General features: G+C 61.3%; 55 protein-coding genes (2 of these 55 only partly in view). 26 read left to right on the top strand and 29 right to left on the bottom strand.

Annotated features, from left to right (window positions below; translation table 11 throughout):
• Both AB0N72_RS00535 and AB0N72_RS00530 read right to left on the bottom strand, forming a co-directional pair.
• On the bottom strand, window positions 1-578 hold the beginning of the coding sequence (locus AB0N72_RS00535; RefSeq protein WP_363931344.1) for an MFS transporter. Its footprint begins 778 nt before the window's first position; only the first 578 of its 1,356 coding nucleotides appear in the window; the start codon lies at window positions 576-578; its stop codon lies off the left edge, out of view.
• A 34-nt stretch (window positions 579-612) separates the two neighbouring features.
• Window positions 613-1,551 carry a PAC2 family protein gene (locus AB0N72_RS00530; protein WP_363931343.1) on the bottom strand — a complete coding sequence of 313 codons (939 nt, stop codon included), beginning with the start codon at window positions 1,549-1,551 and terminating at the stop codon, window positions 613-615.
• A gap of 290 nt (window positions 1,552-1,841) precedes the next feature.
• Between AB0N72_RS00530 and AB0N72_RS00525 the strand changes: the two genes are divergently transcribed.
• The 4 genes from AB0N72_RS00525 (at window position 1,842) to AB0N72_RS00510 (ending at window position 7,398) form a co-directional block, all read left to right on the top strand.
• Window positions 1,842-3,365 (top strand): leucyl aminopeptidase, encoded by a 1,524-nt coding sequence (locus tag AB0N72_RS00525; protein ID WP_363931342.1) that lies wholly within the window; start codon window positions 1,842-1,844, stop codon window positions 3,363-3,365.
• A 285-nt stretch (window positions 3,366-3,650) separates the two neighbouring features.
• Window positions 3,651-5,033, top strand: coding sequence for a dihydrolipoyl dehydrogenase (lpdA, locus tag AB0N72_RS00520; RefSeq protein ID WP_363931341.1), 1,383 nt, complete (start codon window positions 3,651-3,653; stop codon window positions 5,031-5,033).
• A gap of 113 nt (window positions 5,034-5,146) precedes the next feature.
• Window positions 5,147-6,907, top strand: coding sequence for a 2-oxoglutarate dehydrogenase, E2 component, dihydrolipoamide succinyltransferase (gene sucB, locus AB0N72_RS00515; protein WP_363931340.1), 1,761 nt, complete (start codon window positions 5,147-5,149; stop codon window positions 6,905-6,907).
• Between the two features lie 137 nt (window positions 6,908-7,044).
• Complete coding sequence (locus AB0N72_RS00510) at window positions 7,045-7,398, top strand: hypothetical protein (protein ID WP_363931339.1); 354 nt, start codon at window positions 7,045-7,047, stop codon at window positions 7,396-7,398.
• Between the two features lie 7 nt (window positions 7,399-7,405).
• Here AB0N72_RS00510 and AB0N72_RS00505 read toward each other — a convergent pair whose 3' ends face one another.
• Complete coding sequence (locus AB0N72_RS00505) at window positions 7,406-7,783, bottom strand: VOC family protein (protein WP_363931338.1); 378 nt, start codon at window positions 7,781-7,783, stop codon at window positions 7,406-7,408.
• 133 nt (window positions 7,784-7,916) lie between these two features.
• Here AB0N72_RS00505 and AB0N72_RS00500 point away from each other — a divergent pair, with 133 nt between their 5' ends.
• Window positions 7,917-8,345, top strand: coding sequence for an OsmC family protein (locus tag AB0N72_RS00500; protein ID WP_018778715.1), 429 nt, complete (start codon window positions 7,917-7,919; stop codon window positions 8,343-8,345).
• A 120-nt stretch (window positions 8,346-8,465) separates the two neighbouring features.
• Here AB0N72_RS00500 and AB0N72_RS00495 read toward each other — a convergent pair whose 3' ends face one another.
• On the bottom strand, window positions 8,466-11,960 hold the full coding sequence (locus AB0N72_RS00495; protein ID WP_363931337.1) for a S41 family peptidase: 3,495 nt from the start codon (window positions 11,958-11,960) through the stop codon (window positions 8,466-8,468).
• An 85-nt stretch (window positions 11,961-12,045) separates the two neighbouring features.
• Here AB0N72_RS00495 and AB0N72_RS00490 point away from each other — a divergent pair, with 85 nt between their 5' ends.
• Window positions 12,046-12,936, top strand: a complete 891-nt coding sequence (locus tag AB0N72_RS00490) for a TIGR01777 family oxidoreductase (RefSeq protein ID WP_363931336.1) — start codon at window positions 12,046-12,048, stop codon at window positions 12,934-12,936.
• Between the two features lie 14 nt (window positions 12,937-12,950).
• On the opposite strand, the gene AB0N72_RS00485 is transcribed toward AB0N72_RS00490, so the two are convergent.
• Complete coding sequence (locus tag AB0N72_RS00485) at window positions 12,951-14,543, bottom strand: serine/threonine-protein kinase (protein ID WP_363931335.1); 1,593 nt, start codon at window positions 14,541-14,543, stop codon at window positions 12,951-12,953.
• Between the two features lie 154 nt (window positions 14,544-14,697).
• Between AB0N72_RS00485 and lipB the strand changes: the two genes are divergently transcribed.
• The 3 genes from lipB to AB0N72_RS00470 all read left to right on the top strand — a co-directional run bounded on the left by lipB (window position 14,698) and on the right by AB0N72_RS00470 (window position 17,250).
• Window positions 14,698-15,366, top strand: coding sequence for a lipoyl(octanoyl) transferase LipB (gene lipB, locus AB0N72_RS00480; protein ID WP_363931334.1), 669 nt, complete (start codon window positions 14,698-14,700; stop codon window positions 15,364-15,366).
• Window positions 15,363-16,370, top strand: a complete 1,008-nt coding sequence (gene lipA, locus AB0N72_RS00475; protein WP_363931333.1) for a lipoyl synthase — start codon at window positions 15,363-15,365, stop codon at window positions 16,368-16,370. The genes lipB and lipA overlap by 4 nt, the downstream gene beginning before the upstream one ends.
• Before the next feature lie 118 nt (window positions 16,371-16,488).
• Entirely contained in the window at window positions 16,489-17,250 is a 762-nt protein-coding gene (locus AB0N72_RS00470) for a DUF4191 domain-containing protein (RefSeq protein ID WP_363931332.1), read from the top strand.
• Window positions 17,251-17,356: 106 nt separating this feature from the next.
• Here the strand turns inward: AB0N72_RS00470 and AB0N72_RS00465 are convergent, their stop codons facing one another.
• Window positions 17,357-17,794 carry an RDD family protein gene (locus tag AB0N72_RS00465; protein WP_055977749.1) on the bottom strand — a complete coding sequence of 146 codons (438 nt, stop codon included), beginning with the start codon at window positions 17,792-17,794 and terminating at the stop codon, window positions 17,357-17,359.
• A 315-nt stretch (window positions 17,795-18,109) separates the two neighbouring features.
• Here AB0N72_RS00465 and glnA (AB0N72_RS00460) point away from each other — a divergent pair, with 315 nt between their 5' ends.
• The 7 genes from glnA (AB0N72_RS00460) to AB0N72_RS00430 all read left to right on the top strand — a co-directional run bounded on the left by glnA (AB0N72_RS00460) (window position 18,110) and on the right by AB0N72_RS00430 (window position 27,089).
• A complete protein-coding gene (glnA, locus tag AB0N72_RS00460) occupies window positions 18,110-19,534 on the top strand; it encodes a type I glutamate--ammonia ligase (protein WP_018779319.1) in 1,425 nt (474 codons plus the stop codon).
• Window positions 19,535-20,297: 763 nt separating this feature from the next.
• Window positions 20,298-20,948 (top strand): hypothetical protein, encoded by a 651-nt coding sequence (locus AB0N72_RS00455; RefSeq protein WP_363931330.1) that lies wholly within the window; start codon window positions 20,298-20,300, stop codon window positions 20,946-20,948.
• Window positions 20,949-21,033: 85 nt separating this feature from the next.
• A complete protein-coding gene (locus AB0N72_RS00450; protein ID WP_363931329.1) occupies window positions 21,034-21,810 on the top strand; it encodes a DnaB-like helicase N-terminal domain-containing protein in 777 nt (258 codons plus the stop codon).
• Window positions 21,692-22,399 carry a DnaB-like helicase C-terminal domain-containing protein gene (locus AB0N72_RS00445; protein ID WP_363931328.1) on the top strand — a complete coding sequence of 236 codons (708 nt, stop codon included), beginning with the start codon at window positions 21,692-21,694 and terminating at the stop codon, window positions 22,397-22,399. Before AB0N72_RS00450 ends, AB0N72_RS00445 begins: the two co-directional genes overlap by 119 nt.
• A 1,422-nt stretch (window positions 22,400-23,821) precedes the next feature.
• Window positions 23,822-24,934, top strand: a complete 1,113-nt coding sequence (locus AB0N72_RS00440) for a hypothetical protein (protein WP_363931327.1) — start codon at window positions 23,822-23,824, stop codon at window positions 24,932-24,934.
• Between the two features lie 345 nt (window positions 24,935-25,279).
• Window positions 25,280-25,519 carry a hypothetical protein gene (locus AB0N72_RS00435; protein WP_363931326.1) on the top strand — a complete coding sequence of 80 codons (240 nt, stop codon included), beginning with the start codon at window positions 25,280-25,282 and terminating at the stop codon, window positions 25,517-25,519.
• Window positions 25,520-25,781: 262 nt separating this feature from the next.
• Window positions 25,782-27,089, top strand: a complete 1,308-nt coding sequence (locus AB0N72_RS00430; protein ID WP_363931325.1) for a hypothetical protein — start codon at window positions 25,782-25,784, stop codon at window positions 27,087-27,089.
• Window positions 27,090-27,199: 110 nt separating this feature from the next.
• Here AB0N72_RS00430 and AB0N72_RS00425 read toward each other — a convergent pair whose 3' ends face one another.
• The gene (locus tag AB0N72_RS00425; protein WP_363931324.1) at window positions 27,200-27,391 is read right to left on the bottom strand and encodes a hypothetical protein; all 192 of its coding nucleotides are present in this window, start codon (window positions 27,389-27,391) and stop codon (window positions 27,200-27,202) included.
• Window positions 27,392-27,505: 114 nt separating this feature from the next.
• On the opposite strand from AB0N72_RS00425, the gene AB0N72_RS00420 reads away from it, so the two are divergent.
• Window positions 27,506-27,730, top strand: a complete 225-nt coding sequence (locus AB0N72_RS00420; RefSeq protein WP_363931323.1) for a hypothetical protein — start codon at window positions 27,506-27,508, stop codon at window positions 27,728-27,730.
• A 1,130-nt stretch (window positions 27,731-28,860) separates the two neighbouring features.
• Here the strand turns inward: AB0N72_RS00420 and AB0N72_RS00415 are convergent.
• Entirely contained in the window at window positions 28,861-29,466 is a 606-nt protein-coding gene (locus AB0N72_RS00415) for a hypothetical protein (RefSeq protein ID WP_363931322.1), read from the bottom strand.
• An 864-nt stretch (window positions 29,467-30,330) separates the two neighbouring features.
• Between AB0N72_RS00415 and AB0N72_RS00410 the strand changes: the two genes are divergently transcribed.
• Window positions 30,331-30,801 (top strand): hypothetical protein, encoded by a 471-nt coding sequence (locus AB0N72_RS00410; RefSeq protein ID WP_363931321.1) that lies wholly within the window; start codon window positions 30,331-30,333, stop codon window positions 30,799-30,801.
• 227 nt (window positions 30,802-31,028) lie between these two features.
• On the opposite strand, the gene AB0N72_RS00405 is transcribed toward AB0N72_RS00410, so the two are convergent.
• Both AB0N72_RS00405 and AB0N72_RS00400 read right to left on the bottom strand, forming a co-directional pair.
• Complete coding sequence (locus tag AB0N72_RS00405; protein ID WP_363931320.1) at window positions 31,029-31,295, bottom strand: hypothetical protein; 267 nt, start codon at window positions 31,293-31,295, stop codon at window positions 31,029-31,031.
• 123 nt (window positions 31,296-31,418) lie between these two features.
• On the bottom strand, window positions 31,419-32,339 hold the full coding sequence (locus tag AB0N72_RS00400; RefSeq protein WP_363931319.1) for a DUF2971 domain-containing protein: 921 nt from the start codon (window positions 32,337-32,339) through the stop codon (window positions 31,419-31,421).
• A 130-nt stretch (window positions 32,340-32,469) separates the two neighbouring features.
• Between AB0N72_RS00400 and AB0N72_RS00395 the strand changes: the two genes are divergently transcribed.
• A complete protein-coding gene (locus AB0N72_RS00395; protein WP_363931318.1) occupies window positions 32,470-32,937 on the top strand; it encodes a hypothetical protein in 468 nt (155 codons plus the stop codon).
• Window positions 32,930-34,282, top strand: a complete 1,353-nt coding sequence (locus AB0N72_RS00390) for a HEPN domain-containing protein (protein WP_363931317.1) — start codon at window positions 32,930-32,932, stop codon at window positions 34,280-34,282. Before AB0N72_RS00395 ends, AB0N72_RS00390 begins: the two co-directional genes overlap by 8 nt.
• Here the strand turns inward: AB0N72_RS00390 and AB0N72_RS00385 are convergent.
• From AB0N72_RS00385 to AB0N72_RS00375, 3 genes are all read right to left on the bottom strand, one after another.
• Window positions 34,279-34,488 carry a helix-turn-helix domain-containing protein gene (locus AB0N72_RS00385; RefSeq protein WP_363931316.1) on the bottom strand — a complete coding sequence of 70 codons (210 nt, stop codon included), beginning with the start codon at window positions 34,486-34,488 and terminating at the stop codon, window positions 34,279-34,281. The two genes, AB0N72_RS00390 and AB0N72_RS00385, sit on opposite strands and share 4 nt — an antisense overlap.
• 74 nt (window positions 34,489-34,562) lie before the next feature.
• Window positions 34,563-35,264, bottom strand: a complete 702-nt coding sequence (locus AB0N72_RS00380; protein WP_363931315.1) for a hypothetical protein — start codon at window positions 35,262-35,264, stop codon at window positions 34,563-34,565.
• Window positions 35,265-35,326: 62 nt separating this feature from the next.
• A complete protein-coding gene (locus AB0N72_RS00375) occupies window positions 35,327-35,851 on the bottom strand; it encodes a hypothetical protein (RefSeq protein ID WP_363931314.1) in 525 nt (174 codons plus the stop codon).
• A 349-nt stretch (window positions 35,852-36,200) separates the two neighbouring features.
• Here AB0N72_RS00375 and AB0N72_RS00370 point away from each other — a divergent pair, with 349 nt between their 5' ends.
• Window positions 36,201-36,479: a helix-turn-helix domain-containing protein gene (locus AB0N72_RS00370; RefSeq protein WP_363931313.1), complete on the top strand. Its 279-nt coding sequence runs from the start codon at window positions 36,201-36,203 to the stop codon at window positions 36,477-36,479.
• Between the two features lie 236 nt (window positions 36,480-36,715).
• Here the strand turns inward: AB0N72_RS00370 and AB0N72_RS00365 are convergent, their stop codons facing one another.
• From AB0N72_RS00365 to glnA (AB0N72_RS00350), 4 genes are all read right to left on the bottom strand, one after another.
• A complete protein-coding gene (locus tag AB0N72_RS00365; RefSeq protein WP_363931312.1) occupies window positions 36,716-37,066 on the bottom strand; it encodes a hypothetical protein in 351 nt (116 codons plus the stop codon).
• A gap of 106 nt (window positions 37,067-37,172) precedes the next feature.
• On the bottom strand, window positions 37,173-37,658 hold the full coding sequence (locus AB0N72_RS00360; RefSeq protein WP_363931651.1) for a GNAT family N-acetyltransferase: 486 nt from the start codon (window positions 37,656-37,658) through the stop codon (window positions 37,173-37,175).
• A 56-nt stretch (window positions 37,659-37,714) separates the two neighbouring features.
• Entirely contained in the window at window positions 37,715-40,726 is a 3,012-nt protein-coding gene (locus AB0N72_RS00355) for a bifunctional [glutamine synthetase] adenylyltransferase/[glutamine synthetase]-adenylyl-L-tyrosine phosphorylase (RefSeq protein WP_363931311.1), read from the bottom strand.
• A gap of 9 nt (window positions 40,727-40,735) precedes the next feature.
• A complete protein-coding gene (glnA, locus tag AB0N72_RS00350; protein ID WP_363931310.1) occupies window positions 40,736-42,076 on the bottom strand; it encodes a type I glutamate--ammonia ligase in 1,341 nt (446 codons plus the stop codon).
• Between the two features lie 190 nt (window positions 42,077-42,266).
• On the opposite strand from glnA (AB0N72_RS00350), the gene panB reads away from it, so the two are divergent.
• Window positions 42,267-43,172, top strand: coding sequence for a 3-methyl-2-oxobutanoate hydroxymethyltransferase (gene panB / locus AB0N72_RS00345; RefSeq protein ID WP_363931309.1), 906 nt, complete (start codon window positions 42,267-42,269; stop codon window positions 43,170-43,172).
• Between the two features lie 11 nt (window positions 43,173-43,183).
• Here panB and AB0N72_RS00340 read toward each other — a convergent pair whose 3' ends face one another.
• Window positions 43,184-43,348 (bottom strand): SPOR domain-containing protein, encoded by a 165-nt coding sequence (locus AB0N72_RS00340; protein WP_144662557.1) that lies wholly within the window; start codon window positions 43,346-43,348, stop codon window positions 43,184-43,186.
• A 108-nt stretch (window positions 43,349-43,456) separates the two neighbouring features.
• Between AB0N72_RS00340 and map the strand changes: the two genes are divergently transcribed.
• The 3 genes from map to AB0N72_RS00325 all read left to right on the top strand — a co-directional run bounded on the left by map (window position 43,457) and on the right by AB0N72_RS00325 (window position 45,986).
• Window positions 43,457-44,335 carry a type I methionyl aminopeptidase gene (map, locus tag AB0N72_RS00335; RefSeq protein WP_363931308.1) on the top strand — a complete coding sequence of 293 codons (879 nt, stop codon included), beginning with the start codon at window positions 43,457-43,459 and terminating at the stop codon, window positions 44,333-44,335.
• A gap of 72 nt (window positions 44,336-44,407) precedes the next feature.
• The gene (gene ppgK / locus AB0N72_RS00330) at window positions 44,408-45,211 is read left to right on the top strand and encodes a polyphosphate--glucose phosphotransferase (protein ID WP_363931649.1); all 804 of its coding nucleotides are present in this window, start codon (window positions 44,408-44,410) and stop codon (window positions 45,209-45,211) included.
• A 7-nt stretch (window positions 45,212-45,218) separates the two neighbouring features.
• The gene (locus tag AB0N72_RS00325; protein WP_363931307.1) at window positions 45,219-45,986 is read left to right on the top strand and encodes an SDR family oxidoreductase; all 768 of its coding nucleotides are present in this window, start codon (window positions 45,219-45,221) and stop codon (window positions 45,984-45,986) included.
• 60 nt (window positions 45,987-46,046) lie between these two features.
• Here the strand turns inward: AB0N72_RS00325 and nrdR are convergent, their stop codons facing one another.
• The 3 genes from nrdR to AB0N72_RS00310 form a co-directional block, all read right to left on the bottom strand.
• Window positions 46,047-46,553 carry a transcriptional regulator NrdR gene (gene nrdR, locus AB0N72_RS00320; protein WP_363931306.1) on the bottom strand — a complete coding sequence of 169 codons (507 nt, stop codon included), beginning with the start codon at window positions 46,551-46,553 and terminating at the stop codon, window positions 46,047-46,049.
• Window positions 46,554-46,726: 173 nt separating this feature from the next.
• A complete protein-coding gene (gene hisD / locus AB0N72_RS00315; RefSeq protein WP_363931305.1) occupies window positions 46,727-48,085 on the bottom strand; it encodes a histidinol dehydrogenase in 1,359 nt (452 codons plus the stop codon).
• A 4-nt stretch (window positions 48,086-48,089) separates the two neighbouring features.
• Window positions 48,090-48,623, bottom strand: coding sequence for a hypothetical protein (locus AB0N72_RS00310; protein WP_363931304.1), 534 nt, complete (start codon window positions 48,621-48,623; stop codon window positions 48,090-48,092).
• 108 nt (window positions 48,624-48,731) lie between these two features.
• On the opposite strand from AB0N72_RS00310, the gene AB0N72_RS00305 reads away from it, so the two are divergent.
• Window positions 48,732-49,232: a flavin reductase family protein gene (locus tag AB0N72_RS00305; protein ID WP_363931303.1), complete on the top strand. Its 501-nt coding sequence runs from the start codon at window positions 48,732-48,734 to the stop codon at window positions 49,230-49,232.
• 93 nt (window positions 49,233-49,325) lie between these two features.
• Here AB0N72_RS00305 and dnaE read toward each other — a convergent pair whose 3' ends face one another.
• The 8 genes from dnaE to AB0N72_RS00265 form a co-directional block, all read right to left on the bottom strand.
• The gene (dnaE, locus tag AB0N72_RS00300; RefSeq protein WP_363931302.1) at window positions 49,326-52,883 is read right to left on the bottom strand and encodes a DNA polymerase III subunit alpha; all 3,558 of its coding nucleotides are present in this window, start codon (window positions 52,881-52,883) and stop codon (window positions 49,326-49,328) included.
• 97 nt (window positions 52,884-52,980) lie between these two features.
• On the bottom strand, window positions 52,981-53,907 hold the full coding sequence (locus AB0N72_RS00295; RefSeq protein WP_363931647.1) for an RluA family pseudouridine synthase: 927 nt from the start codon (window positions 53,905-53,907) through the stop codon (window positions 52,981-52,983).
• Window positions 53,900-54,499, bottom strand: coding sequence for a signal peptidase II (gene lspA / locus AB0N72_RS00290; protein ID WP_363931301.1), 600 nt, complete (start codon window positions 54,497-54,499; stop codon window positions 53,900-53,902). The genes AB0N72_RS00295 and lspA overlap by 8 nt, the downstream gene beginning before the upstream one ends.
• A 99-nt stretch (window positions 54,500-54,598) precedes the next feature.
• Window positions 54,599-55,288, bottom strand: a complete 690-nt coding sequence (locus AB0N72_RS00285) for a DivIVA domain-containing protein (RefSeq protein ID WP_363931300.1) — start codon at window positions 55,286-55,288, stop codon at window positions 54,599-54,601.
• A 155-nt stretch (window positions 55,289-55,443) separates the two neighbouring features.
• Window positions 55,444-55,731, bottom strand: coding sequence for a YggT family protein (locus AB0N72_RS00280; protein WP_207597124.1), 288 nt, complete (start codon window positions 55,729-55,731; stop codon window positions 55,444-55,446).
• A 108-nt stretch (window positions 55,732-55,839) separates the two neighbouring features.
• Complete coding sequence (sepF, locus tag AB0N72_RS00275) at window positions 55,840-56,376, bottom strand: cell division protein SepF (RefSeq protein WP_018779300.1); 537 nt, start codon at window positions 56,374-56,376, stop codon at window positions 55,840-55,842.
• An 85-nt stretch (window positions 56,377-56,461) separates the two neighbouring features.
• Window positions 56,462-57,211, bottom strand: a complete 750-nt coding sequence (locus AB0N72_RS00270; protein ID WP_363931299.1) for a YggS family pyridoxal phosphate-dependent enzyme — start codon at window positions 57,209-57,211, stop codon at window positions 56,462-56,464.
• A protein-coding gene (locus tag AB0N72_RS00265) for a polyphenol oxidase family protein (protein ID WP_363931298.1) crosses the window boundary here: on the bottom strand, window positions 57,204-57,466 show its 3' end. Its footprint extends 451 nt past the window's final position; 263 of the gene's 714 nt are visible here — the last part of the coding sequence; the start codon falls outside the window, past its right edge — the gene reads right to left on this strand; it ends in the stop codon at window positions 57,204-57,206. The genes AB0N72_RS00270 and AB0N72_RS00265 overlap by 8 nt, the downstream gene beginning before the upstream one ends.

Below are 57,466 nucleotides of genomic sequence, written 5' to 3'. Positions count from 1 at the left end.
GTGGCCGGGTGTCCGGGAGGTGCATCCCGCAGCAATGCCAGGACCAGAACAGTGGCCATCACCGACATCGCAGCCAAGGTGAGGAATGCCGGTGTCCACCCTGCAGAGTGCAGCAGCAAGGCGAACGGAACCACGCTGAACAGTTGGCCGAGTTGGCCACACATCCCGGTCAGTTGGGTCACCAACGGAACCCGGGCTGGCGCGAACCAGAGTGGAACCAGCCGGATGACGGAGATGAAGGTCATGGCGTCGCCCGCCCCCACCAGGACCCGGCCCAGGACGCCGCCCGGAATGCTTTCGGCGAAAGCGAGCTGCAGTTGCCCCGCGGCCATGAGGACGGCACCGCCGGCCACCATGACCCGGGAACCAAACCTGTCCACCAATACGCCCACGGGGATCTGCAGTCCGGCGTAGACCAACAGCTGCAACACGGTGAAAAAGGAAATAGCCGAGGCACTTGCGTTGAACCGCTCAGTTGCCTCCAGACCTGCCACTCCGAAGGATGTCCGCTGAGCTACTGCCACGAGGTAGGCAAAGATGCCTATGGTCCAGATAAGCCAGGCGCGGGGAGAAGTCACACCTCAATTATGCCGGTCAAGCCATAAAGCTGATTTATTGAGGCGTGTCTTTACGTGCCAGGTACGCTTCCACGGCCGCACCAATGTCCTCGGCGTTGGGAAGTTCGTCATTCTCGTCAGCAAGCAACGAGCGACGGACTATTCCCTCGGATTTTTCGTCATAGCGGGTTTCCAGGTTCGCGACCACCGCCTGGACCTCTTCGGATGCCTCAATTTGCTCAGCAATCTGCCGGCCAACCTCGCGGCCTGCCTCGCGCAGACGGTCGGTGGGAAGCATGAGGGATGTTGCGGCACCCAGGTATTCCAGTCCGGCTACGGCAGCCGGAGGATACTCTGCCTCGGCCAGGTAGTGCGGGACGTGGATGACGTAGCCCGCAACGCTGCGGTCGGCCTTAGTGAGCCGAAGTTCCAGGATGTGTCCAATGGCAGCCGGTACCTCAACCGTCGGCTTCCAGCTGGAAATTCCCTCGATGAGCTCAGGCCGGTTTCCGTGCACCGTCACGCCCACGGGGCGGGTGTGCGGGACGGGCATGGGGATTGAGTGGATCCACGTGACCAGATTGACGTCCAGTTTTTCCACGATCCCCACGACGGCGCGGGCGAAGCGCTCCCACTGGAGGTCCGGTTCAAAGCCCGCAAGAAGCAGGAACGGCTGCCCCAGCCCATCCGTCAGCTTGTACAGGCCCAGCTTGGGCGCCTGGTAATCCTGCAAATGGTCTTCGACAAAGCTGATGTGGGGGCGGCGGGAACGGTAGTCGATGAGCTGGTCGGCGTCGAACATGGCCACCACCTCGGCATCGAGCTGGTCCAACAGTTCCGCATTGATTTGCCGGACGACGTGACCGGCATCGGCAAATCCCGTGAACCCCATAACCATGTCCAACCCGCGGAGTTCGGGGCTGTGGAAGGTCTCGATGTTGCTCGCGTAGAGAGCTTCGGGGTCCAGGAGGGTGCCGGAAATCCGTTCAAACACGGCGTATTCCTTTCACGGGGCAAGTTTGGTTCCGGGGTTTCGGAATGGTCTGTATGGTTACAACGCTGCACACGGGGCGGGCATTCCTGCTCCGTATGTGCGGCAGCTCTCATTTAATTGCTGTCCGCGGGCGCCGAGAGACTACGATCGAATCGGGCTGGCGTCCTCTTGCGACGCCCGGCCTGTAGACCAAGGCCGCCGTCGTAAGTGGACGTCGGGCGCGTACCGGGGCAGGCCGCCAAACATGCGGCGCCGCCATGCAATGCAGAGAGAAGTGAGGACACATCCTCGTGGTCAAGACTACTGACATCATCCTGGGCATCATCGCCAAGGACCTGAAAAAGTCCCCCAGCGACGCACTTGTGATCGGAGTTGCGCAAGGCGCGGACGGGCCGGTGCTGCTCGCCAATCCCCTCAGCGCCAAGGCCGCCGAGTCCATCACCGGTTCGTTGAAGTCCTTGGGCATCAGCGGCGCAGCCGACCAGGTCCACCGGCTTCCCGGACTGCCTGAGACGGGCGCCGGAATCCTGGTACTGGCCGGCGTCGGCAAACTGGCCGACGGCAGCAACCTCAGCGAAGAGGCATTGCGCCGGGCAGCAGGCTCCGCTGTACGCCAGCTCGCCGGCTTGTCGTCGGTGACGCTGGCCTTCCCGACGCCGGCACTCACCGATGTGGCGGCAGTCGCCGAAGGTGCGGCCCTGGGCGCCTACTCGTACACGGAGCACCGCTCCTCCACGGACGGACTGAAGGCCCCGGTGACCAAGGCGTTGATCTTCTCTGACGTGGACGCCAAGGCCGCGCAGCCGGCGCTCGACCGGGCCATCGTCCTGGCCAGGGCCGTCAATGCCACCCGCACCCTGGTGAACCAGCCCCCCAGCCACCTCTACCCCGAGTCGTTTGCCGAGTCCGCCAAGGAACTTGCCAAGGGGCTCCCGGTCAAAGTCACTGTCTGGGACGAAAAACGCCTGGAAAAGGAAGGCTTTGGAGGCATCCTCGGCGTCGGCAAGGGTTCCACCCGCCAGCCGCGCCTGGTCAAGGTCGAATACGCACCCGCCAAAGCCACCCGGAAAATTGCCCTCGTGGGCAAAGGCATCACCTTCGACACCGGTGGCATCTCCATCAAACCGGCCCTCGGCATGGGCGACATGAAAAGCGATATGGCCGGCGCCGCCGTCGTCCTTAATACTGTCCTGGCGCTCGCCTCGCTGGGGCTGCCGATCAAGGCGACCGCGTGGCTCTGCATTGCGGAAAACATGCCATCCGGCGCCGCAGCGCGGCCGGCGGACGTGTTCACCATCCACGGTGGCAAGACAGTGGAGGTCCTGAACACCGACGCCGAGGGCCGCCTGGTAATGGCCGACGGTCTCGTCGCTGCCAGCCTGGAGAAGCCGGATGTCATCATTGACGTCGCCACGTTGACGGGCGCGCAGTTGATAGCGCTTGGCCTGCGCACCGCCGGTGTGATGGGTTCGGATTCCGTGACGGCGGCACTGAAGTCCGCAGCCGACCGTGCAGGCGAGCTTGTCTGGCCCATGCCGCTGCCCGAGGAACTCCGGCCCAGCCTGGACTCCCAGGTGGCGGACATCGCCAACATCGGTGAGCGCAACGGCGGCATGATGACAGCAGCTGTCTTCCTGCGTGAATTCGTGGGCAAGGACGGCAACGGCGAGCAGATCCCGTGGGCCCACGTGGACATTGCCGGGCCCTCCTTCAACAATGGCAGCCCGTACGGCTACACCCCCAAGCAGGGCACCGGATGCACCGTCCGCACCCTGGTTGCCTACGCCGAGGACCTTCTGGCGGTTTCCGCCTAAGGGCCACTCCCCCGCGGTTGCGTGGTCCGGCCGGCTTCCGGCAGGGGCCACGCAACCCCGGAATTATGCGGCGTGTAGCGCTGTGTCACAAGTGAACGTGAGTCTCGACACAAGCGCTCCACAAACACCCGCAGAGGGTGGAGCATGGGTAGGTGGTTCGCTAAGGTGAACTCGATAGTCACAAATGCAAGAGAACTTAGGTGCTGGCATAATCACGGCAGAACAAGTTCCAAAGACCAGATGGCACGCAGTCCCGTGTCATCATTCACGCGAGGGAGCGTTTTAGTGGCCGATCAGGCAACTGCGCAAGAATTCGACATCCTGGTACTCGGTGGCGGCAGCGGCGGCTACGCCACTGCCCTGCGGGCCGTGCAGCTTGGGTTCACCGTTGGCCTTGTGGAAAAGGCAAAGCTCGGCGGAACCTGCCTGCACAACGGCTGTATCCCCACCAAGGCCCTCCTGCACTCGGCCGAACTGGCTGACCATGCACGCGATTCCGCCAAGTACGGCGTGAACGTCACGCTCGACAGCATCGACATGTCGGCCGTGAACGCCTACAAGGACGGCATCATTGCCGGCAAGTTCAAGGGCCTCCAGGGACTCATCAAGTCCAAGGGCATCACCGTGATCGAGGGTGAAGGAAAGCTCCAGGGCAACAACACCGTCGTCGTGAACGGCACGGCCTACACGGGCAAGAACATTGTCCTGGCCACCGGTTCCTACTCACGTTCGCTCCCGGGTCTGGAAATCGGCGGCAAGGTCATCACCTCCGACCAGGCCCTCACCATGGACTACATCCCCAAGAGCGCCATCGTCCTCGGCGGCGGCGTCATCGGCGTCGAGTTCGCATCGGTGTGGAAGTCCTTCGGCGTGGACGTCACCATCATCGAAGGCCTCCCCTCCTTGGTCCCCAACGAGGACGCCTCCATCGTGAAGAACCTTGAGCGCGCCTTCAAGAAGCGCGGCATCAAGTTCACCACCGGTATCTTCTTCCAGGGCGTCGAGCAGAACGACGACGGCGTCAAGGTCACCTTGGTCGACGGCCAGACCTTCGAAGCGGACCTCCTTCTCGTAGCCGTTGGCCGTGGCCCCGTCACCGCCAACCTGGGCTACGAAGAAGCCGGCATCACCATCGACCGTGGCTTCGTCATCACCAACGAGCGCCTCCACACCGGCGTAGGCAACATCTACGCCGTGGGCGACATCGTCCCGGGCGTCCAGCTCGCACACCGTGGATACCAGCAGGGTATCTTCGTGGCTGAGGAGATTGCCGGCCTGAACCCGGCCATCGTTGAGGACATCAACATCCCCAAGGTCACGTACTGCGAGCCCGAAATCGCCACAGTGGGTTACACCGAAAAGGCCGCCAAGGAGAAGTTCGGCGACGACCAGGTGCAGACCCAGGAATACAACCTTGCCGGCAACGGCAAGAGCTCCATCCTCGGCACCGGCGGCATCGTCAAGCTCGTCCGCCAGAAGGATGGCCCCGTAGTTGGTATCCACATGATTGGTTCACGTATTGGTGAGCAGATCGGTGAAGCCCAGCTGATCGTGAACTGGGAAGCCTACCCGGAGGACGTGGCCCAGCTGGTCCACGCCCACCCCACCCAGAACGAAGCTTTGGGCGAAGCCCACCTCGCCCTCGCGGGCAAGCCGCTCCACGGCTAAGTCTTTACCCAAGACAAACGGGTCGGGTGCATGCAGCGGAATCTGCCGGATGCACCCGGCCCGGACCAGCAGAATTCATCCGCACAAAGATCAATAAGGAGAACGGGGACGACATGTCTGAATCCGTTAACTTGCCCGCCCTCGGTGAGAGTGTCACCGAAGGAACCGTCACCCGCTGGCTCAAGCAGGTTGGTGACCGGGTGGAGATCGACGAGCCGTTGCTCGAGGTTTCAACCGACAAAGTAGACACCGAAATCCCCTCTCCGATCTCTGGCGTCATCGAAGAAATCCTCGTCGCGGAAGACGAGACGGCTGAAGTTGGTGCACCGTTGGTCCGCATCGGCGATGGCTCCGGCTCCGCTGCTCCGGCGGCAGAAGAGGCTCCGGCCGCACAGGAAGCACCTGCCGCTGCTGAGCAGGCCGCACCGGCAGCAGAAGAGGCTCCGGCCGCTCAGGAAGCTCCGGCTGCGGAAGCACCCGCATCATCCGGTGAAGGCCACGAAGTAACCCTCCCGGCTCTGGGCGAGAGCGTTACCGAAGGCACGGTCACCCGTTGGCTCAAGGCTGTCGGCGACACCGTAGAGGTCGACGAACCCCTCCTCGAGGTTTCCACCGACAAGGTCGACACCGAGATTCCGTCCCCGGTTGCCGGCACACTCCAGGAGATCCGCGTCAATGAGGACGAGACCGCAGAAGTAGGTTCCGTCCTGGCAGTCATCGGTTCAGGCGCAGCTGCCCCTGCCGCCGCTCCGGCTCCCGCTGCACCCGCCGCAGCACCGGCCCCCGCTGCAGAAGCACCGGCCCCCGCCGCTCCGGCCCCGGCAGCCACACCTGCTGCTCCCGCCGCAGCGCCGGCACCGGCCGCAGCACCGGCACCGGCCGCAGCATCTGCTCCGGCAGCCGCACCTGCAGCTCCCGCCGAAGCCGCTGGCTCGTCTGAGTCCGGCTACGTCACTCCGCTGGTGCGCAAGCTTGCCAACCAGCACGGCGTGGACATTGCATCGGTCTCCGGCACCGGCGTTGGTGGCCGCATCCGCAAGCAGGATGTCCTTGCCGCCGCCGAAGCCAAGCAGGCCGCCGCAGCACCCGCAGCATCGGCGCCTGCCACTGCCCCCGCAGCCAAGGCTGCCGCTCCGGTCGTCGCCTCGTCGCTGCGCGGCACCACGGAGAAGGCTCCCCGCATCCGCCAGGTCATTGCCCGGCGCATGCGTGAGTCCCTCGAGGTCTCCACCCAACTGACCCAGGTGCACGAGGTCGACATGACCAAGATCGCCAAGCTGCGCCTCAAGGCCAAGAACTCGTTCCAGGCCCAGAACGGCGTCAAGCTGACCTTCCTGCCCTTCATTGCCAAGGCTGTTGCCGAGGCACTGAAGCAGCACCCCAAGCTCAACGCTGCGTACGACGAATCCAAGCAGGAAATCACGTACCACAACGCTGAGCACCTGGCGATCGCCGTCGATACCGACAAGGGCCTTCTGGTCCCCGTCATCTCCGACGCCGGCAACCTGAACCTCGCCGGCCTTGCCGGCAAGATTGCCGACGTCGCGGGCCGTACCCGTGACGGCAAGATCGGCCCGGACGAGCTGTCCGGCGGTACCTTCAGCATCACCAACATCGGTTCTGTCGGCGCACTGTTCGACACCCCGATCATCAACCAGCCGCAGGTGGGCATCCTCGGTACCGGTGCAATCGTCAAGCGCGCCGTTGTAGTCGCTGACGAAAACGGTGACGATTCCATCGCCATCCGCTCCATGATGTACCTGTCGCTGACGTACGACCACCGCCTGGTGGACGGCGCCGACGCCGGCCGCTTCCTGCAGACCCTCAAGGCCCGCCTTGAAGAGGGCGCGTTCGAAGCGGATCTCGGCCTCTAGGCCGTTCCGCCTGCAGGCACCTCTGCAGACTCAGAAGGGGCAGGTCTCCGGGGCAACCCGGGGACCTGCCCCTTCCGTTTTAATACCAACGCGTGGCTTTGCTACAGGACGTAGAACCGACTGGATAAGCTAGGGCCATGAGTATTCTCTTCAACATTCTGGTGTTCTTGCACATCGTCGGCGCAGCCATGATCGTGGGCTACTGGATCGCCACCCTCAGGGAGCCAACCGTCCACCCGCGTCAGCGCGACGGAGCCTTCCTTCAGCTCCTTACGGGCATCGCCATGATGGGTGTCCTGCCCATGCTGCCGGATGCTGATCCCAACTATTTCAAGCTGGGCGTCAAGTTTGCCATCGGCGTGGCAGTGGCAGTCCTCGCTGTCATCGGCTCACGCAAGGTCAAGAACGGCGAGCCCGTCTCCACCGGCCTTGCCCACGGCGTCGGTGGACTGGCCTTGGTGAATATCGCCATCGCCACACTCTGGCACTAAGGACCCCTTATCCCTGAGCTATGCAGAACTCGTTGCCCTCGGGATCCTGCATGACGTCCCAGTGGAAATCGGCAATGTCGTAGCCCTCAACGAAAGCAGCCCCCAAAGACTCGGCCTTTCGCCGTAAAGCTGAGGCATCGGCGTCGTGCAGGTCCAAGTGCAGCCGGCGCCGGCCCTCGGTGGGTGCAGCCACTTGTTGGAAGGCCAGCCGCGGAAGGCCGGGCTCAGCAGCTCCAAGCCAGATGAATCCTTCATGTTCAGCCACGACGGGCATACCAAGCAGTTCAGACCAGAAGGCGGCCAGCCGGCTGGCATCAACGGCGTTGACCATGATTGACGCGATTCTTGGGCTGCTGCGATGTCCGGGATTTTCCTGAGTATCCATTGCGCCATTCTAGGGGTCACAATCCACCGACAGCTGAATGGCCGTGCAGTCACTGGAACGAATCCCTAGGATTGATTCCGATGGCACGTGGCGAAAGCCCGATGCCGACTCACAACGACCCTAAGGAGTGGACATGGCAGCAACACGCACCGCACACACGGTTTGGAACGGCAACCTCATTGAGGGCGCAGGCAACACCACACTGGACAGCTCCGGCCTGGGTACGTTCGATGTCACGTGGAAGGCCCGTACAGAGCAGTCCGGCGGCAAGACCAGCCCGGAAGAGCTCATCGCTGCAGCCCACTCCGCGTGCTTCTCCATGGCATTCAGCCACGCCCTGGCCGGTGAAGGCTTTACCGCTGAGGAAGTCAACACCAAGGCGGACGTCACCTTTGTTCCGGGCACCGGCATCACGGGCAGCCACCTGACCATGACTGCCAAGGTTCCGGGTCTTTCCCAGGAAGATTTCCGCCGCATCTCCGAGGACGCAAAGACCGGCTGCCCCGTCTCGGGCGCACTGGCCAGCATCGAGATCACGCTGGATGCCACCCTGGCTGAGTAACCTCACCGGCGCGCACCGTGCCCTTGATCCACACGTGCCTTGATCCACAAGAGGCCCTGAGGCATAAAGAGCCCCGTCACTCCGACTGGAGTGACGGGGCTCTTCGCGTCCCGCGGTTCGCTACTTCTTTGCCTGCGGACGGGAAGGCAACGGTGCCGGGCGTACCTTCCGGTAGCCTTCACGCAGCGGCGGACGATCGGTGGGTAGCTCCTGGATCATCTCCTTCAGCGCGCCGATTCCGTACTCCAGCTGCGGATCGGTGCCGGCTGCGTAGGCATGCGGCGGGAAAAGGACCTCGATGTCGGGCTCCACGCCGTGATTCTCAACGTCCCAGCCGATCCCTCCACTGAACCAGGTGGCATAGCGCGGTTGAGTGACGCCCGTGCCGTCAGCCAGCGCGAAACGGTTGTCGATGCCAACGACCCCACCCCACGTCCGCGTCCCGATGACGGGGCCGATGCCCCGCAGTTTCGAGACCTGGGTGATGATGTCGCCGTCGGATCCGGCAAATTCGTCGGCCAGGATGATGACCGGGCCACGAGGAGCGTGGTGCGGGTAGGTGCGCGGCTTCTCACCCCGAGGCATGCTCCAGCCCGTCACTTTGCGGCCGATCAGTTCGGCGACAAGCTGGGAAGTGTGCCCGCCGCGGTTGCGTCGCACGTCCACGATCAGCCCATCCAAGGCTGTCTCGGTGTCAAGATCCCGGTGGAGTTGGGCCCAGCCGTTGGCCATCATGTCCGGGACGTGGAGATACCCGAACTTGCCGCCGGAGGCCTCGCGGACAGTCCGGCGGTTTGCACGGACCCAGTCCTGGTAGCGGAGCCTCTCCTCGTCACGGATGGGAACCACAGCCACACGCCGCTGCGTTCCGGCAGCTTCGCCGTGGCCCTTACCGTTCAGGAGCGTCAGCTCCACCGTGCGGCCGGCAGCACCCACCAGCTGCATTGCAGGCGTCAGGGCCGCTGAAAGCTCGACGCCGTCAACGGCCAGGAGCACGTCGCCCACCTTCGCGTCCACACCGGGCCGCGTCAGCGGCGAGGTAGCAAGGGGATCCGAGGACTCCCCCGCCAGGATCCTGGTGATTTCCCAACCATCGCCACCGAGCTGCAGCTCAGCACCCAGCCGCCCCTGGCCGTTGCGTCCTGGCTCAGAGACCGCCGCCGGACGTACGTAGGCATGCGAGGTTCCCAGCTCGCCGTGGAGTTCCCACAGCAGGTCCACGAGGTCGTCGTGCGAGCCGAGGCGTTCAACGATCGGGCGGTACCGCTTGTACACGGAGTCCCAGTCCTGCCCGGCCATGTCGGCAGTCCAGAAGAAGTCGCGCTGCAACCGCCAGGCCTCGTCGAACGCCTGTCCCCAAGCAGCAACCGGGTCAAGAATGACGCGGATCCTGTTGAGGTCCACCTTCACGTGGTCAGCTGAGTCCTCTTCCACCTTGCTGTCGGCGGGCACCGAGAAAACAGTCTTGTCCAGGACGTAGACGATCCTGCTCAGGTCGCCGGATACGCGGTAGCTGTCCACTGCCGGCACGATGGTGGTCGGCTTGCGCCTGGCGAGGTCATAACGCACCAAGGCAGGAGCGGTCTTTTTGTCCTGGGGCGTGCCTTTGCCTTCACCAGTGACGCCGGAGAGCTCAGTATCCAGCCACAACAACGCGCCGTCGCCAACGGCAAGGCCGGAGTAGTTTCCCTGCGGAACGGGCACGGTGATGACCCTGTGGGCAAGACCTTCCGCATCCACGCGCACAGCCGGGACGTCGCCGTCGTCGGACTTCTCCGTACTGGACGGCGCATCCTCAAGGGTGTCGACGGACGGGCCAAAAGGCGAAGGCGTATCCGCCGCCAGCGCCACCAGGTACGGCTTGATGGGGCTGGGGAAGGAGAGATCGAAGGAGTGGCCGTCGTAGACGGGGTCGAAGCTCCGGTTGGAGAGGAAGGCAAGGAACTTGCCGTCCGGCGTGAACCGGGGCCACTCGTCGCAGAAACGGCCATCGGTGACATCAATGATGCCGTCGCCTTCGGTGGGTCGGGCGATCCTGAGCTTGCTGCGCGAGCCGAACGACGTAACGGGCTCGGACCAAGCGAGCCATTGCGAGTCGCTGGACCACGAGAGCTGTTCGATACTTCCCTCCCCGACACTGACGAGTTGTGACAGCTCGCCGGTGGAGGTATCGGCCACGAAGACATCACCGAACGACGTGCCGACGGCGATCCAGCGGCCATCCGGGCTGGCTTCCAACGCGCTGGTACGCGTGGGCTGCGGGAAATCGATGCGAAGCTGGGCAACGTCCTCCGGCACAGGATGTGCCTCCGGTGCGGCGACATCACCGGCCGTGTCAGGTGAGGGCACGGCCTGGGCGTCCACGCCTTCGACAGGCGTCGTCGCCGGTGGGTTGGCCTGCCCGGTCGCGGCCGGCTGCCCCACCACGTTGGATACGGCGACCGGCTTCGGCAAGGAATCGTCTTCCTTCACTGGTGCAGGTGCTGCAACGGCCTTGGTCGCCGCCACCGCTGCCGCGAGGCGGGCGGCAATACGCTTGACGTACAACGCTTCCACTCCACCGTGGTCCGCCACGTAGGCGATCCTTCCGTCAGTGAGCGGACGCGGCAGCCGCGCGCGGACACCGGGCGTGGCTTCCACCACGCGTGAGGGGCCGTCCTTGTGTCGAAGCCAGTGGACGGTACCGTGCGATTCCACGGCGCTGGCCGTGCCGCCGGTGTTCGGGAAGACGTCTCCGAGGTGGGCTGAAGCCTTCAACGGCGAAGGACGGCGCGCAGGCGACGCGGAGCCAAGAGAAACCTCCAGCTTCCTTGGCTCGGCATCTGCGTCGAGTGAGGGAAGGATCCAGAGTTCGCCGGCGGACTCGAAAATGACTCTTTGGCCATCTGTGCTGGCGTGGCGCACGTAGAAGTCCTCGTGGTCCGTGTGCCGGAGCAGTCCGGTGCCGTCAGGGAGGACCGAGTACAGGTTTCCGTACCCTTCGTGATCCGAGAGGAAGGCGATCCTGCCATCTACCCAGAGCGGGTCCGTGAGGTTTCCGTCGATCTCCGGCACCAGCCGCTCAAACTCCCCGTTTCCATCAGCGTCGATCCACAGCTTGCCGGCCGTGCCCCCGCGGTAACGCTTCCACCACGCGGGTTCGCGTGAAAGAACGCTCGCCAGCACCACTGGCTTCTCGTCGCCGATCTCGGGTCCGAAGGCAACAGCCTCTACCGGTCCAAAGGGAAGTTCGACGGCGGCGCCCCCATCGAGCGGGAGGCTGTAGGCGTGCGTGTGGCGGCTTTCCGCCTGCTGGAAGGCGCTGGTAACCACCACGTGGCCGGCAGGAGTGAAACCCTTGACTTTCGTGGTGCTGTGGCCGAAGTAGCTCAGCTGCCGGTACCCGCCGCCGTCGACGTCCGCCGTCACCACCTCCGGGCACGTTCCCACCACAACAGTCCACACAAGTTGCTTGCCGTCCGGCGTGAAGCGGGGGTTCCTTGCTGGAAGCTGCTGGGAGGAGACACGCCAGGCGCGGCCCCCTGAGAGCGGAGCGATCCAGACGTCGTCTTCGGCCACAAACGTGACCAGGTCGCCGTGCACATGCGGGAAGCGGAGGTAGCTGGAGGAGGTCATTGTTCGATCATAGTCAAGAGGCACCGGCCCTCGGCGGCAGCGACAGGCGTTTCCGCCAGACGTTGGCCTTATGGTGAGATGGGTCATGCGCATCGTGATGTCCGGAGCTTCGGGAATGATTGGGACCGCACTGGCGGGGCAGTTGGCCGGCCAGGGTGATGAGGTCATCCGGCTTGTGCGACGACCCGCCAGCGCATCGGATGAATTCACCTGGGACCCCGCCAATGGCGGGCTGGACGAATCAGTCCTGGATGGCGTGGATGCTGTGGTCAATCTCTCCGGGGCCGGCATTGGGGAACGGCCATGGACGAAGAAACGCCTGGAAGTACTCCGGGCTTCCCGCCTTCAAACCACGCTCACCTTGGCGGCTGCCATGGGACGCCTTGAGAAACCGCCTGCAACCTTCATCAGCCAGTCAGCCTCCGGTTATTACGGGTCGGACAACGTAGGCGTCCTCCACGAGGATTCACCACCAGGTGGCGGAGTGCTGGGTCCTTTGTGCGTCGAGTGGGAACGCGCCGCGAGGACAGCACCAGCCGGCGTCCGCGTAGTGACTCCCCGGACCGGCGTCGTGCTGAGTACCTCTGGAGGGGCCTTGGCGCCCTTGCTCCCGTTGTTGAAGCTGGGGCTCGGAGGGCCCTTCGGAAACGGCAGGCAATACTGGCCATGGATAACCCTCGCAGACGAGGCCGCCGCCCTGGCTTTCCTGCTCACATCCACTCTCGAGGGTCCAGTAAACCTCTGCGCTCCGGAAAGCGCCGACGTGAACACGATCGTCGCAGCACTGGCAGAGGCCTATCACCGGCCCGCGGTCTGCCGGGTGCCCCGACCTGCGCTGCGACTGGTCCTGGGAAAGCTGGCAGATGAACTCGTTCTGGCAAACCAACGCATGGAGCCGTCCCGACTGGCTGAGGCAGGTTTTCACTGGCAGCACCCGTCCCTTGCCGAAGCCATGAACTGGTTGCGCGCGAGCTGATCCTGTACTGCCACCTAATTGGCTGGCCCAGTGATCTCCGAGAGCCACCAGCGTCCGTCGGAGCGAACCAAGGTCAAGCTGAGGGCCTTGGCCGTTCCGGCAGGTTGTGTCCGGACCACCGCGCCGGCTCCATTGCGCTCCGCGAAAGAGGAAGTGGTGGCAATGAGATCAACCCGGGCCAGGTCCGCCTCCGGCGATGGGCCAACGACCACCCCTGAGAGCCGGGTAGTGAACCCAGCGAACGTGGTGCCGGACTCCTGTAATTGTTCGCGCAATTTTTGATCCGACTCAGCGGCCGGGGAACCTTGGGCATTGACAAGGCCCAGGAGTTCAAGCCGCCCTTCCCGCAGTGCGACGTCGCGCAACGCCGAGAGCGCGGCTACTGCTACTGCGGGATCCTCGGCTCGAAGCGCGGCCCCCATCCCGTCCGGAAGGTCATCGGCCCTCACTGGTTCCATTGAGGGAGCTGGACCGGCTGATCCGCTGACTGCCTGCTCCGCGGCAGAACGGCTCTCCCCGGGCGTGCCCGGCTGCCAGAGGTTCCAAGCCAAGCCGGCCAGCAGGGCGCCTCCGACCACCACCACTGCCCACCACCGCACCAGGGCGCGCCTGGAGTACCTTTGTGGTGGGATTCCAGTCTGCGCACGATGTTGGGGCAGCGGCAGGAATCTGCGCCGCAGCCTGAGCCATGGGGTGGCGCGGCGCGGCTCGCGCCCGTGTGCTTCGCGTCTGGTCAGCAACTGGGGAATAACGGAGCGATGCACTGCCCCGGACAAGTCCAAAGCCTCTGGTGCTGCGCTCCTGAAGATGGCCGTCCCGAATTCCTTCGCGCTCGGACGTGCCAGCGGATCCGGGTCCAGCGCGGCCTCCAAGGCTGCCGCCATGCTCCTGGGCACGTCGGGAACCAATAAGGACAGAGGCGGCCGCAACTGGGGTGGCTCCGGCACGACGCCGGTCAGGCAGTACCAGCCGATCGCTGCCAGTGAATACACATCACGCAGTGGCCTCAGTTCTCCGTCAGACCCGGCAGTTGCCGATGGCTGGTTAAAAGGATCACTGAACCCCGGGGTTCCCACCTCCGCGTTCTGCTCAGAATCCCCCACTCTCGCCGCAAGGCCGAGGTCAGCCAGGAGGGGCATGCCCACCGCCGTAAACAGGACGTTGCCCGGAGACACGTCACCGTGCACTACGCCGTTGCTGTGCAAATAGGCCACAGCCTGGGCGATAGGCGTCAGCGCCGTTACGGTTTCCCCGATGCTCAACCGTTCCCTGCCCCCGAGCAGGTTGGCCAGTGACCCACCTGCCGCGTAATCCATGACGATCCCGATCGTCGCGGCGGGACCCGTCGCCTCGAGGACTTCATGGACCCGGACGATGTGCTGATGCTGGAGGTGCGACAGAAGCACCACCTCGCGGGCGGCATTGCCGAGGTCAAGCGCCTGCGCCTCCCGATGCGGACACTTGACCGCAAAAAGGGCCCGGTCCTTGAGGCGGGTGCCCAGCCACACGGTTGAACTGCTTCCCTGTCCAAGTTGCCGGGTGATTTCATAGCCTGGGAGCAGGGGCGCCAGGGCCCCAGCGGTTTCCAAAGGTTCCAGAGTTTCCATGGATAAGGTCTACCGGACCCCGCGATTCTCTGCAGAAGTTATCCACAGGCACCCCCGTCTGGCCTTCGTGGGGCGTTTGCCACATCACATGATGCGACTGAGAGCTTCACCACAAAACCGTGGGCAATCTCCCGCTGGGTCTAAGCTTGAACGCATGACTCTTGAGTTTTCACAACTGGGTCTTGCCCCGGATTTCGTTGACTACATGCAGGGCTGGGACCTGCAGCGCGAGATCCACAACAAGGTTGTTGCGGGCGAGCAGAACAGCACGGTCTTGCTTCTGGAGCACGCAGCCGTTTATACGGCCGGCAAGCTCACGGAAGATCACGAGCGGCCCTTTGATGGAACGCCCGTTGTTCCTGTGGACCGGGGTGGAAAACTGACGTGGCACGGTCCCGGTCAGCTGATTGCCTACCCCATCCTCAAACTGAAAAACCGTGCCGGCATCCGCGACTACGTCGAACGCCTTGAGGCCACCATGATCGCCGTCATGGTTGATTACGGCATCAAGGCCGTCACGGTCAAGGGCCGCGCCGGCGTCTGGATCCTCGCTGATGACAAGGGCCCGGACCGGAAGATTGCCGCCATCGGCATCCGCGTCCTGGATGGCGTCACCATGCACGGCGTCGCCATTAACTGCAGTAATGACCTGGCGCCCTACGCCCAGATCATTGCATGTGGAATCACTGACGCCAGCGTCACCACAATGTCGCTGGAAACCGGCCGGACCATCAACCCTGCCGACATCGTTGACCGCTTCGTGGAAGAATTCCGCAAGCACGAAGAAGCACTCGTTTCCACCCCCGAAGGAGCACTCCAGTGACCTTGGCACCTGAAGGCCGTAAGTTGCTGCGCGTTGAGCAGCGTAATTCGGCGGTCCCGGTTGAACGTAAGCCTGAGTGGATCAAGGCCAAGGTCCAGATGGGTCCGGAGTTTGTCCAGCTCAAGAACCTGGTCAAGAAAGAGGGCCTGCACACGGTGTGCGAAGAGGCCGGCTGCCCGAACATCTTCGAGTGCTGGGAAGACAAGGAAGCGACGTTCCTGATCGGCGGGTCCGAGTGCACCCGGCGGTGTGATTTTTGCCAGATCGATACCGGCAAACCCTCCCCGGTGGACATGTTCGAACCCACTAAGGTCGCCCGCTCCGTGCAGGCCATGCAGCTGCGCTACGCCACCGTGACCGGGGTGGCCCGTGACGACCTCGAAGACGAGGGTGTCTGGCTGTACGCCGAAACGGTCCGGAAAATCCATGAATTGAATCCCGGCACCGGGGTGGAGCTGCTGATCCCGGACTTCTCCGGCAAACCCGAACACATCGCCGCGATCTGTGAGTCCAAGCCCGAGGTGTTCGCGCACAACGTCGAAACCGTGCCCCGGATCTTCAAGCGGATCCGTCCCGCGTTCCGCTACGAACGCTCCCTCGATGTCATCACCCAGGGCCGGGATTTGGGCATGGTCACCAAGTCCAACCTGATCCTGGGCATGGGCGAAACCCGCGAGGAAATCTCCGAAGCCCTCCGGGACCTGCACGCTGCCGGCTGTGACCTGATCACGATCACCCAGTACCTGCGCCCCTCCGAACGGCACCTGCCCGTGGACCGGTGGGTCAAGCCGCAGGAATTCGTGGACCTCCAGCACGAAGCCGAGGAAATCGGCTTCCTCGGCGTCATGTCCGGGCCCTTGGTCCGCTCCTCCTACCGCGCCGGCCGGCTCTGGGCCACCGCGATGCGCAAGAAAGGCTGGGACATCCCCGAAGCCCTGGCCCACATCGAGTCCTCCGGCACCACCCGCCAGGAAGCCTCCACCATCCTCGCCGCCCACGCCTGAACAGCCCACACCTGAACAGCCACGGCAACAGAAGTAACAGTAAGCAGTTCCGAAGGACCGGATGCCCCACGTAACGGCGTCCGGTCCTTCGGCGTAGATCACGTAGAATTAAGGCACTATGGCGAAATCCCCTGATTCCAGCAATTCGACCCCCTCGGCCGACGCACCCAAGCGTGGGCTGTTCCAGCGCAAGCCCAAAGAAGCCAAGGCCAAGAAGCCGAGTCAGCTGAAGCAGATCGCTGAAGTCTTCAAAATGACCCGGCGAAATGATCCCCAGGTTGTCTGGATCATGCTGCTGGCATTCCTCGCTGTGGTTGCCGTCGCGTTCCTTATCGGCTTCCTGCTGGATAACTGGGTCACCGGCCTCATCATCGGCATTCCCTTGGGACTTCTCGCAGCTGTTTTCATTCTGTCCCGTCGGGCGGAGAAAGCCGCTTTCGCGCAAATCGAGAACCAGCCCGGCGCCTCCGGAGCCGCTTTGGGTACTCTTCGGCGTGGCTGGGTAACGCAGGATCAGCCGGTTGCCGTCAACCCCCGCACCCAGGACGCAGTGTTCATGGCCATCGGCCGCCCCGGCGTCGTTCTGGTCAGCGAAGGTCCCAGCCACCGCGTCAAGCCTCTCGTGGAAGCGGAGCGCAAGCGCCTCTCGCGGATCCTGCCCAACGTCACCATCCACGTCCTGGAGTCGGGCCGCGGCGAGGGCCAGGTCCCCCTCAATAAGCTCGCCAAGACCATGGGCAAGCTGAAGAACGAACTGACCAAGGTCGAGGTCAACGCAGTTTCCAAGCGCATCAACTCCCTCGGTAACCGCCTGCCGATCCCTAAGGGCATCGACCCCTACAAGGCGCGCCCTGACCGCAAAGCAGCACGCGGCCGCTGATACCTGAACCAAAACAAACCGCCCCCGCCTCTGCAGGCGGGGGCGGTTTTTTGTTGGGTCGTTGTTATGGAAATTCCCGATTGCCACACCGGGCTGTCCCAGGACACTACATACGGATGAGGATGGTATTCATCGCCTTATCGTGGAGGCCGCGCTGGTCGGGGTCGAAGACGACGGCCGGTATGACCAAGCACAGCAGAAGGGTGCGTACGACTGCAGCCAGCGGGCCCGCGGGCCCTCCCCCCAAACGGACCACGTGAATGCCCGCGATCCTGTGTCCAACGCTGTAACCGAGGGTGCCGATCAGCAGGATCTGCTCCACCGCAAAAATGGCCAGGGTGGCCCACTGATTGCCACCGAAGGCAAAATTGCTGATGACCAGTGCGATGGTCCAGTCGATTACGATGCCAAGGATGCGGCGCCCTGCACGCGCCATGGATCCGGGACCCGACTCGGGAAGACCGAGCCTCTCGCCGGGATATTTGGAGATGCCGGAGGTGTCCGGACCGCTCAACCAAGAGCCAATGTCTTTTCGATCTACCACCCTCCAAGCGTAGCCGCTGGACCGGGACCGGGAATGACGCGGAGGCCGCTGAGGTGGGCTCCGGCAACGAATGGGTGTTCGACCAGCGGACCGGCGTGGACCTGGCACCGGGAAGCAGACTACCGTTTACACGACAGATGATTCTGTAACCTGCCGGAAACAATACTGACACCCCCGGGAAATCCCATCTCCCTATGGTGGTATGAGTTGCCAGCCACCATGGCAGGGGAACCTTTTTTGTGTTTCCTGCGCCTCGGTCTGGGCTGCACCACGCGGCCTTCCGGGCCTGTTACTTGATATGCATAAGGAGCATAGATGTTCAAGACTGCGGACGAAGTCCTCAAGTTCATCAAAGACGAAGACGTCAAATTCGTCGATATCCGCTTCACCGACCTTCCTGGTGTCCAGCAGCACTTCAACGTGCCGGCCAAGAGCGTTGACCTGGACTTCTTCGTCCACGGCCAGCTCTTCGACGGATCTTCCATCCGCGGCTTCCAGGGCATTGCCGAGTCGGACATGCAGCTCATCCCGGATGTGACCTCGGCTTTCATCGACACGTTCCGCATCGAGAAGACCCTTGCCTTGAACTTCTCCATCGTGAACCCGCGTACGGGTGACCCGTACCACCGCGATCCCCGTGGCGTGGCCGAGAAGGCAGAAGCCTACCTGGCCTCCACCGGCATCGCCGACACCGCGTTCTTCGCCCCCGAAGCAGAGTTCTTCGTCTTCGACAACATCCAGTACGAGTCCTCCCCGCAGGGCAGCTTCTACAAGATCGATTCCGAGGAAGCCCACTGGAACACCGGCCGCAAGGAAGAGGGCGGCAACCTCGGTTACAAGACCCCCGTCAAGGGCGGCTACTTCCCGGTGTCCCCCACCGACAAGCAGGCTGACCTCCGCGATGCCATGTGCGTTGAGCTGGACAAGGCCGGCCTTGAGGTCGAACGCTCCCACCACGAGGTTGGCTCGGCCGGCCAGGCTGAGATCAACTACAAGTTCACCACGTTGACCGCTGCCGCTGACGACCTGCAGAAGTTCAAGTACGTCATCAAGAACACCGCTGATGCTTGGGGCAAGTCCGTTACGTTCATGCCGAAGCCTGTCTTCGGCGACAACGGCTCGGGCATGCACTGCCACCAGTCGCTGTGGAGCAACGGCGATCCCCTGTTCTACGACGAGAAGGGCTACGCCGGGCTTTCCGACACCGCCCGCTGGTACATCGGCGGCCTGCTCAAGCACTCCTCGGCAGTTCTGGCGTTCACCAACCCGACCGTGAACTCCTACCGCCGCCTGGTCAAGGGCTTCGAGGCTCCCGTGAACATGGTTTACTCGCAGGGCAACCGCTCCGCCGGTATCCGTATTCCGATCACAGGCACCAACCCGAAGGCCAAGCGCATCGAGTTCCGCGCTCCGGACCCCTCGTCCAACCCGTACCTGGCCTTCGCTGCCCAGCTGATGGCCGGCATCGACGGTATCCGCAACCGCATCGAACCCCCGGCACCCATCGACAAGGACCTCTACGAGCTCCCGGCCGAGGAAGCCAAGGACATCCCCAAGGCTCCGGGCTCCCTGGAAGAAGCACTGGAGGCCCTGCGCGAGGACAACGAGTTCCTGCAGGCCGGCGGTGTCTTCACCCAGGACCTCATCGACACGTGGATTGACTACAAGTACGAGAACGAGATCCGCCCGCTGTCCCTGCGCCCGAACCCCTACGAGTTCGAGCTCTACTACGGCGTCTAGCTGGAACATGCGGCAGAAGTGGGCATAGTCCGCAGGCAGTTCGCAAGAATCTGAATCAAGAAAAAGCCGGCCCCCGGTTTCACCACTTTGGGGTCGGCTTTTTCCATGCCCAATTCCACGCTCGCTCAGGGCTCGTCGGGAACCTCAGACCAAAACCAAGAGTAATAATCCTCGGCCAGCCGCGAGTACTCGTCGACGAGTTCCCCAAGATCAACGACGCTGACGCTTTTCAGGTAACTCTTTGCTCCCGAACTCCCCAGAAGTACTGACCGATGCTGTCTACTCCGCATGGCTGCACTCCGAGAACCCGAAGAAAGCACTCAGCGGATCCGTATGGGCGGAACTGTTCCGTCTCGCCTACAACCCTGACCACGAATTCTTCGAAACTATGCCCTAGCAAGAGACGAGGTGGCCCCGGAATGAGCGCCGGGGCCACCTCACGAGGGGCACATAGAAAAATCCCAGCAAGCGCGTACAGGACCAGTCAATGCGTAACCCGCCAACCATGTTTCAGCTCCAATTCCTTGCCATGGACTTCTTGAACGAAGCACGCAAGGATCCCTCAACTCGACCGCACACCTATCGGCACCACATCAGAAACGCCTAGAAGCAGGGCCTCGACATACCGGCCATTGCAGCAGGGCTCGGACGCCCCACCAGCTTCGTAGAAGCGCTCCTTGAAGATGGAGGGCTGTAGTGCCGCGGGATCGCGCGAACATCAACACTGGAATCTGGACAGATACGGACTACCGAGGCCTGAGCCGTGATCAACAGTGGCTCTACGAGCTATTGCTCACCCATCCCGGACTGTCCTATGCCGGCGCGGCTGATTGGCGGCCAGGCCGGCATCTCACAGTTCGCGACCGGAACAACCAAGCAAGAGGTTGAGAGGATTGGCGCGGAGCTTCAGGCAAAGCGATTCATCATCATCGATGAGAACACCGAAGAAGTTCTACTCCGGTCCTTCACCCGCCATGACGGGCTTCTGAAGCAGCCCAAGCTCACTGTTTCCATGGTCAACGCTTATGGGGCAATCGCATCAAACAACATCCGCGAGGTCTTCATCTGGGAATTGCGAAGGCTGTCCAACGAGCTGCCAGACTTGAAAGCTTTCGAGAACAACAAGGTCATGGCCCTACTCAAACTTCCGGCGCGGCCCATCGAAGCTTTTACCCAAACAAGCGAGCAACCGAGTACCCGCCCGGTTACCCAAAGCTTTACACCTGATGTTACCCCTCTGTTTAGGGTAAACGCTGCCCAAGCCCAAGCCCTGCCTACATCTACAGCTACTACTACATCTACCTCACCTAGCGGTGAGCGGGTGCAGGGGGAACGTAAGAAGCCCGAGCGTCGAATCCCTACCAACTGGCAACCCAACGACGCGCACAAAAAATACGCAACTGAAAAAACGTGAACCTTGACCGCGAAACCGAGCGCTTCAAGCTACACGCACAGGCCAACGACAGGCGGCTACGAAACTGGGACGCCGGCTGCCGCATGTGGCTGAGCAAAGCGACTCCCGTGACCTCAACAGCATCTGCCTGGACGAAGGAATTTCACCAGTGAATGACATCCACGATAACGCTGCCGAACAGTCAGTGTTGGGGGCCATGCTGCTTTCCAGAGAAGCGATCCTCGATGTGGCCGAGCTTGTCAGCGGTGGAGACTTCTATCGTCCGGAACACGAAACGATCTTTCGGACGATCCTGGCCACGCACGCCGCTGGCAAACCTGTCGATCCTGTCACCGTTGGCGACGCGCTCACTACTTCCGGAGAGATTGCCCAGATCGGCGGGCAAGCCTACCTGCATACGATCACCCAAGCTGTCCCCACACCTGCGACCGCCACCTACTACGCAGATATCGTTGCAAGGTCCGCCACGCGGCGCCGACTTATTGCGGCGGGCAAACAAATCAGCACCATGGCCTCAGCAGGCGGAGATGAGGCTGAACTGGTCGAGATTGCCCGCCGAGCCATTGACCAGACCACAAAGGCGACAACCGGAACTGTTCAGTCCTTCGGGGAAACCATCGACCTCATGATTGATTCCCTGGATGAAGACATCAATCACCACCCGTCCCCTTGGGCAGCGCTGAATGACATCATCGGAGGTTTCCGGCCCCGGGGCGGTCTACGTGGTGGCTGCCCGCCCCTCTGTGGGAAAGTCGGTCGTGGCGCTGCAGATTGCAAAGGGGCTCACACGCTACGGCTCCGTAGCGTTCAACTCCTTGGAGATGTACAGGAACGACGTCCAGATTCGGGCGGTCGCCTCTGATCTGAACATTGACATGACCCACCTCATAGAGCGCAAGCTGAACACAACAGATTGGGCGAAGATCCGTGACAGGAGAGCCGCGTGGGACAACGTTCCCCTGTACATCGATGACCGGTCCAGCGTCACAATCACCGACATCAAACGCTTCGCGCGGTCAGTCAACCGGCGAAGACCGCTGGCAGGGATCGTCGTTGACTACCTCCAACTGATGGCCCAGCCTCAGGGTGATCGCCGTCCGCGACATGAATTCGTCGCTGACATGTCCCGCCAACTAAAGATCCTCGCCATGGACATGCAAGTACCCGTCATCGCACTATCCCAACTCAACCGCTCATCAGAACAACGACAAGACAAGCGCCCAGAACTATCAGACCTACGCGAATCCGGAGCCATCGAACAAGACGCCGACGTAGTGACCCTGCTTCACAGGGAAATCATGGGCGAAAACCGCGGCGACCTCGCCCTACTCGTGGCCAAGAACCGACACGGAGCCACGAACGTCGCAGAACTCACGTTCTGGGGCCACTACTCAAAAGCCCTCGACAAGGGCATCTCACCCCAAGCCGACATCCGAGCACACGCCAGCTAACACCAGGAGCCACGACCTATGTCGCACACCGACCTCCGTTCCACCGTCCACCGCCTCACCCGTGACCACAAGACCACCCACGTGGACTCGGAGACGGGCCACGTCACCTACCCGACCGAACTGGCGCTGTTCACTCAACTCAGGCAGGAACAAGCCTCAGGAAGCAGGGCCGCGACCGGCGCCAAGTCCTCGGGTCGCGCTCCCCCATCGCCCTCGGCGCAGTCACCCTCTGGTCCGAAATCCGCGAAACCCTCAATACCATGCACATCGCCCTAACCGGCAAAGACAACACCACGCTCACTCCGGAACAGAAGCTTCAGCACTGGGCGGAAGCAACCATGGCGACACCACCGGTCAGAGCACCGAGAAATGCCTGCGCTCCGCAATCAAATGGGCAACCGCCATCGAAACACTTCTCAACCCCGTCCCACGATTGGAAGTGAAAGGCGCCTGCCTCGCATGCGATGCCACCCACGCATGGACCTGGGTTGAGGATGAGTACGTTCGGAACACCGCAATCACCGCGACACGACACGAAGCCCGCTGCGGCTCATGCAAAACTACATGGCAAGGGCAGGAAATCAACGACCTCGCAACCACCCTCGGGAAGGCAGCATGAAAGACAAGAGCCAAGTCCTCGCCGGCCTCACCAACTACAGCAATAGTCGGGACCCCATCACACGGCTAATGGTCCCTGCCATTCCCAACGATCCCGGGATTATTCACGCGCTGCGGCCGACCGTTTCCCCCCGCCCAATCCTTGAACCTCACTTCATCGAACACACAGAGGACTACAGAGCCGCGATTTGCGGAGCCCAAATCAAGGTCGTTCTACCCTTGAGCTTCAAACCAGACGAGGACGGCGCTTGCCCCGAGTGCGCTGAAGAACTCAGACACAACGCCCCCATAGCCGCTACTGACCCAGGCGGCAGCATGCCAATCTTCGAGAAGCCAGGAGGCGATGACTGGTGGTCTCGGGGTGGGCTGAAGCACCCCGGATACGCACGGCGGCGGGAAGCGGAAAGAGCCCGACGTGATACAAGAAACCACACACCCCAGTAGCAAATCACCCCCACGTAATTACGTGCTTGTCATCCCGCCCACCACCTGTTAAACTGGGATCACAGACCACAGGTCTACCCGAAACCAAGTGAAGCCCCGTTCGAGCAACCAGCTCCGGGGCTTCACACGTTTGCCGCATCCAGTTGTTCTGATGCAGGCTATGGGAATGAGCCAACACCCTCGTCTCCGATACACGTCAGTTCTCCTCCGGGGCCAAGAGTCGTGACTGGGCCCCTGGCCCCCACGCTTGAGACTGGCGGATCACTCCTAGCATTGTGGGTTGGTTCATCATCTTGGGTTCACAGGCGCGTTGAATCCCTTCGGCTCGACGCAGAAGGGATTACCAGGTGCCATGTTTCTGTGGACCTCACCGTTCCCGATTCGCTACACCGAGTCAACAATCATCAGGTCGTTGTTCCGATAGCCCTGATGAGGAAAGGAACACTTCGCGGCTTTGACGTGGCCTACGAAGGCAAACCGGTTACCGTGCTGGAGAAGCCCACCAACTCGAACTACGCCCTAAAAATGCTGGTTGCCGCAGTTGGGACGCAGCAAGGCCTATCTCTGGAGCAACACGCATCCGCCGAGCACATCCTCAGCCAAGTGGTGAAATGCCATCCAGGTGATGAGGCTGGAGCCCTTAGAGACTTCAACGAGTGGTTGAACGGCGCTCCAGCCGACGAGGAATTTGTCTCGTTGGTACACGCCCTCGCCAGGAACTTTCTACTCATGATCGTTTTGGATGCAGATGTTCTGTCAAAACGAATAGTTGTGAAGTACTCGTGGGACGAAGAGCCTCCACCGTTGGAGGATAAGGGCAGAAAGCGCGTCTCGTTCTACCACGAGGTCGCAGACTTCGGTTTTCCAGCAAGTCAGCACGTTGAGGTGGAATTGCCCTTGGGCCTAAGAGTGCGCTCCCTCGAACTGGCCGAGTTGCTTACATCAGGGCAGACTTCAGTACCCAACCAAGACATCCCCCAGCACACCCGGAACGTCGCACACGCCGCCATATCCCCGACTAACCGTTTCGCGAGAGGCGGCTTCAAAATATGGGTTGAGCCAGCGCGCGCAGGCATCCTAAACTTCACGCGCGGAACGGTTGTCGCAGTTGTGTTGAGTGTAGTAGCTGCCCAAGTCCTGCGCATTTTTGACGGTTTTTTCCTGAAAAGCGGGGTTCAATGGATACCGTCGCCCTCAGCATCGATCATTCTTGTCGGCCCGGCTCTCCTCTTGTCATGGATGAGTAAGCAGACCGAGCATGCCCTTCTCGTGGCTCTGTTAGGACCCCTCCGTCATTGCCTACTGCTGTGCGCCGGCGCGCTGCTATTGATGGCCTGCTTGGCGGCTATCCCTTTCAGTCCCATTGCATGGTGGTTGCTGTGGTTCGCAGTCATGGCGCTCACTGGGCTTGCCGTGCGTAAGTACTGGCTGTTCATGAAGTCGCCGGATGATCAGCAGACACCTAGGGCCTGATGTAATTGTCAGAGACTCTAGATATAGTCGGTGGTATAGAGGAGGTTCGATATGGCCAAGTGGATAAAGCGTATGCTGGGTAGGGAATCAACGGGATTAGTCATCATCTCGCCTGCCAAGAGCGTGTCAGTCAGTGACTTCGTGAAGGCAGACTTCATTATTCCCTCCTCAGGAGGATCCACATCGGTTGCCTACACGGGCTCGAAGGAAGATGTGGACCGTTTCGTGGGGCGGGTCAAAAAAGCGAACCCTGTCGTTACCGCGTCTGCGCGATAACGCCAGAAAAGCAAACGAAAGGCTCCGAGAAATCGGGGCCTTTTTCATGCGCGCCGACAGGTGGTTGCCATGTGCCAGATAGTCGTAACCAACATGTTGGAAGGCCACTACTGCGACAAGTGCGGGGCCGGCGCTTACTACATGTCAGCGCTTCGAGCTGACGGAGAACTGTTCTGGTGCGCCCACCACTACAAGCAATACGCCGTTGCCCTTGAACCACTCACTGAGTATCTAGCTGATGAATCCCACCGCCTCTACGACGGCATCAACGAGGATGGCTGGGTAGAAGGCGCCGCAGCGAAAGCATGACGGCAGGTAGCACCGCATGGGTGGTTACCGCAGCAGCGGACTCGCCGCCACGTAGGTCATGTGAGTAGACCCCCGACGCCTCTGCCGGATATCGACTGCTTGCAGATCAAAGCACGATAAGCGCCGGGGCCAAACGTCCCGCCCAAATGCCAACCCCCTAAGACCTTGGCTCAAGCGCGGCAAATCACCGCAACTTACAAGCCCCAGTTCAGCGGAAGCACAAAGACCGGGCACCCTTTCAAGAACAGACGGAGGAACCACTATGGCCTGCAAATACGGCGCCATCGCATCCCCGTCCATAGACTCAATGTCCTCCCGCCAAGCATCACGCCACACAGGGATATCGAAGTCAGCCATCAACAACCATCGCGCGGGCACCTGCCCTTGCACCGCTGAGAAGACACAAACTGCGAGCGCATCCGGTGAGTCAGAAACGCACCGACCTGACGGTTCCGCAGACTACGTCCGGTTCAGTGAACGCCCCTGGGGGTACGAGGACTACCGCGAATTCATCCGCAGCGTGGGACAGGACCCCGACAAGGTGACCTTCACCTGGGGCTGGACAAGCAGCCCCAACGGTGGAGCGTGGAACAAGCTCAACAACGTCCGCCCTATCACCGACAGCCTGACAGCCGGCCCTGCTTGGCCTGCCATCCAGCGCGTCCAGCCGGTCAACGTCGTTGGCATGAACCGGCCCCTCAAACCCATCCGAGCTATGAAGCTTGCGCTCAAAGGTGCTGACACACAGATCGGATACCGGCAACTGTCAGACGGTTCGCTTGACCCGTTCCATGACGACGCAGCCATGGACTGCTTCATCCAAGCAGCTCTTGAACTACAGCCCGACAAGATCCAAATCCTTGGGGACTTCCTGGACCTCGCAAGTCAGGGCAGGTTCGCTCAAGAAGCGGCTTTTTCGAACACCACTCAAGCGGCGCTCAACACCGCTCACAAGTTCCTAGCCAAACTCCGCGAAGCCTGCCCGTCCGCTGAGATGATCATCATCGAAGGCAACCACGACAAGCGAATGCAAAACTTCATCGAAGCCAATGCACTCGCTGCGTTCGGATTGAAGCGTGCCGGCCTGCCCGAATCATGGCCCGTCATGTCCCTCCCCTACCTGCTTCGCCTGGATGAGCTGGACGTCCAGTACGTTGACGCTTACCCGGCAGCCACGGCCTGGGATAACGACACCACGCGGAACATCCATGGCACCAAAGCAAACGCTAAAGGTTCCACCACAGCCCAGTACGTTCATGAAGTGCCGCACCTCAACACATGGGCTGGGCACACTCACCGCACCGAGATCACCTATCACAGTGTGATCGGGCCCCGCGGTGAACGCATCGAATCGTACTCTGCTAACCCTGGCTGCCTCTGCCGTGTAGACGGCGCAGTGCCCAGCGTAAAGGGCGCCATAAGCGCAGACGGGACACCCGCCCGCATCCTAGAGAACTGGCACCAAGGGTTCGGCCTCGCCTACTACAACGACACCGAATCGTGGCCGTTCGTGTACCGCATCCGCAATGGAGTGGCACTCATCGGCGGCATGGAGTTGTCAGCAGCATAGGAGCGACCATGACAGGCGCTATGCGTATCTGCTCTGTGCGTGGGTGCCCCGAGATAACCACCGATGGCAAGTGCCTGAGGCATCGGCGAGAAGCCGACAAAGCAAGAGGCTCACGCGAACAACGCGGCTACGACCACGCACACCGAGCCTTCCGCAAAGCATTCATCCCCGAACACCAAGCCGGCACACTCATCTGCTGGCGCTGCCGTGACCTCATCCTGCCAACCGAACCATTCGACCTCGGCCACGACGACAACGACCGCAACCAATACCGAGGTGCCGAGCATCGACGCTGCAACCAAGCAACCAACGGGCGATAACCCCCACCCCCATGGACCAAAGCAGCCCCAGTATCCCCACCGCTTGTGAGCTCTGGCGCGGTGACCGGGAAGCTTAACTCCACAGGCGTCAAGTCAGTGACCATAGCAACAACGATTGTCGAGCCAGGCTCGATCTATGCGGTGATTGCTGCGAACAGCACAGCCACGCTACTGTTCGACACATTTATTGGGGCAGCCTTCGGCACTGCCATGCCGCAGGCTGAGGGACTGTCCAAGGTCACGAGCTACCCGCTGCCAGCAACACTCACGGCGATGGGCGTAGTGGACACTGTACCGACTATCTGGCTGCGTGAATCATGAGCATCAGGCGAAGCTCCCTGAGGCCTTACGTGGACCCCACCCTGCCGCTTCCATGGGCTCCGCCAACCCTGACCGCACCCCGCGTGGTGACCATCAGTGACGACCCCGCCACCCGGAACATCCAATTGGAACCAGGCCAAGACTGTTTCATTACGGCGCCTGAGCCTGTCCACTTTAACTCGTCCCAAGATAAGGCTGACGGGATCATCCAGATTTTTGGGGGCGGCGATGTGGTCTGGATTGGCGGGGAGATAGTCGGCGAAGGCGGGCCGATCACCGAAGTCACGGGGCGTGTCACAGCTACGGACACCTTTGTTCGTGTCAAAAGCACCGATGGTTTCCCCACGTCACGATACATTCGCGTAGACGGGGAAGGTACTGGGTACACAGGAAAGACGCCCACAGCTTTCCTCAACTGCGTACGAAATGAAATCTTTTACAACCCTAGTGTGGTTTCCAGCAGCACCACCCATGAAGTAGGGGCAACTGTATGGTTGGGCGAGTACTCGCGAACCGGTATCAGTCGAGTCGCGGGTACTGGCCATACTCACTTAGAGGGGATCCTGTTTAGTGGGTTCATCAATGACATCATGCGCGCGAACCGGAACAGCCCATCTTTGACTATTCAGAACTGCCGCGGAGGCCCCAATACTAACTGGGACCACGCCTACCAGCGAGATGGGCATCCTGACGGGTTGCAGCTTTGGCAGGGCGGTGTTCAGGAGTTACGCATCGCCCGAACTACCCTCATGGCAGGGCAGTCTGGGCGGGCCATACTGAACGCTGCGAAGAATACTGACTATCCTGCTGTGGGAAAAGTAGTCTTGCGGGACGTGGATATGGTTGCCGCATACCCAGACAGTAGGCCAATCGAGAACGCTGATGCGGAAACTGTTTGGGAGGTGTCCAACTCTTGGCTGAGGGCTTACCTTCCTAAGAGTTATGTATGCCAAGATGCTGGGCTGGCCGAGAAGCTCGGGTTCGCTGAAGTCATCAGTGACGTGCCAGATTTCTGCCCGGTCGGGGTGCCCGGAGTTGGCTATGTGTCTCCGGGGTACGTGTAGCAATAGAGCAGGCGGCTCCGATGATGAGCGGGAGAACGTGGGCGAACGGCGCCAAGCTGGGTGGCGCTATGCACTCACGCCTTCTACGAGCCCAAAGACCAGGTACCGATCGGACCCATACGCGTTTGCCAGCACGCTAACCATACTGTTAATAGCGGTTAGCACGTCGTCCGCAGTTTGCCCTACACCTAACGGGCCGGGCGCAGGGTCATAAGAGAAAACGTCGTCAGGCCAAGGGGCCAGGAAAAACTCCCTAAAGCTTGGAACGACAGCGTCTCGAACTGTTCGTAGCATGTAATCCAGCTGGTCAACAAGGTTGACAGTCCCGATGCCCGGGTAGTGATAGGCGCCTTCCAGGGCGATGATAGGACGCAAAGCGGACACCACTTCCACCTCCGCGGTCTCTGGGAAAGGGGCCGTGGGGTTTATCAGCCAGTCCCCATCGGAGAACGTTCTCAGTGTGGCTTGGATGATCCCTATGGGTAAGGGGTCAACTTTTGCAACGAGCATTGACACGGGCTCCACCGCGGCGATCAAAGGTAGGTGGAGTGAACGGTGCTTGTCGATGTTAGAGAATCGGTGAAGCATTGCGAGCGGGTGGCATTCGACTGCACCCTGCGCAGCTTTGTAGGGCTGGAAGGACTCGATCACCAGCCCGATGTCGGGGTCCACTGTCCCATTCACTCGAAGGTGCCCATGCTGTTTTGGCTGCTCGCGAATTGGGAAGGTTGTGCCTCCGGTGCCGTCGATGGGTCGATTCCCTGATGTCAGGACAAGAGCACGAGCCAAGTAGTCGAGGCTGGCTCGTAGGTTATGAAGGAAATCACCCACGAGGACGGATGCCTCATCAGGGGCGCCGTGCAAACATCTCAGTCGCGCTCCCCACCCTCCCTGGCCATCATCGAACTGTTCAAAGACCGACTCTGCCACCATCGAATTTGTGGCGGCGAATCGGGACAGGAGAGCGTCCAATTCCCTCAAATGTGATTCGGCTCGTCCGACTTTGAGTCGCACGTCGTTTGGCAAAGGTATGCGAGTCACCTGGTCATCACAGCCTCATTGTAGGGCCACTTAAGACCGGTTATGTGCCCCTCTGCTACCGAAGAAGGCCCTCACCTCATCGCGAGGTGAGAGCCTTTCCTGCGTTCAGGGGTAGGCGCGGACCAACCGAAGGTCGCTCGAAAAGCTGTCTTGGTTCTCGCATTTTCCGTTTCGTCAGGAATAGCGGATACTAAAGCGCGTGATCAACCAGACCAAGACAAGCCCGGACCTGCTGAACTCCGAGCAGCTTAAACTGATAGCTGACGCGCTAAGAACGAGCGGCGCAATGAGCCCATGCCACAGGTGCGGGTCGCAGGGGTGGAGCCTGGAAAATGGTCTTGTGGTACTGCGCCTTCACGCAGCCCAGTCGGAACTTAATCTGGGAGGTCCAGGTATCCCCACCGCGGTCGTGATATGCGTCCAATGCGGCGTCGTCAACCATCACGCGCTAGGCTCGCTGGGCCTGCTTCAACACCCAGCGTTTGGACTCTAGGCGTGAGTCCCGAATCAAGCAATAAAGCGATTTCTGTTCCGCCACGAACTGTTCCGGGGGACTTGAACCTGGTTCACCATATAGCCGAATCCGCCAATGTCGTGATGAACGTCCGCACAGACTACGTCGTGACAACTCGCGACAAGATTGAGATAGCTCTACGCCGGAAGCTCCCAGAGTTCCTTGGCCGTTCAGCGTGGGTTGCCCCTCTGACGCTCCTCATCGGCCTTATTGCGGCCATCATCACCTCAGATTTTCAAGATTTCATGGGCGTGGACGACGAGGTCTGGTCAACAGTCTTCGTTGTCGGTGCTGTACTAGCTGGGGTGTGGCTCATTAGGTCTTTCGTCCAATTTTTCAAGTCGGCGAAAATGGAGGACGTTCTCGATGCAATAGTGGCCACACATGACGTGAATGATCGTCAGCCCCTCCAAGGCGTGGCGTGGAGTGGCCCAGATGATCGGACCACATAGATCGAGTGCCACACCTACCTCTACGTGGGTCCCTTTCTCGTAGTGCAGGCTTTCCCTCGCCTGACAATCTCACCCTCCCAAGGACTGTTCGCAGCCCGCCTTGCAGAATGACGGCCCCACTGGATCCATTTCAGCAGATCCTCCGAGGCTTTGCTCTCCCCCACGGACATACCTCTGGAACGAGGGTTGCCCGCATTCCGGGCATTTCCTGTCCAAGCATTTGATCATCACCCGGCGCCTCCCGTTCCGTCTCCAACTTCGTCCGCTGGGGCGACTCCCCATTCGATGGCGTCGTGCACCTGGGTTTGGAGGCGGGCTTCGTGGTGTTCATCGGTAGTCTCGATGATTTCGGAGTCGGTAGGCTCCACGGGTACAGAATCCACGGATGGATCTATCCCCAGCATTTCCCCCTTCTCCTTCAAAAGAGAATCGAGATGATCCTTCGAGTCCCTCTCAGCAGCAAACAAGCGATCATGCACGGGGTCACTAGTCATGCCACGATGCTAACCGAAGAACCACGCATTGCAGGGTAGTTTTCTTGTCATGGATGAATTGCTCCGACAAGGTCAATGGTGGTGGCTTCTCGTACCAGTTGCCGCAGCTTTGGCTCGCTCGTTTTAGGCCGCTTGTCGCAGCTTTTCCAACCGATAAGCAAGATCCCCTGGAAGCGCGGGCGTGATGCTCGAAGCTACTCCTTCTTCGGACAATGGAAACGGCAACACTATGGTGAAACGACTTTGGAGGCCGAGTTTGGCTACCTTGTAAGACTGGTAGGTCGACAGCGCTTCTGACAAGGCCGGAGTTAGACCGTCCGAAAATTTGCTCCCGACGACGACCGTCGTAAGCGCCCGCCTGATGTCGATATGGGCCGGCAGGGCTGACCCGTTCATGATCGCAAATCGATACTCATATTCGGGCGCCCAGTCGGAGTGCTTAGTTAGAAATACGGTCTTGTGATGTTTTTCGGCATAGTGCCGGGCGACCGCATCAGTTCCATACAGCTTCAGTTGCTCACTGCTGATTGATTCCAGATACGGCGGCTGATCCTGGTTCCAATACTGCACAGGGCCATGGAAGCGAAGGGCATCCGGGCCACCTATCTTGTTAAATTCTTCCACGAGGATGGTTCGGTCGAAGCCGAGGCAAATGCCCGTCTGGCGCGCCCCATAGTGAGCCCACGACGATAGATGGCTCCAACCGCTGTTTTGCTTGGCAAATGCGTCTCTTGGAGTCCAGTCCTGGGTGAGACTGACTATCTTTGAATGAAGCCGGATGTCTCGGTCGATGTCGCCCCAAGCACCATATGCGAATTCGGATCCGAACGCCTCATCATCTGGCGGAACGGAGAAACTTGGCCTAAACGGTTCAGTCTCCCACGGGTCATTTGTTGCATGCATCGGAGAGAGCCGGAGTGTTCCGCTCGTCAAGATGTTGAAAATAGCCACTTCCGCTGATGTGTAGTGGTACAGGATGTTACTCGGCTCGTCTCCGACACTGGGGGTAGCTGGCGTGTTCCAGTCGACATTCGTTTCGGTCATTCGCCAAATCTACCGGCCCGAACCGGTCCCTCTACTCCCTGGCTTCCCCCGAAACATGGAACGCTTCCATTCGGTGCGCCTTTCTGGTTCACGGTAAGTTCGGATCAGACAACGACCATGGGGGAAATTCATGTCATCCGAGATCGCGTGGCTGGTCCTGATCGCTTCGGTTGTAACTTACATACGGTGCTTGCTCGATGCCTTCGCCAAGTCCGCCGAGTCACTGAGGGCGCACAAGGAGGACCAAGACTCGGAGGCCGCTGCTGCGGCCGCGGCACCGCCGACGGCTACAACGAGTACTATCACTGTCCTGCCGGCGAGCAAGTCAGCGAGCAAGTCCGATGGGTCGGCCAAACACACACGCAAGGACCTTCTTGAGTTCATGAGTGCAATGCTCGGGATCTCGGTGGCGCTTTTTGGGTGCATGGTCGCTGCGTATAACCTCGACGGAATCGCCTACGCCGTGCCCGTGGCATGGGGTGGCACCATACTGCTTGGGTTGGGGCTTGCGGTGTGGGCGAGTTTGCTTTTTGCTAAGTACCCTGAGGCTGCCCATGCTAGGCAGATCCCCCATCGTCAGGGGCCAAACCATGGGTAATTCAAGAAGCGTTCTGCTGGGGATACCTGGTGTTGAGCCAACCACCCGCGCCGAGCTAACGAGGCTGACGGACGGCTTCGAGCTTCGACCAGAACGTTGGGTCGAAGAACCTCAGCAGGTGAAACACCGCGTGGTTGACGGCAACGCCATCTTTGATCTATTCGAGCGCCGCGGCGTTGTTGCCGATTTTCAACCGCGCCCTCTGTGGGGCCTTGAGGGCGATCGTCCTTTCACGGTTATTGATGCCAAGATGTCGATGGTGTCCAACTTCCTGAGTCTGCCCGCACAGGTCTACAAGGCCAGCCAAGTTCTCTGGGATGTTCACATCGACGGGCCCGATAGCTTCGCCAAAGCAATCCGACTCACTTTCTCCTTACCCCGATCAGGATGGGCGAACGATGAAACGATTGAGTTGCCTGAAGGGCGACTCACTGCTTGGGCCACTGACAACAGACCAGGACTCATCTATGAGCCCTCGACCAGTCACACGGTGCACGATCTCGCTCAGCGATTCCCTACGATTCTGACTGCACTATTCAACCTCTGGACAGGATCTCAAACTAGTATCACCGCAATTCAAGTACGTATCCCGGGTAAGGGGTGGTGCCCTCTTGAAGTGCTTAATGTGGTGCCCTCACTTGACTCACATTCATTTCTGCCCCTCAATACGCTGGACCTGACTGTCGTAGGAGCTTGGTTATCAAAGTCTAAGAAACTCGGCCCAATCCCCTTCGTAGCCAACGAAGACAGAGGCGTGCTGCAGGTGGATGCGCAAATGCCCGCGACAGCGCTCGAAGGTTTACATCGACGGCTTGAGCCTGCCGCCAACCGATTTGACCCCAAGCTGTCGAACTCGAAACTTGAAAAGGCAAGGAAGCAGGCGCGTGCTGCGGCGATGCTGGCCTTGGAGGGTGCCGCAGATGCGGTAATCACCAAGACGGCCTTCAACGAAGCTTTGCTCCACGTTGATGAGCCGTCATACTCGCTTCGGCTGACGAGCCTGCTGGCTCGCGTGGAACGTGTAGCGCCTGGGCTATTAGGGCCGTCTTTCGAATCTTGGATTAATGACGCAAAGAATTTGCGAAACGTCCAAAGCCATGGACTCACGAGAGATGATGACTTCGGGGAGCACGAGATCTCCTTGTACTACGTCTTATCCGTGTCCAGTCGATGGGCGCTGAGAATACTTCTGCTCCTTCATCTTACGGACGACGAAGCCTTGATACGTTCAGCCCTTGAGGACTCGGACAAGTTCATGTTCGCCCTCGCAAATATGGACCGTGAAAGCTACTGGGAGGACTTCTCCGCATACGAGACCTTTCTCAACGCGGCATCTGTCGACTAGGCCCCGCCTTCGTCCAAGTTCCCGTCAGCGATTCGTTCGCTGACTTGTCGGTAGGCATCCTGGATGAAGACTTCGAGGTCCTGCCGCCCGATCCGCCAGACGTTACGACCCCCGATTTGGATGCCTTTGAGCTGCCCCGACTTGAGCATGGCGCGTATCTGAATCTCAGTGGTGGCCAACTCTTCCGCGACCTGCTCAATCGTCAAGAAGCGAGGGCTCGGCTTATCTTGGTCAGAAATGCCGACAACGCTACCAATTTAAGTACTGGAGAGCAGACCCCTCATCGGCGGAGTTCCCCGATGTTTTCGGCAATGGCCGCAAGCATTTTATGAAGATCCTGTTGCGCAGCCTCCAGCCCGCTCGAAACATCAATCCCTCGGTACGGGGCAGGTGGTTGGCCCATGCCTTCCGGGTCAATAGCGTATGAGTCGTGGTACTGGGGACTCGTAGGGTCGTCGCTGGTGTAGCTCAACGTCACCATGGCAGCGCCTGTCATGCCCTTCGCGTCACGCGTTCCATCTCCGAACCTCGCCTCCGGGCTGCGCAAACCCACTCTCCAGAACACTCGAAGCCTCGCCCCCGGAGGAAGCGACCGGGCCGTTGAAAACAGAGTCTTGAGACCCTTAGTTACAACGTCGTCCTTTTCAGGCCAACGGTCACTGACCATTGTGAGATTTCGAGCTGATGACCTTCCAGTATTGGTCACTAAAAGGTCCCATGTACCAATGCCTGCCAAGCCAGGGACTACCTGGGCGTAAACATACGGACGTGTCTGTTCGATGCTGTCTTGTTGCACTTGCTTGTGGGCCGCACGTGCTTGCTTAAGCGTCTCCCTGGCGACATTCCAAGCGAGGAACGCGCCGACCAAAAGACCTAATGACAAGAGTGCAGTCAAGGCCGCTGCATACGCGGCAAGCCACGCAGCATCCGCAGCAGACTGTGCAATTTCGGCCGACCTTCGGGCAAGTTCCTCTTGGTTCATATCTAATATCTTGCCTGAATAGAGGGACCCTTGAGAGCCGATCCGCTTTACTCCCTGCAGGGTTAGCGCGTGTAGGGCTTCCAGCCGTCAAGGACGGTGATGAGCGGCCTTATCTCCCCGTTCGCCTGAGTTATTGCGGCGTCGCATGCTTCGCTCTGTTTGTCCTCGCATGCGGTCGGCGCTGGGTTCTTTGCCAGAACGTCCAGGTTCGTGAGTGTCCGCGCTACAAGACTCTGCACTTCCGCCGGCGGAGTGGGAAGCTTCCGGATCTGCGCGGCAGCTTGTTTCGCCGTCAAGACCACGACGCTCACCGAGTATCCACAGGTGGTGCGCTTGACCGAATCGATGGCTGTCTTACCGATGGATGCCAAGGCGCAATCGACAATGTTGTCTTCGTAGTCGCGCCAGTCTGCCTCCCGCTCGGTGATAATGCTCGCGAACTGAGCGACAGTGGCGGTCGGGGTTGGCGATGGTGTGGGTGTAACCGTCGCAGTGGTAGATGTGACCGGCGCGGGTTCACTGCCGGTGGACGAGCATCCCGTCAGACCGAGAGACACAAGTAGGATAAGCCCCCAAATTTTCCTCATGCAGCGAATATTAACCGGAGCAGCCACCAATTAAAAGAGAGGCAAACCAACTTCACGGCAGACTGTCGGTGCCAGCGTGTACGTTTCGGGGCATGGCGAAGTTTGACCCTGAGGGTTTCGACAAGATGATGGCAGAGCTGAACACGGAAGACAGGGACAGTGTAATAGTCCGGTCAGCTCTGGAAGATTTTGAGCCCGATTTTGATTACATCCCTACAACCGGTGGGGTAATCCGTGGCACTGCTCCGAAGTAGTCTTTGGTGCTTCTTGGTAGTTGATCCCTAGTTCGAATAGTCAAGTCGATTCTGCGGTTGTCATTGGAGGCCAGGCAGCGCCTACTGTCTCCACCATGATAATGATGACGAACGAAAACAAACCGCCACTGCCGCCGATGTACACGCTTATGGAGGTGGCTGACATGTTCAAGATCAGCCGCTCTACGGTGTTCCGGCTTAAGAAGTCCCAGGACTGGCCTCACCATCAGTTCGGCTCGGAGATCCGATTCTCCCAGGAGGATGTCGAGGCAATCCGAGCCAAGAATCAAAAACCTCAGCCGCGTGCACCCCGTCAACGCGCTCCCAGGATTCCCAAGCGGGGCGAGGCCCCGCGCATCCCCAAGAGGACCTGAACACACCAGGCCCTCAGTCCGCAGAAAGTCCGCAAGAAGTCCGAAAGGTTCCTAAATCAGCCAATCACAGACAACGGAAGATCCGCGGAAACTAGCGGATAAATGGGCCTCACTGAGTTGGCCAACCACCATTGTTTAGTTCGAGCTCTACTACGGCGTATAAGCCCTGGGTACAGACAAAAAAGGCCAGCCCCAATCCGCAAGGATCGGGGCTGGCCTTTTGTTATGCGCAGGTATTACTCGGACTTTCCCTGCTCGCGATCCCTGATGTTCCTGGTGATCTCGTCCAGCTTGTCTTTGACGAAGCTTGCCGCCTCGGAGAGGCCCTTTTCGGCACTGCCAAGGGGATCCAGCTGCAGGTACACCTTGTGGTCGACCGTCAGGTCGTATTCATCCTTGAGATGGGTCCCACCGCCAACGCCGTCAAGGGACAGGTAGACAAGGGCCTCAGTCCGGGCAATGCCGGCAATGGTGCCGAAGACAACCGTGAAGTCATTGGGCTGAAAGCTTACAGATTGACCCACGTGGCGCCGATCGAGTTCTCCGGCAGGAATGGCCCTTTCAGTCGGGCTTCCGTTGTATTCCATGGACTTTCCCTCCGATTCGAGATCAGTGACAGCTAAAGTCTATAAGGATACTTAGTGTTGCGTGCAACGCGTGACACTAACCCGGCGGTACATCAGGCGCTTTGCCTCAGGAAAAGGACTTGAACATTGTCCTCTGAGGCCCGGACCTCCCACCCAGGTACCGTCCCGAATCTACGAAGCCGGCCTTCGCGTAGGCGCCCAGCCCTGCCGGATTGCGCTCATTGACAGAAAGCACGACGCCGGACTGGTCACCTTCGTACCTGACAGTCAGTTTTCGTGCCTCTTCCACCGCGGAGGCAGCGGCCAAACTTCCGAGTCCCCGCCCCTGGTTCCGCGCGTCGATGAGGAAGCCGCGAAGAAGCCATACCGAATCGTCATCCGGCCAGCCAGCCAGGGTGGCCGCACCGGCCTGCAGGGTCAGGACGCCCACAGCGACTCCCCCGGACTCGATCACGTACGGCAGGCGCGATTCCTCTTCCAGCGCTATCAGCATCATCCGCAAGGGATCCCCGACGAACGAGCGCTGGTTCTCCTCCACAGCCAGCTCCGCCACCGCCCCCAACTGGATGGCCCGAGCGTCGTCGTCGAGCATTTTGAGGGAAATCAGCCAGACATCGCGCTCAAGCACTTCCGCCTCCTCCGCTGGGCCTAGTTGGCGTAGAACATCTTCTCGAACACGGCCCTCGCCCTGCGGCTCAGCCGGAGGTAGTCCTCCTCGAAGTGGCCCGCGTTCCCGGGCGGATAGCCACACCACCGCGCCACAGCTTCGAGGTCCTTGCGGGACGAAGGCAGGACATCGGAGGCCCGCCCGGTCACGATCACGTTGGCAGAGCGGATACGGCTGGCCAGTCGCCACGCCTCACGCAGCAGCGCGGCGTCCTCTTGGGCAATGAAACCGAGCTCCTCCGCCGAAGCAAGAGCCTCCAAAGTGGAGCTTGTCCGCAGCCCAGGATGCTTCCCCGCATGCTGCAGCTGGATCAGCTGCACCAGCCATTCGACGTCGCTGAGACCGCCACGGCCAAGCTTGACGTGCCTGGCAGGATCCGCGCCCCGGGGCAGTCGCTCCGACTCAACCCGGGCCTTGATCCGCCTGATTTCCCGGACATCCTGCTCCTTGAGCTCGTCGGGGTAACGGATGGGATCGATCAGCTCGACGAAATCTGCGGCCAACTCATCCGATCCGGCCATCGGGCGTGCGCGCAGCAGCGCCTGCGCCTCCCAAATCAAGGACCATCGGCGATAGTACTCCGCATACGAGTCCAAAGACCGGACCATGGCACCGTTCTTGCCCTCCGGCCGGAGGTCGGCATCGACCATGAGTACCCGCTCGGCCATGATCGCCGGCTTGAGCGGCTGGGTGAGGAAGCTGGAGATCTTGGCGACGATCGCCGTCGCCTGTTCCTGCGCCTCGGCGTCACTGAAGCCTGGGCGGGCACGGTGAACGTACATGACATCGGCGTCAGAGCCGTAGCCGATCTCGCGGCCGCCCTGCCTCCCCATGGCCACCACCAGGACGTCGGTTTTCAGCGGTCCTGAGTCAGCGACCACCCCCTCAGCCACATGCAACGCGCCCAGCACAGCGGCCCGGTCAGTCTCAGCCAACGCCAAGCCGACCGCGTCCTGGTCCAGGAGCCCGGCGCTGTCGGCAATGGCGGTCCTCAGGATCTCCCGCCGCCTGATCAAGCGGATGAGCCTCATGGCATTCTCCGGGTCAGGGTGCCGGGAAAGCTTGGACTGGATCTCCTGCCACTGTGCCTCGAAACGTACCGGTGCCAGCTCCTTGTCACTGCCCAGCCACGCCACGGACTCCGGGGACACTTCCAACAGGTCCGAGATCAAGCGGGAGTTGGCCAGGACCTGGCACAGGCGTTCAGCCGCAGCCTGGGAATCACGGAGCAGGCCCAAATACCAATGCGTCGTGCCAAGGGCTTCGCTGACCCGCCGGAATGCAAGCAGGCCGGCATCCGGGTCCACGCCCTCGGCAAGCCAACCCAAAAGGATAGGCAGCAGCTGCCGTTGCAGTGCCGCACGGCGACTGACGCCGGCAGTCAGGGCCTCAATATGCCGCAAGGCGCCTTGGGGATCGAGGTAGCCGAGGGCCGCAAGGCGCCCCTGGGCCGCCTCGGGACTGAGCTTTGCCTCTTCGCTGCTCAGTTTGGCAGCAGTATTGAGCAGCGGACGGTAGAAGATCCGCTCATGGAGTTCGCGCACGGATTTCTTGGTCTTTTGCCATGCAGCCATCAGTTGGTCCGGATGGGGGCGTTCCAGGGCAAAGGGACCAAGGACCGCTTTCGCCAGGAACCGCTGGGCATCCTCAGCCACGGGCATGAGGTGGGTGCGTCGAAGCTGGAACAGCTGGATCCGGTGTTCCAGCAGGCGGAGGTAGCGGTAGGCATTGTCGAAGGCGGCAGCGTCGGAGCGCCCAATGTAGCCGCCGGCCGACAACGCAGCGATCGCCGACGTCGTGTCCTTGCACCGAAGGGATTCATCGGACTTTCCATGAACCAACTGCAGCAATTGGACGGTGAACTCGACGTCCCGGAGCCCACCACGTCCCAGTTTGATCTGGCGCTGTTCCTCGGACGCAGGAATGTGGTCCGTCACCCGACGGCGCATTGCCTGGACGGACTCCACAAAGCCTTCACGGCCTGCCGAAGACCAAACCAGCGGCTCCACCGCCTTTTCATAACGCTGACCAAGTTCGCGGTCCCCGGCGATGGTCCTCGCCTTCAGCAGCGCCTGGAATTCCCAGCTTTCGGCCCACCGCGCGTAGTAGCTCAGGTGCGAAGGCAGCGTGCGGACAAGCGGCCCTGATTTTCCTTCCGGGCGGAGATTGGCATCCACCTCCCACAGCCCCGGTTCCGGGGCAGAGGAGGAAATCGCCCGGGAAATACCCGACGCGAGGGCCGTGCCGATGGTGGAGGCCCGCGCATCCTCCAGCTCTTCGGACTCGATGACGTAGATGACATCGACGTCGGAAATGTAATTCAGTTCGCGGGCACCGCATTTGCCCATGCCGATGACGGCCAGACCGACGTCGGCAATCTCGTCCGCGCCATAGTGGCCTGCAGCTTCGGCACGGGACACAGCCAAGGCAGCCTCGATGGCAGCCCCGGCAAGGTCGGCCAGCTCAGCACCGGCCGCAGGCATGAAGTCCTGGGGCGATGCCGCGCAAAGGTCCTTGATGGCCAGCTCGGTGAGTCCCCGGCGGTAGGCCGTCCGCAAGGCAGCGTACGCGGGCTGCCCGGTGATGCCTGCCACCGGCCGGTGGGCTCCGGGCTCTGCTTGCACGGAGCGAAGCAGCATGGCGCGAAGCTCGTCGCTGGAGGCCTGCATCGGCTCAGGACTGACACGGGTGTCAAAGACATCAAGGTGCTCGGGCCGGCGCATCAGGAACTCCCCCAGCGCTTCGGACGCTCCCAGCAACCGGTAAAGGGGCTCGCAGGTATCCGGATCCGCAGCGGCCAGCTTCTTCAGGCCGGGGTTCTTCTCAATGAGCCGGACCAATGACTGCAGGGCAGTATCGGGGCTGGCCGCCATGGAGAGCCCGGCAAACAACGCGTCTTCGTCGATGCCCTCAAGTTCGGGGGCAGCGAGGAAGCGCTCCCCTTTCCCGAGGTCACTGAAGCCGGCTGAGATGAGCCGTCGTGCAAGGCTCACTGTCCCTGCCTAGAGGATGCCGAGATTGCGCTGCAACTCATACGGCGTGACCTGGAGCCTGTAGTCCTGCCACTCGGCGCGCTTGTTGCGGAGGAAGTGCTCGAAGACCTGCTCGCCGAGGATCTCCGCCACCAGTTCGGATTCCTCCATGGCTCGGATGGCGTCGTGAAGGCTGGCCGGCAAGGGCGCGTGCCCCATTGCCTTGCGCTCCGCGGTGGTCAGCGACCATACGTCGTCCTCTGCGGCGGCGGGAAGTTCATAGCCTTCCTCGATGCCCTTCAAACCGGCCCCGAGCAACACGGCGTAGGCCAGATACGGGTTGGTGGCCGAGTCGATGCCCCTGTACTCGATGCGCGCCGATTGGCCCTTGCCGGGCTTGTACAGCGGAACGCGTACCAGTGCAGAGCGGTTGTTGTGGCCCCAGCTCAGGTAGCTCGGCGCTTCGCCGCCGCCCCAGAGCCGCTTGTAGGAATTCACGAACTGGTTGGTGACAGCGGTGAACTCCGGAGCGTGCTTGAGGATGCCGGCAATGAACTGGCGCGCCGTCTTGGACAGCTGGAACTCGGCGCCCGCTTCGAAGAATGCGTTGGTGTCGCCTTCGAACAGCGAAAAGTGGGTGTGCATGCCGGAACCGGGGTGGTCGGTGAACGGTTTGGGCATGAACGTTGCGTACGTTCCCTGCTGGAGGGCAACTTCCTTGATGACGGTACGGAAGGTCATGATGTTGTCCGCCGTCTGAAGCGCGTCCGCATACCGGAGGTCGATTTCGTTCTGGCCAGGGCCGCCTTCGTGGTGGCTGAACTCCACGGAGATACCCACGGATTCGAGCATGGTGACTGCCGTGCGGCGGAAGTCCTGTGCAACTCCACCGGGGACGTGGTCGAAATAGCCGCCCTCGTCCACGGGTACCGGCGAGCCGTCCGGGCCGAGGTCCTTGGACTTCAGCAGGTAGAACTCGATCTCCGGGTGGGTGTAGCAGGTGAACCCCATGTCCGCGGCCTTGGCCAGGGTCCTCTTGAGGACGTTGCGGGGATCGGCGGCTGACGGTTCGCCATCCGGCGTCAGGATGTCACAGAACATCCTTGAGGTTTGTTCGGTATCCCCGCGCCAAGGCAGGATCTGGAACGTGGAGGGATCCGGCTGCGCCAGCATGTCGGATTCGAACACGCGTGCCAGGCCTTCAATCGCGGAACCATCAAAGCCAAGGCCCTCTTCAAAGGCGCCTTCGACTTCGGCAGGCGCAAGCGCCACCGATTTAAGTGAACCCACGACGTCGGTGAACCACAAGCGTACGAAGCGCACGTCACGCTCTTCGATTGTCCGCAGAACGAACTCTTGCTGGCGGTCCATAGGGCCTCTTTTCCGATTCGGTGTCCATGCCGCTGGTTTCAAGGATCAGAAGCCACGGCAGCTCAGCCTTCACTCTACTAAGAGTTCCCTGCTAATGCCGCAGCAGTAGCTGCGCGTAACACACCGTTTACATAAGGTGACGCTGGGCACACTGGTGGCAGCCGCCGTCGGCACCGCTTAGGCTCTATCCATGGCCCCGAGCAACCTCCCTGAGTCCACCACGCCCGCCGAAGTTCCCGCCCCCTACGGCAGCGGTCCAGGAACGGGCGCACCGACGCCACCAGCGGCGGGCAGGAAGCCGGTCAGCCGTATACGGATCCACCACCTCCAGCAGGCCAAGGACAACGGCGAACGCTTCGCCATGCTGACCGCCTATGAGCAGTACACCGCAGAGATTTTCGACCAGGCCGGAATCGAAGTCCTGCTGGTTGGGGATTCCGCTTCCAACAATGTTTTCGGCAATGAAACCAGTCTTCCCGTCACTGTGGATGAGCTTCTTCCCCTGACACGGGCAGTGAGCCGCGCAGCCAAGAGGGCATTGGTCGTCGCGGACCTGCCCTTCGGCAGCTACGAAGTCTCCCCCGGCCAGGCAGTGGCCACGGGAGTGCGCTTCCTGAAGGAAGGCTTGGCACACGCAGTCAAAATCGAGGGCACCGCGTACTACGCGGACACAGTCAAAGCCATGGTGCAGGCGGGCATCCCCGTCATGGCACACATCGGCTTCACTCCCCAAAGCGAGCACTCGCTGGGCGGCTACCGCGTACAGGGCCGAGGGGATGACGCACAGCGGCTTGTGGACGACGCCCTGGCACTGCAGGATGCAGGAGCCTTCAGCGTCCTGATGGAAATGGTCCCTGCGGAAACGGCCGCAACGGTGGACGCCGCGTTGCGGGTTCCAACGGTGGGTATCGGCGCAGGCGCCCGCACCACCGGCCAGGTCCTCGTATGGCAGGACATGGCCGGACTCCGGGGCGGCAAGATGGCCAAGTTCGTCAAGCAGTACGCAGATCTGCGTACTACCTTGACCGACGCTGCTGCAGCCTTTGGCGAGGACGTCCGGTCCGGACAGTTCCCCGGACCGGAACACTCCTTCTAGGCGGGCCTTGGCTAATCGTCGTCCTGGGCATCCCAGGCGTCGTTGCGGGCTTTGACCTTTTCCAAAGCGTGTTCGGCTTCCTGCCGGGTCTTATAGGGGCCAATCAGCTGGGTCCAATCGGACATGGCGTCCTCTTCGATCTCATGCGTCTTGACGTTGTACCAGTACTCCGTCACGTCTCCTCCTCCTGGCTCGGGCCGTCTAGCGCGTAACGTTGGCGCAGCCACGGGGACCTCGCCGCACATTGTTACTTACGTCTCTTGCGTGCCTTATATGATCAATCTATGCCTTCTCTTGCTTCGACTGCACCCATTGGCGCCCTCACCCCGGGAACCATCAGCCCTGAACGCCCAGTGCCCGCCTCGATTCCCCGGCCGGAGTACGTCGGCAAGAAGGCGCCGGCGAAGTTCACGGGTTCCGAAGTAAAGTCGCCGGAGACGGTCGAGAAGATCCGGGTGGCAAGCAAGATTGCCGCCCAAGCGATCGTTGAAGTAGGCAAGCACATCCAACCGGGCGTAACCACCGATCAACTGGACAAGGTCGGCCACGAATTCCTTCTGGATCACCATGCCTACCCCTCCACTCTGGGGTACCGGGGCTTTCCAAAATCCCTCTGTTCCTCCCTCAACGAGGTAATTTGCCACGGCATCCCGGATTCCACTGTGGTCCAGGACGGCGACATCTTGAACATCGACATCACCGCCTTTATTGGCGGTGTTCATGGGGATACCAACTACACTTTCCTGGTTGGCGACGTGGACGAGGAGTCCCGTCTGCTGGTTGAGCGTACGCAGGAGTCGCTCAACCGGGCCATCAAGGCCGTGGCCCCGGGCCGCGAAATCAACGTAATCGGCCGTGCGATCCAGTCCTACGCCAAGCGCTTCGGCTACGGCGTGGTGCGGGACTTCACCGGCCACGGCGTGGGCGAGGCCTTCCATACGGGCCTCATCATTCCGCATTACGACGCAGCCCCGGCGTACAACACCGTGATCGAGACGGGCATGGTGTTCACCATCGAACCCATGCTGACGCTCGGCACCATCGAATGGGACATGTGGGCCGATGACTGGACCGTCGTCACCCGGGACCACAAACGAACAGCCCAATTCGAGCACACGCTGCTGGTCACCGAGACCGGCGCGGAAGTCCTGACCCTTCCCTGAGCTCTTCGGAAGGTCCACGCAGCCCGGCCGGCTGTGCCTTGCCCATCCCCTCCTGCCATGATCGGAATTGCATTGTCCAAAAAGGATGAGAAAACCCACAAGAACGCACCGCTGATCGGTATCGACATCGGCGGTACCGGCATCAAAGGCGGCATCGTCGACCTCAAGAAGGGCAAACTGATCGGTGACCGCTTCCGCGTTCCCACACCGCAACCGGCTACGCCTGAAGCCGTGGCCGACGTCGTCGCCGAGATCGTCGAGGAACTGTCCAAGCGACCCGACGCCCCGGCAGCGGATTCCCCGGTAGGCGTGACTTTTCCCGGCATCATCCAGCACGGCGTGGTCCACTCCGCAGCCAATGTGGACAAGTCCTGGCTCGAGACCGACATCGACAAGAAGTTCACCCACCGCCTGGGCCGCCCGGTTGAGGTCATCAACGACGCCGACGCGGCAGGCCTCGCGGAAGCACGCTATGGCGCTGGCGAAGGTGTTGACGGGACCGTCCTGGTGATCACCCTGGGCACCGGCATCGGCTCAGCATTCATCTTCAACGGCCAGTTGGTTCCCAATGCCGAACTTGGCCACCTTGAAGTGGACGGACACGACGCCGAGACCAAGGCTTCGGCAGTGGCCCGCGAACGCGATGGCCTCAGCTGGGACGAATACGGCGTCCTGCTCAACCGCTACCTCCAGCACGTGGAATTCCTGTTCTCCCCTGAGCTTTTCATCGTGGGCGGCGGCATCTCCAAGCGCTCAGACGAGTACTTCCCCCACCTCGAGCTCCGCACCAAGATCGTGACCGCAAAATTGAAGAACGACGCCGGCATCGTTGGAGCGGCCCTCGAAGTAGCGCTGCACCACAAGCTCGCCAAGTAAACCCCGCATGGCCGAAGACATGGGCAAAAGCGGCAAAGTCGCCATCATCACCGGGGCAAGCCGCGGGATCGGTGCCGCCGTTGCCCAGGCGGCGGCGTTGGCGGGCTACGTGGTCGTCGTCAATTACTCTTCGGACGCCAAGGGCGCTGATTCCGTCGTCAAGGGCATCCGTGCCCGCGGCGGGAGCGCCTATCAGGTACAGGCGGACGTCAGCCAGCCCGCCGACGTCGAGCGCTTGTTCAAGGAAGCGGCACGCTGGGGTACGGTGACCGCCGTCATCAACAACGCGGCCATTACGGGCGACCTCATTGGTCCCCTGGTGGACGTACCCGCAATGACAGTTCAGCGGGTATGCGACGTCAACGTGGCAGGCATGATCTACATGTGCCAGGAAGCCGTGCGGCAGCTTTCGGTGGATTCCGGTGGTCCAGGTGGTTCCATCGTCAACGTCTCCTCCACGGCCACCAAAGCCGGCTCCCCCGGCACCTGGGTGCACTATGCCGCGACCAAGGGTGCTGTGGACGTACTGACGGTGGGCCTCGCCGCCGAAGTCGCCAAGCAAGGCATCCGGGTCAACGCAGTGGCCCCGGGAAGCACCAATACCGGATTGCACGCGGCAGCCGGCATGCCGGACAGGGTGGAACGGCTCAACCCTACGATTCCCATGGGCCGTGCGGCCGAACCGGAAGAAGTAGCGGCAGCGGTGATGTGGCTGATGTCCAGCGAGGCGGCCTACATCACCGGCGCGGTGCTCCCGGTCTCCGGCGGCCGCTGATCAAGCCATGCTGTGGTGCCGGTGGCGGCTGCGGCTTCCCCTCCGCGGCCGCCACCGGAGCTATAGTTGGCTCGCCTCGGAGCCTTTGGGTTGCTTGCTGCCGGCTTTACCGTTGCCTTCTTCATGCTCATGGCGAAGCAGCGCAATAGCGGATTCGAAGTCATCCAGTGATTCAAAAGCCTGGTAGACGCTTGCGAAGCGGAGGTAGGCAACCTCATCCAGTTTGCGGAGCGGTCCAAGGATGGCGAGCCCTACCTCGTGGGCATCGATCTCTGCTGCGCCGGAGGAGCGGATGTTTTCTTCCACTTCCTGGGCAAGCATGGCGAGGTCGTCTTCGGTCACCGGCCGTCCCTGGCAGGCTTTGCGCACGCCACTGACGACCTTGATACGGCTGAATGGTTCACCCACCCCGGAGCGTTTGATCACGGAGAGGCTGGTGGTCTCCACGGTTGTGAAGCGGCGGCCACATTCCGGGCACTGCCGGCGGCGGCGGATGGACGAGCCGTCGTCTGCCATACGGCTGTCGACAACCCGGGAATCGGGATTCCGGCAGAACGGACAATACACGCTGGGCCTCCCCTGACAACTCCGGCACGGCGACCAACCCGGCAGGACGCCGGATACGAAAAGGTGCCGGAAGATTCACTTCCGGCACCAGTTTACGTAGATGAACACCCTAATGACAAGCTTGTAATTACTACATGTAGTGGTGGCGACCCTTATATGTAGTGGTTATCGGGCTACTGAAAGCGGATGCGGACGGCATCACCGTGGCCCGGGAGGTCCTCTGCACCGGACAGGCTGACGATGTGGCTGCTGACCTGTTCAAGGGCCCCGCGGTCGTAATTGATGACCTGCACGGCCCGGAGGAAGGTAGTTACGTTCAATCCCGAAGAAAACGCCGCTGTACCGCTGGTAGGCAGCACGTGGTTTGAGCCGGCGCAGTAGTCGCCCAGGCTGACGGGGCTGTAATCCCCCACGAAAATTGCCCCGGCGTTGTGGATCCGCGCAGCCACCCCGGACGCGTCCGCCGTCATGATTTCAAGGTGCTCTGCGGCATACGCATTGCAGACCGCAATACCTTGCTCAAGGTCATCCACCAGCACCACGCCGGACTGCGGACCGGACAGGGCCTCCAGAACGCGGGCGCTGTGCTTGGTTGCGGCCGCTTGCCGTTCGAGCTCACTGACGACGGCGGCGGCCAGCTCCGCGGAGTCGGTCACCAGGACCGAAGCTGCTTTGGGATCATGCTCTGCCTGGCTGATGAGGTCGGCCGCCACCAATGGGGCCTGGGCGCTGGAGTCGGCAAGGATGGCGATCTCGGTTGTTCCCGCCTCCGAGTCGATGCCCACCACGCCTTTGACCAGGCGTTTGGCCGTGGCCACGAAGATGTTGCCGGGACCCGTAACAACATCCACGGGCTCGATGGGCAGTTCATCCCCGGAGCCCGGGATGCCGTAGGCGAAAGACACAATGGCCTGGGCGCCGCCGATGGCGTAGACCTCGTCGATTCCCAAAAGCTTGGCTGCCGCGAGGATCGTGGGGTGCGGAAGTCCGCCAAAGTCCTTCTGCGGCGGTGACGCCAAAGCGATGGATTCGACGCCGGCGGCTACCGCGGGGACAACGTTCATGATGACCGACGACGCCAGCGGAGCGAGGCCTCCGGGAACGTACAGCCCCACGCGGCCCACCGGAATCCAGTTCTGGCTGACAACGGCGCCGTCGCCCAGCGAAACGTCCACGTTGCTGGGGCGCTGCCTCTCGGCGAACTGCCGTGCACGGCTTATTGACTCCTCAAGGGCGGCGCGGACGTCCGGATCAAGCCCGGCCAGGGCCTGGGTCAACGCTTCCGGGGAAACCCTGGGGTGCGACTGCTCAACGCCGTCGAACGTGCTGGCCAGCTCTGCCAAGGCGCTGAAGCCGCGGTCGCGGACAGCGGTAATGATGTCCTGGACCTTCTGTTCCGCATCCGCCATGGTCTGATGACGTGCCCTGGGAACTGCTGCGCGGAGCTCGGCCAAGGAGAGGCGGCGGCCCCGGAAGTCAATGCTCCGGAAATTGAGGGCGGTTGGGGCGGAAGTATCGGAGGAAGTGGTCACCCGGCTATTTTACGGGCTTGGTTGAGAGAACCCCGAATAAAGACAGAACGAACGTGACGAAGGCTGTGGCACCGGTCCAGAGAAGAAGGACGGCGTAGGACCGGAGCGTGAACCCATACCCTGGACCGAGGTTCGGGTTGGGCGGAGGACCCCACAACTGCGCGGCCAGCAGGCCGGCCAGCCACGCTGTGAGTGCACCTGCCACTCCTCCAAGCAGGGCGTACACCAAACGGCGGCGGGCGCTGGATCCCAGAAGCTTCCCGTCCAGCAAGAGGCCTGTGGCGCACCCCGACACCAGCATCAAGGCCGCGAGGACCAGGTCGCGCGGCAGCCACGACTCGGGGTTGTCAGGATTGGACAGATCAGGATTGCCGGAGAGGAGGTTGAGGCCCCCTGGAGCCAACAACCACCACAGCAGGCCCACGACGATTCCGGAAACCGCAGGCAGAACAAGCCATAGGATGTCCTTCGCTGGGCGTATTCCGGGGCCCGAAGCCGGTTCGGAAACAGCTGGAAGGTTCACAATTGGCTCGGTCATGCAACCCAGATTAACAAAGGTTCACGCTTGCCCCGCAAAAGGGTGATCCTCAGCGCGGGAGGAATACTCTGGGAAGAGAGCACAAGCCCACCCCAGGAGAACAGCACCGTGGCAAGCGAACCATCCGGCTTCGAACAGACATTCCGGGAAATGTTCCGCAGGCATGCCGCAGGAGTTGCCATCATTACGGCCAATCTCAACGGCAAACCCTTCGGTTTCACGGCCACGTCCGTGGCGTCACTGTCCGCCGAGCCTCCACGCTTCACGTTCAACATGGCCAGGAGTTCCAGTTCGTGGCCCGCAGTGGCGAACGCCGAATACATCGGCGTTCACATGCTGGGGCTCGAAAACCAGGCCCTGGCCAACCGCTTCGCACGGACCCGCGACCGGTTCGAGGGCGACCACTGGGAACCCGGCCCTCACGAGGTACCCATCCTTAAGGACGTCAGCGGCTGGCTGGTGGGCAAGATCCAGATGCGGCTGTCCTTCGAGAACAACGCAGTGGTTGTCGTGGAGGTAGTGGACGGGCAAGTGGGCGGGGACGGCGCTCCGCTGCTGTACCACAGCGGCGCCTACAGCAAGCCGACGCCGCTCGACTACGAGATCTGATCCCGCCGGCCTTGCAGCTGGCTTGCCAGTGATCGAGACAGGACAGCTGGCCAGAATGGCCAGCTGTCCACGCAGCCTAGTTGTCCGGGCAGCCTAGTTATCCAGGCAGGCCGGTCCCAGCAGGACCTTGAGATCTCCAAAGAGCGACGGGCTGGGGTTCACCCGAAGGTGCACTGGCAGGCCCATGACCTCCACCTTGGTATCGCCCATGAGCTTCAGCCGGACCTCTGAATTCCCGCGGTGCGTGCGAAGGACATCGCGCAGGTCCGTGACGACGGCCTCAGTAGCCTTGAACGTGGGAATCGTGATCACTACGGGACCGTTGACGCTTTCGCTCAGGTCCGGAACCGAGAGTTCCATGCAGTTCAATGTCACAGCGCCATCATCCCGACGCTGCAGCCGGCCCTTGACCACCACGATCAGGTCTTCGGCCAGCACCGAGGCAATGGGACCGTAGACCTGGCCAAAGAACATGACCTCCATCGACGCACCAAGGTCCTCGATTTCCGCCCTGGCGTAGGCGTTGCCACTGGCTTTCGCGATCCTGCGGCTCAAGGAGGTGATCATGCCGGCGATGGTGACTATGGCGCCGTCGTGTGGTCCGTCCTCGGCGATGATCGAGGCAATGGACTGTTCCGCATGCTGGCTCAGCACACCCTCCAGCCCCTGCAGGGGGTGGTCGGACACGTACAAGCCCAACATGTCCCGCTCGAAGGAGAGCTTGTCCTTCTTTTCCCATTCAGGCAGGTCCGGGATCTCGGTGGTGAGCGAAGCTTCCGGCTCCTGGTCTTCAAACCCGGCGAAGAGATCGAACTGCCCGATCGCCTCATTGCGCTTGAGGGTAATCACGGAATCGATCGCTTCTTCGTGAATCATCGCCAGGGCCCTGCGATGGTGGCCCAGGGAGTCGAAGGCGCCGGCCTTGATCAACGATTCAATGGTGCGTTTGTTGCATACCACCGCGGGGACCTTCAGGAGGAAGTCCTTGAAGGACGTGTACTTTCCCTCCGTAGCCCGTGTGGAGACCATGGCATCCACCACGTTGACGCCAACGTTTCGGATGGCACCCATGCCGAAACGGATGTCCGTTCCCACCGGGGTGAAGTTCAGCGACGATTCGTTGACATCCGGTGGGAGCACCGTGATGCCCATGCGGCGGCACTCGTTGAGGTAGATGGCGGACTTGTCCTTGTCATCACCCACAGAGGTCAGCAGGGCCGCCATGTACTCCGGCGCGTAGTGCGCCTTCAAGTAGGCCGTCCAGTAGGAGATAACCCCGTAGGCGGCCGAGTGCGCCTTGTTGAAGGCGTAGTCGGAGAACGGAAGCAGGATGTCCCAGAGCGTCTTGACCGCAGCCATGGAATAACCGTTGTCCTGCATGCCTTGGGAGAATCCGGCGAACTGCTTGTCCAGTTCGGACTTCTTCTTCTTGCCCATGGCGCGGCGAAGAATGTCTGCCTGGCCAAGCGAGTAGCCTGCCAGCTTCTGCGCCACGGCCATGACCTGCTCCTGGTACACGATCAGGCCGAAGGTGCCGCCGAGGATTTCCTTGAGCGGCTCCTCCAACTCCGGATGGATCGGGATGACTTCCTGAATGCCGTTCTTGCGCAGGGCGTAATCCGTGTGGGCGTTCGCGCCCATGGGGCCCGGCCGGTACAGGGCCAGGACTGCGGAAATGTCTTCGAAGTTGTCAGGCTTCATGAGCTTGAGCAGCGACCGCATGGGGCCGCCGTCGAGCTGGAACACGCCCAAGGTGTCTCCCCGGGCCAGAAGCTCATAGGAGGCAGCGTCGTCCAGCGCGAGATTTTCGAGGTCGAGGTCGATGCCGCGGTTCATTTTGATGTTTTCCAGGGCGTCCGAAATGATCGTCAGGTTTCGGAGGCCCAGGAAGTCCATCTTGATCAGGCCGAGGCCCTCGGAAGTGGGGTAGTCGAACTGGGTGATGACCTGGCCGTCCTGGAACCGGCGCATGATCGGAATGACGTCGATGATGGGGTCCGAGGACATGATGACGCCGGCCGCGTGGACGCCCCACTGGCGTTTCAAGCCCTCGATGCCCAACGCGGTCTCGAAGACCTTCGCGGCCTCCGGGTCGGTGGCGATCAGCTGGCGGAAATCTCCTGCTTCGCTGTAGCGCTTTGACTCCGGGTTCTGGATATCCGCCAGCGGAATGTCCTTGGCCATGACAGCCGGCGGAAGAGCCTTGGTCAACGTCTCACCCATGCTGAACGGGTAGCCGAGCACGCGTGAGGAGTCCTTAAGCGCCTGCTTGGTCTTGATGGTTCCATACGTCACGATCATCGCCACGCGCTCGTCGCCGTACTTCTTGGTGACGTAGTCGATCACTTCCGAGCGGCGACGATCATCGAAGTCGACGTCGAAGTCGGGCATGGAAACGCGGTCCGGGTTGAGGAAGCGTTCGAAGATCAGGCCGTGCTGCAGCGGGTCGAGGTCGGTGATGCGCATGGCGTAGGCCACCATTGAACCTGCACCGGAGCCACGACCCGGACCCACGCGAATGCCGTTGTTCTTGGCCCAGTTGATGAAGTCCGCCACGACAAGGAAGTATCCCGGGAAGCCCATGGACGTGATGACGCCGAGTTCATAGTCCGCCTGCTTGCGGACCTTGTCGGGAATGCCTTGGGGATAACGGTACTTGAGGCCGGCGTCCACTTCCTTGACCAGCCACGACGTCTCGTCTTCGCCGGGCGGGCAGGGGAAGCGTGGCATGTAGTTCGCGCCCGTATTGAAGGAAACTTCGCAGCGCTCGGCGATGAGGAGCGTGTTGTCGCAGGCTTCCGGGTGGTCGCGGAACAGCTCGCGCATTTCCTGCGGGGACTTCAGGTAATAGCCACTTCCCGAGAAGGCGAAGCGGGAACCGCCGTTGTCGTAGGTTGGCTCCAGCAGCGTGGAACCGGACTGGATCGCCAGGAGGGCCTCGTGGGCCTTGGCGTCGTGCTCATGGGTGTAGTGGAGGTCGTTGGTGGCTACCAGCGGCAGGTTGAGTTCCTTGGCCAGGCGGAGCAGGTCACCTGTAACGCGCCGTTCGATGTCCAGCCCGTGGTCCATCAACTCGCAGAAGTAGTTTTCCGCGCCGAAGATGTCGCGGAATTCGGCAGCTGCTTCCACAGCCTCGCGGTAAAGGCCCAACCGCAATTTGGTTTGTACCTCACCGGACGGGCACCCCGTGGTGGCAATGAGGCCTTCAGAGTAGGTGTTGAGCAATTCGCGGTCCAGGCGCGGCCACTTGCCGAAGACAGAATCCAAGGATGCGATCGACGAGGCGCGGAACAGGTTCCTCATGCCCACGTTGTTGTAGCTGAGCAACGTCATGTGGGTGTATGAACCACCACCGGAGACGTCGTCCTTGCGCTGGCTCTCGTCGCCCCAGCGAACACGCTCTTTGTCACCGCGGGCGGTCCCGGGCGTCACATAGGCTTCGACGCCGATGATCGGCTTGATGCCCTTGTCCGTCGCCTTGCGCCAGAAATCGAAGGCTCCAAAGAGGTAGCCATGGTCCGTGGTAGCCAGGGCCGGCATGCCCAGGCGTTCAGTTTCGTCGAACAGCTCCCCCAGCCGGGCCGCTCCATCCAGCATGGAGTATTCGGTGTGGGTGTGAAGGTGGACGAACGAATCATTGCTGGAAGTCACCACGACAGTCTACCGTCCCGGGGCCGACGGAAAACGGAACCGCGACTGGACAATCTACCAGTCCACGGCACCTCCCGGTTCACGGCAACCATTCAGGCTAGGCGGATCCTGTGGCGAGCAGATCCAGGGCGTACTGGAGGTCTGCCGGGTACTCGCTGGCAACTTCCACCCATTCCCCTGTTCGGGGATGTGTGAAGCCGAGCTGGCGTGCATGCAACCACTGCCTCGTCAACCCCAGGGTCGCTGCCAGCCGGGGATCGGCGCCGTACGTGAGATCTCCAGCACAGGGATGACGCAACGCGGAGAAGTGAACCCGGATCTGGTGGGTCCGTCCTGTCTCCAGGTGCACTTCCACCAGGGTCGCTTTGCCGAAGGCCTCCAGGACCTCATAGTGGGTTACCGAGGGACGTCCGTCCTCAATGACGGCAAAACGCCAGTCGTGGCCAGGGTGGCGGCCAATGGGAGCGTCAATGGTGCCGACCAAAGGATCAGGCAGGCCCTGGACAACGGCGTGATAGACCTTGTCAACCGTGCGTTCCTTGAATGCCCGCTTCAACACCGTGTAGGCATGTTCGGTCTTCGCCACGACCATGACACCGGACGTGCCGACGTCGAGCCTGTGGACGATTCCGGCCCGCTCAGGCGCCCCGGACGTGGAGATCCTGTAACCCGCCCCGGCGAGGCCGCCAACCACCGTGGGGCCCACCCACCCGGGAGATGGGTGCGCTGCCACTCCTACAGGTTTGTCGATGACAACGAAGTCTTCGTCGTCCAGCAGGATCTTCAGGCCTTCCACAACTTCCTCCACCACTTCCAGGGGGTCACGCCGGTCCGGAACAGTAACGTCCAGTACTGCTCCGGCGACAAGCTTTGCCGACTTTCCCAGAGGTGCGCCGGCGCTGGTGACGTTGCCCTCGGCAATCAGCAGCGCCGCGGCGGAACGCGAAATGTCCAGCAATTGGGACAGGCCGGCATCCGCCCTGACACCCGCCAGATGCTCAGGTACAACCACCGGGTCACTCACCGGAAGCACCGCCGCCAGCTGCCTTGGCATCCCCGGAAGACTTCGCGGCAGCCACGTGCCGGGTACCGTCCATGCCGATACCCCGCAGAGTCAGCAAACAGATAATGACAACGCCAGATACCACCGCGGAGTCGGCGATGTTGAAGATGGCGAAATTGGGCAGCTGGATGAAGTCGACCACATGGCCCATGGCGAACGAGGGCTCCCGGAAAAGGCGATCCGTCAGGTTGCCAAGCGCGCCTCCCAGGAGAAGCCCAAGAGAGAGTGCCCACCACGCAGATCCCAGGCGGCGAAGCTGGAACAGGATGGCCACCGATACTGCGGCCATGACGATCGTGAAAATCCACGTCACGTTTTCGCCGATGGAAAACGCGGCACCGGAATTCCTGATGTAGTACCAGTGCAAGAGTGGGGGCAGGACCGGAATCCGTTCGCCCTCCGTCATGGTGCTGGTCACCCAGAGCTTGGTGAACTGGTCAAACGCGTAGGCGAACGCGGCGAAGCCGGCAAAAAGCCAGAGCATGGCCGGACGCCACTTGCGCTGCGCTGTGGGCGCTGGCTGCGAGGCGTCATTGGTAAGGTCGTCGGTCATAGTGCTTTCATTCGGGAGGCGTGGCAGTCTGCTTTTGGAGCTTTAACAGCAAAGGCCGGCGGCCGAGGAGTCCTCAGCCACCGGCCTTCAGAATACTTGCTAAACGTCTGCGGTTGCTTCGCCGACCTCAGGGGCAGCAACGGAACCACGGGCGTCGAGATCGCGCAGCTGGCCTTCGATGTAGGCCTTCAGGCGTGAACGGTAGTCGCGCTCGAAGCCACGGAGCTGCTCAACCTTGCGCTCAAGGACAGAACGCTGCTGCTCGAGGGCGCCAAGGATCTTGCGGGACTTCTCCTGGGCGTCGTTGACGAGGCTGGAAGCCTCGATCTGAGCCTCGGCAATGATCTTTTCCTTCTGCTGCGCACCGTCGGATACGTGCTTGTCGTGCATCTGCTGCGCCATGGCGAGCAGGCCTGCAGCGGATTCAGCGGAGGGGGTAAGGCTGTTGCTTGCGGCCGGAGCCTTGGCAGCGGCGGCAGCCTGTTCGGCTTCCTTCTTCTTGGCAGCTTCGGCAGCCTTGGCTTCAGCCTCGGCCTTCGCCTCAGCTTCCTTGTCGACCTTGACGGGAGCCGGAACCTTTTCGACGACCGGAGCCGCAGCAGTTGCAGCAGGCACAGCGGAACCAGCCTCGCCGAGCTTCTTGCGGAGCTCGTCGTTTTCCTGGTTCAAGCGGCGCAGTTCCACCACGATCTCGTCGAGGAAGTCATCGACCTCGTCCTGGTCGTAGCCTTCGCGGAACTTGGTCGGCTGAAAGCGCTTGTTGACAACGTCTTCTGGCGTCAAAGCCATCTGGTCACCTCGTTGGTCTAGTTAGTCAGTAGGCCTTCCGGCCGTTCAAAACTACGGTACCTAAATAACATCTTGTTCCTCCAATTCAACACCATCGTGTTGAATTGGCGAATTTGCGGCCTGTGAACCATCGGTGGTCCAGGTTCCGCGGGCAGCTAAGCCAGGCTGTTGGTCACCGCCATGGCGATACTCACGGCAATTATCAGGATCAGGAAGCCCAAATCCAAGGAAATTCCGCCCAGTTGCAGTGGGGGTATCAGCCGACGGAGCCTTCCCAGGGGAGGATCCGTGACGGAGTAAACCACATGTGCTGTAACCAATGCCACACCCCGAGGCCGCCACTGGCGGGCGAACATCTGGACCCACTCGAAGATGAGGCGGATGATCAGGGCGATGAAGAACAGCAACAACACAATATAGATAAGGCCGAAAACAATGCCCACGAGTTAGCTCAGATCTCCCACTTGTTCCGGAATGCCGATCGGTCCCTACTATTGCAACACAGATGCCAGGCAGGGTGACCCGCCTGGCATCCGCTTAACAGCTTGTTGTCAGCTTTGGTTGAAGAAGCTGGCCTGCGTTTCGCTGGCCTTCTTGTCATCTCCGATGACTTCAACATACGACGGCGACAACAGGAAGACCTTGTTGGTGACCCGCTCGATACTGCCGTGCAGCCCAAAGACGAGTCCGGCGGAGAAGTCCACCAGGCGCTTGGCATCTGCTTCGCCCATGTCGGTGACATTCATGATGACCGGGATGCCGTCCCTGAAGCTCTCACCGATGACCTTGGCATCGTTGTAGGAACGGGGATGAACGGTGGTGATCTGCCTCAAGCCCGAGGCATCTTCGCGGCTGGACGCCGCACGCTTAATTGGTGTCACGGGTGCGCGGTATTCCTCTTCGACCTCAACGGGTGGCATTTCACGGACAACTTCCCGGACGGGAGCGGGCGCGCGTCGCTCTTCCCGATCCTGCGTCTGGGGGCGTTCTTCGTCGTGGTGCGCGGCGACGGACTGCTCAGATTCGTAGTGTTCATCGCCGTCGGCGAGCCCAAGATAGATCATTGTCTTGCGCAGAGCGCCAGCCATGGTGCACTCCTATCATTTCTGCAGTAGGCGGGCCGCCATGACTTGACATATTGGAACCCCGGCCCGTCATTCCAATACTTTGACGCTACCCCACGGCCGGACGGGAACCGAGAATATCGGAGCCAATTCTCAGGTGTGTCGCCCCGAACTTTACCGCGGCTTCCAAGTCCTGGCTCATGCCAGCGGAGATGCCTGTCGCGGAGGGATGGTCGCCCCGCAGAGCCTCGGAAATGCCGGCCAACCTGTCGAAAGCCTCTTCCGGATCGGCGCCAAGCGGCGCAACTGCCATCAGGCCTGCCAACCGCAGGCCGTCCGCAGACTCGATTCTTCCGGCGAGGTCCCTCACGTCTGCCGGAGCGGCACCGCCCCTGTGCCCGCCGGCGTCGTTGTCCAGGCTGACCTGGATGAAGCAATCGAGATCGTCCCTGCCTGTGGCATCCTGCTCCCGGGCCATGGCTTTTGCCAGTGCGTCTACTAATTGGGGCCTGTCGATCGACTGGACCGAGGAAGCATATTTGGCGACGGACTTGGCCTTGTTGCTTTGCAGCTGGCCAATGAAATGCCAGCGGATGGCCAACCCACTGAGCTCGGCGGCTTTTGCCGCAGCCTCCTGGTCGCGGTTTTCTCCGACGTCGGTGATCCCCAGGGCCGCCAGCCGGCGAACGTCGTCCGCAGGATGGAACTTGGTCACGACTATCAACCGGGGCACTTCGGCGCGACCGGCGGCTGCCGTGGCTGCGTCAATTCGGCGGCGGACGACGTCGAGGCGCTCCGCAAGCGCGGCAGCGCGGGCGTCAGCGTCCCATCGCACTTGGTCGTTGCCTTGGCTAGTCATGCGTCCACACCAATCCTGCGAATCTGCCGGTACGGGAGTCCCGCCGGTATGAAAACAGCGCATCGCTTTCCAAGGTGCACTCCCCCAAGTACTCCACGACGACGCCGGACTCCCCCAATTGGGCCTGGACTCCAGCGGGCAAGTCCAAGGACGGGGTGCCCCAGGAAGTGGAAGACCACGTCGCCGGAACGTGTGCCGCGACCTCGGAACGCAATTGCTCCGGGACCTCGTAACAGGATCCGCAAATGGATGGGC

This window comes from Paenarthrobacter sp. NPDC089307 (assembly GCF_040685055.1).
Classification (GTDB): domain Bacteria; phylum Actinomycetota; class Actinomycetes; order Actinomycetales; family Micrococcaceae; genus Arthrobacter.
Note: the sequence above shows the minus strand (reverse complement) of the source record. Positions and strands in the feature narration are given on the sequence as shown.

Coding starts and splice junctions, on each gene's coding strand:
- AB0N72_RS00435 (WP_363931326.1), top strand. CDS start 25,280: ATGTGCCAGATAGTCGTAACCAACATGTTGGAAGGCCACTACTGCGAC.
- AB0N72_RS00360 (WP_363931651.1), bottom strand. CDS start 37,658: ATGCTCGACGACGACGCTCGGGCCATCCAGTTGGGGGCGGTGGCGGAG.
- AB0N72_RS00380 (WP_363931315.1), bottom strand. CDS start 35,264: ATGAACCAAGAGGAACTTGCCCGAAGGTCGGCCGAAATTGCACAGTCT.
- AB0N72_RS00325 (WP_363931307.1), top strand. CDS start 45,219: ATGGCCGAAGACATGGGCAAAAGCGGCAAAGTCGCCATCATCACCGGG.
- AB0N72_RS00430 (WP_363931325.1), top strand. CDS start 25,782: ATGGCCTGCAAATACGGCGCCATCGCATCCCCGTCCATAGACTCAATG.
- AB0N72_RS00490 (WP_363931336.1), top strand. CDS start 12,046: ATGCGCATCGTGATGTCCGGAGCTTCGGGAATGATTGGGACCGCACTG.
- sepF (WP_018779300.1), bottom strand. CDS start 56,376: ATGGCTGGCGCTCTGCGCAAGACAATGATCTATCTTGGGCTCGCCGAC.
- AB0N72_RS00370 (WP_363931313.1), top strand. CDS start 36,201: ATGATAATGATGACGAACGAAAACAAACCGCCACTGCCGCCGATGTAC.
- panB (WP_363931309.1), top strand. CDS start 42,267: ATGGCCCCGAGCAACCTCCCTGAGTCCACCACGCCCGCCGAAGTTCCC.
- AB0N72_RS00505 (WP_363931338.1), bottom strand. CDS start 7,783: ATGGATACTCAGGAAAATCCCGGACATCGCAGCAGCCCAAGAATCGCG.
- AB0N72_RS00400 (WP_363931319.1), bottom strand. CDS start 32,339: ATGACCGAAACGAATGTCGACTGGAACACGCCAGCTACCCCCAGTGTC.
- AB0N72_RS00495 (WP_363931337.1), bottom strand. CDS start 11,960: ATGACCTCCTCCAGCTACCTCCGCTTCCCGCATGTGCACGGCGACCTG.
- glnA (WP_363931310.1), bottom strand. CDS start 42,076: ATGGACCGCCAGCAAGAGTTCGTTCTGCGGACAATCGAAGAGCGTGAC.
- lipB (WP_363931334.1), top strand. CDS start 14,698: ATGACTCTTGAGTTTTCACAACTGGGTCTTGCCCCGGATTTCGTTGAC.
- AB0N72_RS00310 (WP_363931304.1), bottom strand. CDS start 48,623: ATGACCGAGCCAATTGTGAACCTTCCAGCTGTTTCCGAACCGGCTTCG.
- glnA (WP_018779319.1), top strand. CDS start 18,110: ATGTTCAAGACTGCGGACGAAGTCCTCAAGTTCATCAAAGACGAAGAC.
- AB0N72_RS00500 (WP_018778715.1), top strand. CDS start 7,917: ATGGCAGCAACACGCACCGCACACACGGTTTGGAACGGCAACCTCATT.
- AB0N72_RS00390 (WP_363931317.1), top strand. CDS start 32,930: ATGGGTAATTCAAGAAGCGTTCTGCTGGGGATACCTGGTGTTGAGCCA.
- AB0N72_RS00395 (WP_363931318.1), top strand. CDS start 32,470: ATGTCATCCGAGATCGCGTGGCTGGTCCTGATCGCTTCGGTTGTAACT.
- AB0N72_RS00485 (WP_363931335.1), bottom strand. CDS start 14,543: ATGGAAACTCTGGAACCTTTGGAAACCGCTGGGGCCCTGGCGCCCCTG.
- AB0N72_RS00375 (WP_363931314.1), bottom strand. CDS start 35,851: ATGAGGAAAATTTGGGGGCTTATCCTACTTGTGTCTCTCGGTCTGACG.
- sucB (WP_363931340.1), top strand. CDS start 5,147: ATGTCTGAATCCGTTAACTTGCCCGCCCTCGGTGAGAGTGTCACCGAA.
- AB0N72_RS00470 (WP_363931332.1), top strand. CDS start 16,489: ATGGCGAAATCCCCTGATTCCAGCAATTCGACCCCCTCGGCCGACGCA.
- map (WP_363931308.1), top strand. CDS start 43,457: ATGCCTTCTCTTGCTTCGACTGCACCCATTGGCGCCCTCACCCCGGGA.
- AB0N72_RS00270 (WP_363931299.1), bottom strand. CDS start 57,211: ATGACTAGCCAAGGCAACGACCAAGTGCGATGGGACGCTGACGCCCGC.
- lspA (WP_363931301.1), bottom strand. CDS start 54,499: ATGACCGACGACCTTACCAATGACGCCTCGCAGCCAGCGCCCACAGCG.
- AB0N72_RS00285 (WP_363931300.1), bottom strand. CDS start 55,288: ATGGCTTTGACGCCAGAAGACGTTGTCAACAAGCGCTTTCAGCCGACC.
- AB0N72_RS00510 (WP_363931339.1), top strand. CDS start 7,045: ATGAGTATTCTCTTCAACATTCTGGTGTTCTTGCACATCGTCGGCGCA.
- AB0N72_RS00405 (WP_363931320.1), bottom strand. CDS start 31,295: ATGACTAGTGACCCCGTGCATGATCGCTTGTTTGCTGCTGAGAGGGAC.
- AB0N72_RS00365 (WP_363931312.1), bottom strand. CDS start 37,066: ATGGAATACAACGGAAGCCCGACTGAAAGGGCCATTCCTGCCGGAGAA.